Raw genomic sequence first — 56,185 nt, 5'->3', positions numbered from 1 at the left:
GCAACGGCCATGCAGCAAGGCCGGGACGCGCGGCGCAGCCGGCGCTGCTCGCGGCAACCGAGATCGCCAATCCCCATCCCCGCATGATCTCGACCAATCCGCCCGCGGCCAATGGCGGCGGCGGCGACCGCAACTCCGTTCCGCTCTATGACTTCCCGGGCTGGACCATCACGAGCCACCGGCTGCTGACCATGCCGGTGCGGACCTCGGCGTTGCGGACGCTGGGCGGCCAAGGCAATGTCTTCGCCATCGAGTCCCTGCTCGACGAGATCGCCGCCCTGCGCGGCGAAGATCCGATCGCGTTCCGTCTGCGGCATCTGCGGGACGAACGGGCCAGAGACGTCATCCGCGCCGCGGCGAGGCGCGCCGCGTGGAAGCCGCAGAAGCGATCGGGCATCGGACACGGCGTCGGCTTTGCTCGCTACAAGAATACGGGCGCCTATTGCGCTGCCATCGCCGAGATCGAGGGCGCCGACGATATCAGCGTGAGGCGGTTGACGCTCGCCGTCGATGTCGGCGAGGCCATCAATCCGGACGGCGTGATCAACCAGATCGAGGGCGGCGCAATCCAGGCCACGAGCTGGGTGCTGAAGGAGCGCGTCCGCTTCGACCGGACCCGCATCACCTCGACGTCCTGGACCGACTATCCGATCCTGACCTTCAGCGAGGTGCCGGCGGTGGATGTCGAGATCATCCAGCGCCCGGAGATCGAGCCGGTCGGCGCCGGCGAGGCTGCGCACGGGCCGGTGACGGCGGCGATCGCGAATGCGGTTCACGATTGCCTCGGCGTCCGCGTGCGCGACCTGCCGATCACGCGCGACAAGATCATTGCAGCGATGGAGCGTGCGTCTTGACGACAATGAACGTTTTGAGCGGAGGCGCGGCACAAGGCCTGGTGCGCGGCGTCACCGAGGCCTTCAAGGCGCAAACCGGTCTCGGTATCGACGGCGAATTTGGTGCGGTCGGCGTGATGGCGGACAAGCTGCGCGCGAGCATGCCGGCCGATCTCGTGATCCTGACGCAGGCGCTGCTTGCGAGGCTTGCCGAGGAGAAGCTCATCGTCCCCTCCTCGATCACGGATGTCGGCCGGGTCGAGACCGCGCTGGCGGTCCGCAGCCGCGATGCCAAGGTGACGGTGAAGACCGAGGCCGATCTGCGCGAGGTGCTGCGCAGCGCCGATGCGATCTACGTCCCCGACACCAAGGCCTCGACCGCGGGCCAGCATTTCGCAAAAGTGCTGGACCAGCTCGGCATCGCCTATGAGGTGGCATCGCGCCTCAAGATCTTTCCGAACGGTGCAACCGCGATGCGGGAGCTCGCGGCGTCCACGGCGACGCGGCCGATCGGATGCACGCAGGCGACCGAGATCATCGCGACAGATGGCATTGCACTGTCGGGGGCGCTGCCCCCCGGCTGCGAACTCGTGACAATGTACACGGCCGGCGTGACCGCGCGGGCGGCGCATCCGAAAGAGGCGGCGGCGCTGATCGCGTTGCTGACCGGCGCAGATCGGAAGGACCTGCGCCAGCGCGCTGGCTTTACCGGCTAGATGCCGATGACGCCCTATTTGTGCAGCTGGGTGAGACCGGTCGGCGGACCGTCGACGGCGGTCCAGCCGCCATCGACGAACATCGTGCTGCCGCTGACATAGCTCGCGGCGTCCGAAGCGAGATAGGCCACGGCGGTCGCGACTTCGTCGGCGCTGCTCCAGCGGTTGAACACGGTATGGCCGGCGTAGAGATTATAGATGTCTGGCCGCTGCTTGAACGGGCCGGTCAGCGCGGTCTCCGCGATGCTCGGCGCGATCGCGTTGACGCGCACGCCGGCATGGCCGACCTCTGAGGCAAAGCCCTTCACCAGCAGGCCGATCGCCGCCTTGGTCGAGCCGTAGACGCCGAGGCCAGGCTCGATGGTCACCGCGCGCACCGACGAGCAGGCGATGATGGTGCCGCCCTTTTGCGCGACCATGATGCGGCCGAAGGCCTGGAAGAACCACACCGTGCCCTTGACGTTGAGGCTGAGGACGCGGTCGAGATCCTCCTCGGTGTAGTCGAGGATGGTCTTGCGGATGTTGAGCCCGGGCGTCGTCACCGCGATGTCGAGCCGCGGAAATTTCTGCATCACCGTTTTGGCCAGCGCATTGACGTCCGCAGCGCTTGCGGCGTCACAGCTGGCTGCTTCAGCCCAGCCGCCCTTGTCGCGAATGCCGACGGCGGTCGCCTCCGCGGCGTCAAGCGCGCGATCGGCGCAAACAACGCGGGCCCCGAGCCCAGCCAGCGCTTCGGCCGACGATTTGCCGATGCCCGATGCGGCGCCGAGCACCACGGCCGTCTTGCCGGTGAGATCAAAGAGCTTGCGATAGTCAGTCACTGATAGCTTCTCCTGTAGCTGCTAGCCCTTGTAACCCATCAGCAGGCGGGGCAGCCACAGCGAGAATGCAGGGACGTAGGTCACGAACATCAGTGCTGCGATCAGCGCGGCGTAGAACGGCAGGATGGTGCGCATCACCGCGCCCACCGAAATGCCGCCGATGGCGCAGCCCACGAACTGGGTGGTTCCGACCGGCGGGGTGTTCAGCCCGAGGGCGCAATTGATCAGCATCAGCATGCCGAACTGCACCGGATCCATGCCCGCCTTCATCGCGATCGGCAGGAAGATCGGGGTGCAGATCAGAATGGTCGCGGCCATGTCCATGAACGTGCCGAGCACGAACAGGATGACGTTGATGAGCAGGAAGATGACCCAGGGCTGCGTGGAGACCTTGCTCATCAGGTCGCCGGCAAGGTCCGCCACCTCGTAGAGCCCCATCAGGTACTGGAACATGGTGGAGACGCCGATCAGCAGCAGCACCACGCCCGTCGTCTTCACCGCCTTGGCGGCGGCGCGCAGGAAATTGTTCCAGGTCATGGTGCGGTAGATGAAGAACGTCAGCAGCATCGTGTAGGTGACCGCGACGGCCGCAGACTCGGTTGCCGTGAAGACGCCGGACAGGATGCCCGCCAGGATGATGCCGACGATCAGAAGACCCGGCAGCGCGGCCGCGAGCGAGCGAAAAACCTCAGCCCAGCCCGGAAACTTGCCGGCCGGATAGCCGCGCTTTACCGCGACAGCGTAGGCGGCGACCAGCATGCACACCATCAGCACGATTGCCGGCAGGAGGCCTGCGGCGATCAGCGCGCCGATCGAGACCTTGCCGCCGGCTGCCAGGGCATAAATGATCATGTTGTGGCTGGTCGGCATCAAGGCGCCCACCAGCGAGGCGTGGGTCGTGACATTGACCGCGTAGTCGGTGTCGAACCCCTCTTTTTTCATCATCGGGATCATCACCGCGCCCATCGCCGATACGTCGGCCACCGGCGAGCCGGAGACGCCGCCGAACAGGGTGCAGGCGACCACGTTCGACATGCCGAGCCCGCCGCGGATGTGACCGACGAGATTCTTGGCGAGCTGCACGATCTTGTCGGCGACGCCGCCATGCAGCATCAGCTCACCGCTGAAGACGAAGAACGGGATGGCAAGGAACGAGAAGATGTTCATCCCCGACATCATCTGCTGGAAGATGACGGCGACCGGCAGACCCTCGTAGAGGATGGTGCAGATCGCCGAGAGACCGATCGCGAAGGCGACGGGGACGCCGAGGATCAGGAAGCCGAAGAAGGTGGCGCCGAGGATGATCAGTTCCATGAGGGGACGACCTCTTCGCCGCGCAGGAGAGCAATGATGTGCTCGATTGAAAAGGAGACGATCAGGACGCCGGAGGCGATCAACGGGACATAGCGGATGACCTCGGGCAGGCCGAGATTGGGGATCTTCACGGTCCCGACGGATGCGCCGAGAATCCAGCCGTTATAGGCCATCGCGACGCCAAACCCGGCCACCAGGACGTGGATGACGAGCTCGATCTTCTCGCGCGCGTGATCCGGCAGCATCACCAGAAGGCTGTCCATCCCGATGTGTCCGGCATCGCGCACGCCAACGGCGGCGCCGATCAGCGTGACGTAGAGGATGAGAACCAGCGCAAGGTTCTCCGTCCAGGTCGGGCTCGAATTGAGCACGTAACGACCGAACACCTGGTAGAACACGACGGTGACGATGAGGAGCAGTCCGCTCACGGACAGATACATGCCCAGGCGCGCGACGACGGCATTGACGCGCGAAAGCAAGCCGGTCGCCGGGCGTGCCACGACTGCCCCCTGCTCGTGATCTGCGACGTGTGGGTCTGTCATTCCCGCGTCTCCTTGCGAGGGTCCGGTGTCGCCTTCGCGGCAACGCCGGACCCGACGCTGTGGTGTTACTTCGTGTCCTGGATACGCTTGACGAGGCCCTGCAGCTTCTCGTCGCCTGCAAACTTCTGGTACACCGGCTTCATCGCATCGACGAATTCCGCCTTGTTGGCGATCGTCACGACCTGAACGCCGGCGGCCTCGACGGTCTTGCGGGACGCCTGCTCACGCTCGTCCCAGAGCTTGCGCATGACGGGAACCGATTCCTTGGCCGCCTTGCGGACCATGGCCTGGTCCTCCTTGCTCAGCGTGTCCCAGACCTTCTTGGACATCACCAGGACTTCGGGCGCCAGGGAGTGCTCGGTGATGTTGTAGAACTTGGCGGCCTCGAAATGGCGCGACGACTCGTAGGAAGGCCAGTTGTTCTCGGCAGCGTCCACGAGGCCGGTCTTGAGCGCAGTATAAACCTCGCCATACGGCATCGGCGTCGGGTTGGCGCCGAGGCTCTGGATCATGCCGACCCACAAATCGGACTGCTGAACGCGGATCTTCAGACCCTTCAGGTCCGCGAGCGACTTGACCGGCGCCTTCACGGTGTAAATGGACCGGGCGCCGCTGTCGTAATAGGCAAGGCCGACCAGGCCTGCGGGCTCCATGGCCGCCAGGATCTCATCGCCGATCGGCCCGTCGAGGACGGTGCGCATGTGCTGGGTGTCGCGGAAGACGAACGGCAGGCACAGCGCGATGGTTTCCGGCACGAAATTGTTGAGCGGCGATGCGTTGATCCGCATCATGTCGAGCGCGCCGATCTTGAGTTGCTCGATGGTGTCCTTCTCGGAGCCCAGGGCTCCGTTGGGAAACACCTTTACGCCGAGCTTGCCGCCGCTCGCCGCCGCGAGCTGCTTGCCCATGAACTTGACGGCCTCGACGGTCGGGTAATCTGCGGGATGGACGTCGGCGGAGCGGAAGTCGCGTGCGGTCGCCAGCGGCGCTGAGAGCACCAATGCAACGGCTGCGATGATACCGGTGAGTGTCTTCATCTGGGCTTCCTCCTGGGTTGATTATGTCGTTGTCGGCAGGCTGCACGCCGCCTTGGGTCGCTCCCCTTCAGGTGTGAAGTCAAGCGCCAATGTCGTCCCTAGGGCGCGCGGCATTCCATGTCCAAGCCAAATCCGGCATTGATCGATGCAGCAGTTGCATCGATCAATCTGGCGCAATTCGCGTCGTTGTGGAAGCGCCGGGACGGCTTGCGTCGCCGGCACGTGACTTGACGCGACCAAGACAGGCCCCTCAAGATGTCCGAAACAGCGGACTATCTCGAAGGAATGCCCATGCCGCGGAAGCTGATCGATATCTCGGTGCCGCTCAGAAACGACGTGACGGCCGATCCGCCGGGCAACCATCCGACCATCCAGTATATCGATCACCAGCAGGGCCTGCCCCGCATGCTGCAGTTTTTCGAGGGCCTCAAGGCGCAGGATTTGCCCGATGGCCAGGGCTGGGCCGTCGAGCAGGTCTCGCTGTCGACCCATAACGGCACCCATCTCGATGCGCCCTGGCACTTCCATCCGACCATGAACCGCGGCGAGCGGTCATGGACGATCGACGAGGTGCCGCTGGAATGGTGCTTTCAGCCCGGCGTGAAGCTCGACTTCCGGCATCTGCCCGACGGCTACGTGGCTGGTGCCGACGACGTCGAGAAGGAGCTGAAGCGCATCGGGCACACGCTGTCGCCGCTGGAGATCGTGGTCGTCAACACCAGCGCCGGCGCCAAATTCGGCAAGGCCGACTACGTCAATTCCGGCTGCGGCATGGGCTATGAAGCCACCATGTATCTGCTCGAACGCGGGGTGCGGCTGACCGGCACCGACGGCTGGAGCTGGGACGCGCCGTTCCTCTACACCGCGAAGAAATATGCAGAAACAAAGGATGCCGGCCTGATCTGGGAAGGCCACAAGGCGGGACGGCACATCGGCTATTGCCATCTCGAGAAGCTGCACAATCTCGACCAGCTGCCTTCGACCGGCTTCACGGTCTCATGCTTTCCGGTGAAGATCGAACGCGCCTCTGCGGGCTGGACCCGCGCGGTCGCGATCATCGAGGATTAAGACGGAGCGACTACTCGCCGTCGAGACCGCTCTCGGCGAGTTCGCGCAGCGCATCCGTATCGAGCACGACGATGGCGCCGTGCTCGAGGCGAACCCAGTTGCGGCCGGCCCAGGCGCGCAATTGCTTGTTGATGCTCTCGCGCGTCATCCCCACCATCTCGCTGATCTCCTGCTGGGTGATGGCGAGCGTGCCGCTGCCGGAGTCGAGCTTGCGCTCCTCGGTGAGACCGAGAAGTGCGCTCGCCAGCCGGCCCGGCAGATTCTGGAGGATGACTTGCTCGACCTGCTGGCTGGTCCAGCGCAGACGGGCGCAGAGCAGCTCGATGAATTTCATCGCGAGCGCCGGCTGACTCTTCACGAACGGCAGGAAGTCCCGGCGATCGATGATGTAGAGCTCGCAATTGGTGTTGGCGGTCGCATCGGCCGACCGGGGAGCGCCGTCGAGCACCGCGATCTCGCCGAAGATTTCTCCGGGACCGATCAGATTGAGAATGGCGTTCCGTCCATCGGGCGACGAGGAGGAAATCTTCACTGTCCCCGTGATCACCGCGAACAGGTTGTTGCCCGGATCGCCCTTGGCAGCGATCGTCGCGCCGCGCTTCACGGTGGTGTGCTTGGCGTAGCGGCAAAGCTGATCGAGCGCTTCCGGCTCCAGATCCGCGAAGATCGGGTGCTTGCGCAGGACCGATAGTTTGTTGCCCGCCGACTGTCGGGGGTCGCCGGTCTTGTCCTGAGGCACGCCGCGGGGCTCCTAAGACTGCGAGGCACTGAGGTTCCTGCGTAGTCAACGTTATCAGGCTTTTCAACCGGAAAGCACCCGCGCGTTTTGTGGCAAATGCCGCGAAAAGGCCGCGTTCAAGCCGAAAGCCTGCATCCGAAGGCTGCGCCGATGCGGCCCGGTCGATGCAGAGTTGCAGGCAGCGCAAGCCGCGCTTGCGTTGAGGCGCTGGCGAAGGCCAAGCCGCCGAGCGTCGGCGGTTGGCGGGTCTGAGCGGATCAAGACCTCAGGAGGTCAGCGCTTGGAATCCGGATCGAGCCGGCCTGCACTGGTTTGCCGGTCTGCCCAGGCCAGAGCTGCGGCGAATGCGACGAAGATCGCGACGACGACGATGGTCACCAGCAACGCATCAGCGGGCATCATGCACCTCCCGGATTGTTGGAGCATTATTTGCTGCAGCCGCCCGGTGTCATTGATCGAGATCAAAAATTTGGACGGACTATCAGGCTGCGGCCAGCGCCTCGGCACGGGCAGGATCGAGCAGGCTGATGCCGCCGTGAATGATCTCGATCACACCGTGACGCTCCAGCTTGGTGAAGGTGCGACTGACGGTTTCGATGGTCAGACCTAGATAGTCGGCGATGTCCTGACGGCTCATCGGAAGCGGAACGGTGTCGGACAGCCCCTTGAGCGCGACCTGCCGTTCCCGCCAGCCGAGCAGAAAGGTCGCGACCTTCTCGTCGGCCGAGCGGCGGCCGAGCAGGACCATATGGTCGCGCGCCTGGCTCAATTCGCGGATAGCCAGCTCGTTGATCCGCCTGAGTAGAAGCGGCCGGTCTTCGATGAATCGGCCGAACGGCGCCTTGGCGAACTGGCAGACGGTCACCGCGCCGATCGCATCGGCCGAAAAATTGTGCCGACCCGATATGTTCATCCCGAGGAAATCGCCGGGCAAGGCAAAACCGACGATCTGCCGCCGGCCGTCGGGCAGCAGCTTGTACAGCCGCATGACGCCTTCGAGGACGTTGTAGAACGAGGTCGTGATGTCCTCCTCGGAGAACACGGTCTCGCCGGAGTCAAAATGAACGCGGCGTCCGAGATGCTCGAATTCCCTGAGCTCGGCCGCATCCAGCGACGAACAGACCGCCGCTCCACGTACGGCGCAATCGCTGCAGAAATGGCCGTTCGGCTCGATCGTGACCACGGAAGGCTTCATCCACCGCTCCCCGCGCCGGCTGCTCCCGACACCAGGCCGAGTCCACCGCGCGGGTGCATTTTACTGCACTGCGCCAAAGCCAATTGACAGAGATCAAATTTGAGCGGCATCCCCGTCATATTCTGCGTCCAGAGTTCGACGGGATCATTTTCCATGCTGCAAGCCGCCCTGCGTCACGGCCTGATCGGGCTACTTCTGATGATGCCGGCGCTGGCGGCCCCGACCGCCGAACAGCGCGGCAAGGCCTTCGCACGGGCCAATTGCGCACGCTGTCACGCGATCGACCGAGTCTCCCGCAGTCCGCTCGAGCGCGCGCCTCCGCTGCGCACGCTGCACCAGCGTTATCCGATCGAGACCCTTGGTGAGGCGCTGGCCGAAGGGATCTACACCGGTCACGACGACATGCCGGCCTTCGAGCTCAGTCCGGACCAGATCCACGATCTCCTGTCCTACCTGAAGACGCTGGAATAGAAGGCGTCACACCGCCTGCACGCTCCACCCGATCAGCTCCTTGGCGATGCGGGCAAAGGCCGCATCGAAGGCGGCGACTGCAGCGGCCGGCTCGACCTTGTCGAGCTTTTCGCTGGTCTCGACCAGTCGGGATGCCACCACCTTGCCGTTCTTGTCGACGATCCGCGCCGACAGTTCGATCTCCACCCGTGCCTCGCCCTCCGTGGCGATCCGAAAGCGCCGGATGTCGATCAGGAGCTGGTAATCCGCCTGACCGAGATCGCTCGTACGTAGCGGGGCGTGGGCGATGTCGTAATTCTCGAAGCTGTCGATCAGGCGCGCCTGCACCAGTTTCGGAATGCTGTCGGCCCAGAGAAAATCCGCAAAACCCGGCCTGTCCCCGACGGGCGCGAACAGCATGCGCTGGGTCTGCAGCATTGCGACCGCGGTCGGCTCGGGAATGGCCAGGGAGGCGGAGAGCGTCTTGCCGGCCGGCCCAAGATTCTTCGGCGTACGCAGGTCGTAGGTGATTTTCTGCACGGGCGTCCCACCGCCGGTCATCTTCTCCAGGCCCGCAATAATGCCGTCGAGCTTGCCGGTGTTGCGCGCGAGCCCGTCGGAGAACGTCTTGAAATTCGCGATGGTGTCCTTCAGTGGGCCCGAATTGTCCTGGAGCACCGTGTCGACCCGCCGCAGCGCATCGCGCGCCGCCTGCGTCATGCTCTGGCCGGCGCCGGCCTCCGCGATCAAGGTCACGGGCTCGCCTGCTTTGGCGACGATCGCGCCGCCCTCCAACGTCACCACCGGCACGCCGGTCAGGCCCTGGAATTCGAGGCCGACCCTGGTGTCGGAACGCACCGGGGTGGCGGTCGCAACCGAGATCGTCGCATTGACGAAGCGCGGGTTATCCGGCGCGAGCCCGAGCTGGGTCACCTCACCGACGCGGATGCCATTGAACAGCACGCCGGCGCCGACCAGGAGGCCTGGGACCGGCCCCTGGAATTGCACATGGTAGTTCGTGCGCGGCCCGATGCCGCCGGTGTTGTTCAGCCAGTAGACGAAGCCGAACACCGCGAGGATCGCGGCCAGCACGAAACTGCCGATCAGCACGTAGGGAGCGCGGGTTTCCATGTCTCATCTCATCTCGTGTTGCAGCATCTGCGAGCGCTTGCCGTGGAAATAGGCGCGCACCCAGGGATGCTCGGATTGCAGCAATTCGCGCATCGGGCCGATCGCCACGATCTTGCCGTCGGCGAGGGCGGCGACGCGATCGCAGACCGTGGTCAGGCTCGCGAGGTCGTGGGTCACCATGAACACGGTCAGCCCCAGCGTCTTTTGCAGCGTCGTGATCAGCGCGTCGAAATCGCCGGCGGCGATCGGATCGAGGCCGGAGGTCGGCTCGTCCAGGAACAGGATCGGCGGATCGAGCGCGAGGGCGCGCGCCAGCGCCACGCGCTTGGTCATGCCGCCCGACAGCTCCGCCGGATATTTGTCGGCGTCCTGGGCGCGCAAGCCGACCATCTCGAGCTTGGCGATCGCGATCTCGTCCATCAGCTCCTGCGACAGGACGAGATTCTCGCGCAAGGGAAACTGGACGTTCTGGCGGACCGTCAGCGAGGAGAACAGCGCGCCTTGCTGGAACAGGATGCCCCATGTCGTGGCGGCGCCGCGGCCGTGGCCGCCGGTGGGCTGCCCCATGACCTCGATGGTCCCACCTTGGCGCGGGATGAGGCCGATGATGGTGCGCATCAGCACCGACTTGCCGCCGCCGGACGCCCCCACCAGCCCGAGAATCTCGCCGCGGCGGACGTCGAGGGACAAATGGTCGAGCACGGTCTGGCGGCCGAATCCGACCACGAGGTCACGGACGCGGATCGCGAACTGGTCCTGCGATGCGTCCATCGTCACATTCCGATCGAGGCAAAGAAGATCGCGAACAGGCCGTCGAGCACGATCACCAAGAAGATCGACTTCACCACCGATGTCGTCGTCTGCCGCCCGAGCGATTCCGCGCTGCCCTTGACCCGCAATCCCTCGCTGCAGGCCACGATCCCGATCACCAGCGCCATGAACGGCGCCTTCAGGATGCCGACTTCGAAATGGGTGACTGAGATCGCCTCGTGCAGCCGGGCGATGTAAATCGCCGGCCCCATGTCGCCATAGAACTGCGCGACGAGACCGCCGCCATAGAGCGCGGCGATCGATCCGAGGAAGGTGAGGATCGGCAGCGCAATGACCAGGGCCGCAACGCGCGGCAGGATCAGGACCTCGACGGGATCGAGCCCCATGGTCGAGAGCGCGTCGATCTCCTCGCGCATCTTCATCGAGCCGAGCTCGGCAGTGTAGGCGCTTCCCGACCGTCCCGCGACCATGATGGCGACGATCAGCACCCCGAGCTCACGCAGCACAAGGATGCCGACCATGTCGACGGTGTAGGATTCCGCGCCGAACCTGCGGAAGTGGAAGAAGCCCTGCTGCGCGATGATGGCGCCGATCAGGAAGGTGATCAGCGCGACGATGGGGATCGCCTGCCACCCGATGCGGTAGAGCTGATACACTAGCGAGGTCAGCCGCAGCGAACGCGGCCGGCGCAGCACGCCGATCACGGCCATGAACAATGCGCCGAGCATCTGGAGGAAGATCGTGATGTCTTCCCGCGCATCGGCCGTGGACTTGCCAAGATCGCCCAGCCTCGCCAGCACCGGATTGGGCGCAGCCGTCGGGGCCGGCGTGTGGCGGTTGACCTGGCGCACCTCATCCAGCAGCCCGCTGAAATGATCGGCGACGCCGACGAATTCGGCCGATCTGCCCGATGTTGCGGCCCTGCGCGACAATTTTTCCAGGACCCAGGCACCGAGCGTGTCGAGCGCACTGACGCCCGACATGTCCAGGGTGACGACGCGCGAGCGATCGACGTCGGCACCGACCGACCGGGACAATGTCTCGAGCGTGACCACATTCGCGGCGGTCCAGGGCCCTTCGGGGCGCAGGTTCAGCACGTCGCCGGATGGCGTCGCGAGCAACAGCGGTTCGTGGTTCACGCTTCCACCTCATCGGGACAATCGGTCCCCATTCAGACGGTATTTCTAGGCCAGCATATGGCGGCCGGCTTGACCTGTCTCAAGACCCGGACTGCGGCCACCGCTTGAGGCAAATCAAGCGCGAACGCACAGGTGCGCCTTAGGCTCGCTTTCATTCAATGGGGGTAAGAGTCCATGTTCGACAGCGACAGGATGAGCGAAGAATTGCGGGCGCTGAAGGTTGACGTCACACGCTTGCTGAGCACCGCCGGCGAGGAGATGTTCGAGAGCTCGAAGGACCGCGCCGAGGCGCTCGCCGATCAGATCCGTGCCGCGCTGACCGAACTCGGCGAGACCGTGGACGAAGAGCAGGCGCAGCTCCAGGGTCTCATAGCGGAGCGTCCGATCACGTCGCTCGCCTCCGCCTTCGCGCTCGGCGTCGTTGTCGGCTTCATGCTGAGGAGACATTAGGTGAATACCGAGAATGTGGTCAAACATCTACGCGCGCTGTGGCGCACCGACAGGATCATCGCGGACATCAGGCTGCGCCATCTGCTTGTTGGCCTCGGCTTGCGTGCCTTTGCGGCGCTGATCGCGGCGTTCGGGCTGCTGATGCTGGAGCTGTCGGCCTATTTCGCGCTGGTGCAGATCTGGAGTGCGATTGCCGCGGCGGCCATCCTCGGCGCCGTCAATTTCGCCATCGCGGCCGCTCTCTTCGCGATCGCCGGCCGGGCTCCGTCAGGCCGCGACATCGAGCTCGCCAACGAAATTCACGACACCTCTATCGAAGCCCTTCAGCTCGAGGCGCGTGCGCTTCAGGCCCAGGTGTCGGGCGCGGTGCATCATCCGCTCAGCACGATCGTGCCGGTGCTGGTGCCCTTGATCGCGATCATCATCAGGAACCTGCGGACGGCGGCCAAGTCATCCGCCTCAGCGAATTCGGCTGAAGCGCGCTCCTGAAGCAGGCGCGCTCAGAGCCTTAATTTGACGTCGCAGATATCGGGCTCGGCCGGATCGGGCTTGACCTCGAAGCCGAGCTGCCGGCACATTTCGAGCATCACGGTGTTCTCCTTGAGCACGTCGCCCGAGATGACTTTCAGCCCCTCCGACTTGGCGTAGTTGATGATGAGCTGCATGAGCGCCCAGCCGAGCCCCCTGCCCTTGAGGTCGGACCGCAGCAGGATCGCGTATTCGCCGCTCTCGTAGATCGAATCCGAATGGAGCCGGACCACGCCGACCATTTCGCCGGTGGCCTCGTCGAAGGCGATGAAGGCCATCGCGCGCGCATAATCGAGCTGGGTCAGGCGCGCGATGAACTCGTGGGTAAACTCCTTCATCGGTGCGAAGAAACGCAGGCGAAGGTCGTGCGGCGTGACGTGACGCAGGAATTCGTGGATGGTCGGCTCGTCCTCGGGGCGCATGGGACGCACGAAGATGCGCCAGTCATCCTTGAGCTTGAGGCGGCGCTCCCATTGCGAAGGATAGGCGCGAACGGCGAAATTGGCCGGGCCGGAGCCGACAAACTTCCGCTGCGGCGGGCCGACCGCGACGCGAGCGTCGACCGCGGTCACGCCGGTTTCGTCCGCCAGCAGCGGATTGATGTCGAATTCGCGGATCTCGGGAATGTCGGCCGCCATCTGCGCCAGCTTGACCAGCACCATGGCCACGGCGTCCTGCTTGACCGCCGGCACATCACGATAGGCTTTTAGCAACCGTGACACGCGCGTGCGGTCGATCAAATCGCGGGCGAGCTGCAAGTCCAGCGGCGGCAGCGCCAGCGCCTTGTCGTTGATGATCTCCACCGCCGTGCCACCGCGGCCGAACACCACGACGGTGCCGAAAGTGGGATCGTCGGCGAGGCCCAGAATCAGCTCGCGCGCCTTCGCCTTGACGACCATCGCCTGGACGATGACCCCGCCGATGCGGGCCTCGGGCCGCAGCTTTCTCGCCCGGGCGAGGATATCGGAGGTGGCGGCTCGCACGGCCTCCGGCGTCGTCAGATTGAGCACGACGCCGCCGACATCGGATTTGTGGATGATGTCCCGCGACATGATCTTCAGCACCACGGTGCCGCCCTGCGCGAAGATTTCCTTCGCATAGGCCACCGCCTGCTCGACATCGGCCGCCGCATAGGTCGGCACCATCGCGATGTCGTAGGCCTCGAGCAGGTGCTTGATCTCGACAGGCTCGAGCCACTCGCGGCCATCAGCAATCGCGGCGGTGACAATCTGCCTCGCCCCCCTTGCATCCGGTACGAACGTATCGGGCATCGCGGGAGGAACCTGGCTCAGCTCCTCCACCACTTCACGGTGCCGGACCAGATGCATGAATCCGCGCACGGCGTCGTCCTCGGTCGGATAGTTCGGCATACCGGCACCGGAAAGGGCCTGAATGATGTGCTGATCGGCACCGACCCAGGCCGCCAATACGGGCTTGGCCCATCGGCGGTGCTGCTCGCGATATTTGCCGACGATCTCGGTCACGGTCGTGGCGATATCGGCGGCCGAGGCGATCGCCGTTTGCACGTTGAGGACCAGGACCGCATCATTGTCGCGATCGGCCAGCAGCACCTCCAGCGCGGCCGCGTAGCGCGAGGCGTCGGCATCGCCCACGATGTCGACGGGATTTGCACCGGACCAGGTCGGTGGCAGCGCCGCATCGAGCGTCTTGCGAGCCTCCGCAGAGATGGTCGCCGGAATTCCGCCGAGCTCGACCAAGCGATCGACGGCGAGGACGCCGATGCCGCCACCGTTGGTCAGGATGGCGAGACGCTTTCCCGTCGGAGATTCGACGCGGCCGAGCGTCTCGGCGCAATCGAACAGCTCACGCAGATCTGAGACGCGCAGGACACCCGCGCGGCGGAACGCCGCGTCATAGACCGCGTCCGCGCCGGCGAGCGCGCCGGTATGCGTGGCGGCCGCCTTTGCGCCCTGCGCCATGCGGCCGGATTTCACCACGACGACGGGCTTTACGCGTGCGGCGGCACGCGCCGCCGACATGAACTTGCGCGCATCCTTGATGGATTCGATGTAGAGCAGGATCGCACGGGTCTTGTGATCCATCGCGAAATAGTCGAGCAGATCGGCGATATCGACGTCGATCTGATCGCCGATCGAGACGATGCCGGAAAAGCCGACGCCGCGCTGCGCAGCCCAGTCGACCATGCCGGCAGCGATCGCGCCCGATTGCGAGATCAGCGCGAGGCTGCCTGCCCCCGGCATGTGTGCGGCAAAGCTGGCATTCAGGCTGACCCCGGGCATCATGATGCCGAGGCAGTTCGGTCCGATCAGCCGCATGCCGTATTTGCGGGCCGCCGCGATTGCAGCCTCGTGCAGAGATCCCGGTCCGTGGCCGAGCCCGGCCGAGACGATCAGCGCGCCCGCCGAGCCGCGACGCCCGGCCTGGTCGATGATACCGGGAATCTCGCGCGCCGGCGCGGTGATGACCACGAGCTCGGGCACGAAGTCCAAGCCGTCCAGGTTTTTCACCGCGGCGACGCCGCCGATTTCGGCATGGCGTGGATTGACGAGGCCGAACCGCCCCTTGAATTCGGTCTTGTGGATGTTTTCCAGAACGGCGCGTCCAACGGAGACCGGACGGGCGCTCGCGCCGACGAGCGCAACCGAACGCGGCGCCAGCAGATTGTTGAGACGATAGGTTGACATGAAAGCAAATGCGCCGGATCAGCGGCGGTTCCGATGGTTGACGATCAGGCTGGGAAGATGGCGAGCCTAGTGCGAGATCATAACCCAGCACGGTGGCTGGCCAATGACGGTCTTTGTCACACCGCCCCACACGATCTCGTTCAGGCGTGAATGATGGTAGGCGCCCATCACGATCGCATCCATGCCGTGGGAATTCGTCCAGCTTCCCAGCACCTTGCCGATCGAGCTGCCGTTGCCGGTCACCGTTTCGAAGGAGGCATAGACCCCGTGTTCCCTGAGATGATCGACGAGAGCCGCGCCGGATTGCACGACTGCGTCATCCCTGTCTTGCGTTACCGTCACCACACGGACCACGCTGGCAGCCTGAAGAATCGGCAAGGCGTCGCCGACCGCACGCGCAGCGCGGGCAGAATGATCCCAGGCGATCATGACGTTCTCGAATTCCGGCCGCAACTGCTCCGCATGCTGCTCCGGGCAGAGCAGCAGCGGCCGCCCGGATTCGAACAGGAAAGTTTCGATCATGTGCTCCGTTCGGCTGTCGTGCGGCTTCACGGGAAACAGCGTGAGATCGCTGAAACGGGCATGCTCGGCCAGGATCGCCGCGATCTCGTCCGCCGGCACCTTGCCCGTTCGGCTCTGGGCGCGAATGTTGGCGCGGGACGCCGCATTGGTGAAGGCATCGAGGAGCTGCTTCGTGTCGTTCGCCTCACGCGAACTGACGGCCTCCGCGGAATCGCGGTCATGAGGCAGCATCACTTTCGGCCGCTCGAAAACGTCTTCCTCGAGCGCGAGCGCCGTGATCCTGGCGCCGAGGTCGGCGGCGACGGCCACACATTTCTCGATCGCAACCAGGGCCGATCCGCGCGGCTGGCCGACAAGCGGCAGAAAGACATCCTTGATGGGCATCGGGATTCTCCTTGGCCGCCACAATAGGCCGGCTTTGGTCGAGAGGCTTGATCCTCGTCAAGCCAAGAAAACGTCGTCCAGTCCATCAGTAACTGGCGTTAACCGACGTCAAGGACTGGCCGCGATCTGCTTCTAAGGATTACCTTGGTCGGCGGACGGGCCGCCTTCCGACGCATCTGGATGTGCCAGCGGGAATGACAAACGATTCTGCGACCCAGGACCGGATCTTTGCGGCTCTAACCGATTCTGCCGTGCATCCTGACGTGAGGCGGATCGATACGCACGCAGCTTCCGTGTTCCTCGACGGCAAGCGCGCGTTGAAGATCAAGCGCGCCGTGCAGTTTCCCTTCCTCGATTATTCGACGCTCGAGAAGCGCAAGGCGGCCTGCGAGGAGGAAATCCGGATCAACCGGCCGCTGGCGCCGCAGATCTACCACCGGGTCGTGGCGATCACCGAGGAGGCGGACGGCTCGGTGCAGGTCGACGGTCCCGGCCGGCCGATCGAGTATGCGGTGGAGATGGCGCGCTTCGACGAAAACCGGACGCTCGATCATCTGGCAAAGGCCGGCCCGCTGGATGCAGCCCTTGCCTCGGCTGCCGCCGACGCGATCGTCGCTTCCCACGGCGCGGCGACACGCGCCGACGGCGACGCATGGGTCGCCTCCATCCCCGCCCTGATCCACGGCAACAGTCACGGCCTGCGGACCGGCGGCCATTTCAACGCGGCAGACGTCGACAAGCTAGGCAAAGCCTCCCACGAGGCATTTTTGCGTGTTCGTCCGCTGCTCGCAGAGCGCGGCCGTCAAGGCTTCGTGCGCCGCTGCCATGGCGATCTGCATCTCGCAAACATCGTTCTGATCGACGACCGGCCGGTGCTGTTCGACGCCATCGAGTTCGATGCGCAGATGGCAACCGTCGACGTGCTTTACGATCTCGCATTCACGCTGATGGACCTGTTGCACCACGATCAGCCAGATGCGGCCAACATCGTCCTGAACCGCTATCTCGCCGTGACGCCGGCCGACAATCTCGACGCGCTCTCGGCCCTGCCGCTGTTGATGTCCATCCGGGCGGCGATCCGCGCCCAGGTAGCCCTGGCACGGCTGAAGCCGCCGCATTCCGATGACGCCGGCATCCTTGACCAGGCACAGCGTTATTTTGACCTCGCCAGGACGCTGCTCCATCCTCCCGCCCCGCGCCTGATTGCGGTCGGCGGCCTGTCAGGCACCGGCAAGACGGTTTTGGCACACGCGCTCGCGCCCGTCGTCGCACCCGCCCCGGGAGCCGTCGTGCTGCGCAGCGACCTCGTCCGCAAGCAGATGTTCGGGGTCGAGGACACGCACCGCCTGCCGCCGTCCGCCTACACGCCGGAGCACGCCGCCCGCGTCTACGCCACGCTGGCTCAGCATGCCCGGCGGGTGCTGGCGCAGGGCCATTCGGCGATCATCGACGGCGTATTCGCCCGCGAGGACGAACGGGACGCGATCGCCACACTGGCGCGGGAGCGCAATGTGCCCCTGAACGGCCTGTTCCTGGTTGCGGACCTCGCGACCCGGCAGATGCGGATCGGAAGTCGCCGGGGAGACGCATCCGACGCCACGCAAGAGGTTGCTGCGCAGCAAGAGCACTATAATATCGGTCACGTCGGCTGGGCGACCATCGATGCATCCGGGACACAAGCGCAGACGCTCCAGAACTGCTGGGACGCGATCGCTGAAAGCAAATAAGGCAATCTGATTGGCGCGGACAAAGATGGCGCGACCCACCACGACCTCGACGGCCGTTCGCGCCACGCCGGCGGCGCGGCGCAATGCCCTGCCCGGCCGCCTCAGCCCCGGCATGGCCTGCGATACGGCGTTCCGCATCATCGCGCGCCGTCACCTCGATGCCGTGCTCGCCCAGCATGACGGCACCTGCCGCGGCGATCCCGACGCGCTGCACCAGATCCGGATCGCATTGACGCATCTGCGAACAGCCATCCGCTTCTTCTCGCCGATAGTCGACGACGCCCTTCGCCCGAAGGTCTGGACCGAGCTAAAATGGCTGAACGGTCAGCTCGGCATGGTACGGGATCTCGACGTGGCGATCGAGCGGATCGTCGCCGAGAGTGGCGACAATCTCGCGGTGGTCGCCGAGCTTCAGTGTTGGGACGAAAAGCGCGCCGAGAGCCACCGCCTGCTGGCGCGCGCGCTGCAATCCGCGCGGTATCGCCGCCTTGTCGAGCAGACCTCGACCTGGATCGAGAGCGGCCCCTGGTCGACCTGGCGCAGCAAGGAAGCCATACGATTGCGCCGCTGCACGCTCGCCTATCACGCGACGGAGCGGCTGACCGAGTGGGAAACGGCGCTGCTCAAGAAGGCGCGAAAACTCCGCAAGCTCGACGTCGAAAAACGCCACAAGCTGCGGATTCTCAACAAGCGGCTGACTTATTCGATCGAGTCGCTCCAGGACCTGTTCGCCGATGAATCGCTGACGAAACAGAAATCCATCCTCAAGAAATTGCGCAAAGCGCAACGGTCGCTCGGACGATTGAACGACGATGCGCGGGGACAGGCGCTGGCGGCGTCGTTGAACGGCGCCGGCCTCGAAGCCGGCAATCGATTCCGCAACCGCAAACGGGAAAAGAAGCTGTTGCGGACGGCGTCAACGGCCTACCGCAAACTGGACAAGACCAAACCCTTCCGCTCCTCGGACCTCGCACCGAATTCCGAGCCGGAGGTTTAAGTGTTGACGTAGTCCCCTGGCGCATCGGGCAGGCCGGGAGCGTCTCCAAGCCCGATCGGTGGCGGATCGCAGGGCGCACCGGAGCGCGCCGCCAGCCATTTGGTCCATTCCGGCCACCACGACCCTTCAACGCGCGGAGCCAGCTTCAGCCACTCGTCCGCACCGACATAGGGCGCGTCCTCGGCCTTGCTCAGCACTTGATAGCTGTGGCCGGGCTCGTCGGGAGGCGCGACGACGCCGGCATTGTGACCGCCGCTGGTCAACAGGAACGTCACGTCGGCATCGACCTGATAGTGAATCTTGTAGACCGATCGCCACGGCGCGACGTGATCGGCCAGCGTGCCGACCACGAACATCGGGGCGTGAAGATCGGACAGCGAAACGTTCCTGCCGCCGACGTGATAGCGCCCGCCGGCCAGATCGTTGTCGAGGAACAGCTTTCGCAGATATTCCGAATGCATGCGGTAAGGCAGCCGCGTTGCGTCCGCGTTCCACGCCATCAGATCGCTCGGTGGCGCGCCCTCACCCATCAGATAGTCCTGCGACAGCCGCGACCAGATCAACTCGTTGGAGCGCAGCAGCTGAAAGGCGCCGGCCATCTGGGTCGTGTCGAGGTAACCGCGCTGCCACATCATGTCTTCGAGAAAGGCGACCTGGCTCTCATTGATGAAGAGCGTCAGCTCTCCGGCCTCGGTGAAGTCTGTCTGGGCGGCAAGGAGAGTAACGGTGCCAAGGCGCTTATCACCGTCGCGCTCCATCGCGGCGGCAGCGATCGACAGCAATGTACCTCCCAGACAATAGCCGAGCGCATGGGTCTTCCGACCCGGCATAACGCGGCCGATCATGTCCAGCGCCGCCATGACCCCCAGCCTGCGATAGTCGTCGAAGGCGAGATCCCGATCCGTCGCATCCGGGTTGCGCCAGGAGATCGCGAACACGGTGAAACCCTGACCGGTCAGATATCTGACCAGCGAGTTCTGCGGCGAGAGATCGAGGATGTAGTACTTCATGATCCAGGCCGGCACGATCAGGATCGGCTCTGGTCGCACCTGCGCCGTGGTCGGATGGTATTGGATCAGCTCGATCAGCGCGTTACGGTAGACGACCTTGCCGGGCGACGCCGCCACCGACCTGCCGACCACAAACTGCTCGCCGTCCGCCAGTTTCGAGGCGGACAGCAGGCGCATCAAGTCACTGCACCAGTTCTGCCAACCGAAGACAAAGTTCTCGCCGCCGCTCTGGAACGCCTTCTCCAGGACTTTCGGATTTGTCGCCGCGAAATTCGACGGCGCCAGCATGTCAAGCATCTGGCGCATCGAGAACTCGACAATGGCCTCATTGGCGTGCGACACGCCGCGCACGCCGGTCGCCGCATCCCGCCACCAGCGCTCTGTGAGCAGAAATGCCTGCGCCAACAGATTGAACGGCGCGGTCTCCCATTGCGGTCCGCTGAAGCGGCGATCGCGTCCCTGCGGCTGGATCACAGACCACGGCTTTTGCTCCGGTGACGCCGCGTGCGCGGCGGCTTCCGCCAGCCGGCCGGTGTCGCGCAGAATGCTGCGGACAATCTCCATCTGGCGCTGCGGCGCCGCAGCCAGATGCGAACTCCAGTCGAGCCAGGCCAGCGACAAGGCCAGCGGCGAAATCCCGCCTGTGAATCGCGCCAGCATCGCGTGAAATGCGCGGTCGAGAGGATATGGCTCCGATGCAGGCGGCGGATCGGCGGCAGGCATTCCGGCGGGTGTTTTGGGGCTCACCGTCGAGGCTTCGGGAGCAGCGACGGGATTGACGGGAAGAGCCTGCGCCGCCGGCACTTCGGCCCGTGGAAAGATCTGCACGACGCTCATGGCTCAATGTTCCCGAGGGGCTTCTGGTCTAGGTCGGCAGCAGGATATGACGAGGCTTCGCAGAGGCGTTGAGCTGCATCAAATCCGGGGCGCGGATCACGATTGCTTAATCAGGACGGACGGGCCTCGTCCGATTGACCTGAGTCAAGCCGCACCCTGATGTCCGCGCTAGTTTTCGCGCATCGAATTTCGATAGAGCCAGCGGAGTTGTCCATGCGCGCCCACCAGATCATGACCCGGTCGGTCATCTCGGTTACCCCCGACACAAGCATCGTCGAGGCGGCAAATATCATGCTGAAGCGGCATGTCAGCGGTCTCACGGTGGTCGACGATACCGGCAAGCTGGTCGGCGTCGTGTCGGAAGGAGATTTCATCCGCCGCAGCGAAATCGGCACCGGGCGCAAGCGCGGACGCTGGCTGCGGTTCATCCTTGGTCCGGGCAAGTCGGCCAGCGATTTCGTCCACGAGCACGGCCGCAAGGTCGCGGAGGTGATGACCGACACGGTCGTCACCATCACGGAGGATACGGCGCTCGCCGAGATCGTCGACCTCATGGAGCGGAACAACGTGAAGCGGCTGCCGGTGGTGCGCGGCGACAAGGTCGTCGGGATCGTATCCCGCGCCAATCTGCTGCAGGCGGTGGCGGGGCTCGCCCGCGAAGTGCGTGATCCGACGGCGGATGACGACCACATTCGCAGCCGCATCATCGACACCATGGAGAAGAACGACTGGTGCCCGTTCGGGCTGAACGTCATCGTCCGCGACGGCATCGTTCATCTCAGCGGCGTCATCACCGAAGAGCGCACGCGGCAGGCCGCGATCGTCGCAGCCGAGAACGTCGATGGCGTGAAGAAGGTGCACGACCATCTGTGCTGGGTCGACACCATGTCGGGCGTCTATCTGAACTCGCCCGAGGACGACGAGCTCGCCAAGGCCAGCTGACAAGGCCAGCTGAACCGGACGCGATTCAGCGTGGAATGACGGCGGTGGCCTCGATCTCGACGCGCGCCGCCTTCTCCACGAGGCGCACCACCTGCACCAGCGCCATCGCCGGGTAATTTGCGCCGAAGACGGCACGGTAGACCTTGCCGAGCTCCTTCAGGTTGGACAGGTACTCGTCCATGTCGACGACGTACCAGGTCAACCGCACGAGGTGCTCGGGCCTCGCGCCTGCCTCGGCCAGGATCGCGGCGATGTTGCTCAAGGTCTGGTGCACCTGTGCGACGAAGCCGTCAGCAAGACGCTCTTCGGCATCCCAGCCGATCACCCCGCCCGTGACGACGATGCGCCCCTCAGCGGCCATGCCATTGGCATAGCCCTTCGGCATCGGCCAGCCCGACGGCTGGAGCACCTGCACCCGCGAGCGGGTGTCATCCTCGGCTGGTGTCGGCAGCACCGCGAGTTGCGGGCCTTTCGGCGTCGTCACGGACAATTCTTCATCCTCTTCTCATTCCGCCGCGACGCCTGAGGACGTTGCGGCGGCCTGCGCCAGTTGCCGCAGGGCAAAGCGCTTCAATTTTCCGGTCTCGGTCTTGGGGAGTTGTGCCACGAATTCGATGGCACGCGGATATTTATACGGCGCGATCTCGCGTTTGACATGTTCCTGCAACTCGGTCACGAGCTCTGCGTCCGGCGTCACGCTGGGCGTCGCGACGACATAGGCCTTCACGATCATGCCGCGCGCCTCGTCGGGGGCACCGACCACGCCGCACTCGGCGACCGCCGGATGCGTGAGCAGCGCCGCCTCGACGTCGGTGCCCGCGATATTGTAGCCGGCCGACACGATCATGTCGTCGGAGCGAGACTGGTACCAGAAATAGCCGTCGCTATCCATCAGGTAGGTGTCGCCGGTGATATTCCAGCCATTCTTGACGTATTTGCGCTGCCGCTCGTCGGCGAGATAGCGGCATCCGGTCGGCCCGCGCACCGCGAGGTTCCCCATCGTGCCCGGCGGCAAATCGTGGCCGTCATCGTCGACGATCTTGGCCTCATAGCCCGGCACGGGCTTGCCCGTTGCGCCGGGGCGGATCTCGTCCTCGATCGCGCTGATGAAGATGTGCAGCAATTCAGTCGAGCCGATGCCGTCCATCAGCTTGATCCCGGTCGCCTTGAGCCAGGCGTCGAAAGTCGGCTTGGGCAGCGTCTCGCCCGCGGAAACACATTTGCGAAGCGAGGAGATGTCGCGGCCCGGCAGCTTGCCGATCATCGCCCGGTAAGCGGTCGGCGCCGTGAAGCAGACCGTGGTCTTGTATTGCTCGATTGCCGTCAGCACGTCGTCGGGCGTCGTCTTCTCCAGCACCACGAAGGAGGCGCCGATATGCATCGGAAACAGCACGCCGCCGAAGCCGAAGGTGAACGCGAGCGGCGCCGAGCCGACGAAGCGATCGTTCTGTTCGGCTCGCAGGATGTTGCGCGCATAGCCGTCGCAGACCGCGAGCATGTCGCGGTGGAAATGCATGGTGCCCTTGGGATCGCCTGTCGTGCCGGACGTAAAGGCGATCAGACAGACGTCGTCGGAGGCGGTATCGACGGCCTTGAACTCCGGGCTCGCGTCAGCGCTGAGCGCTTCGAGCGAGTCCGCCGCGCCATTGCCCCAATAAACAACTCGCTTCAGAATTGGCGCCGCAGCCTTTGCCCTCTCCATCTCCTCGGCGAGCTTTCCGTCGCACAGCGCGAGCGCAATCTCCGCCTTCTGGATCGGGTAGGACAGCTCCTTGGCGCGCAAGAGCGGCATCGTGGCCACGACGATGCCACCGGCCTTGATGACTGCGAGATAGGTCGCGACCATCATCGGGTTGTTGGCGGAGCGTAGCAGCACGCGACCGCCGGGGATGAGACCGAGCTTGCCGACCAGCACGTTGGCGATGCGGTTCACCAGCGCTTGCAGCTCGCGATAGGTGTAGCTGACGGCGGGACTGATGACGCAGGGCGCATCGCCATGGCCCTGTTCGACCCAGCGATCGAGGAAATAACTGACGCAGTTCAGTCGCGGCGGATAGTGCAGCTCCGGCCGCGTGAAGATGAACTCGGGCCAGAGCTCGCGTGGCGGCAGATGCTGCCGCGCAAACGTATCGACATGGGCCGTCGCAGCGTTGCCGTCATGCGAGCCCGACACTTGAATCTTGGCGGCGTTGGCCATCGCACGCTCCTTTCAGCATGGATTGCACCCGGCAGCACGATCTGGGAAACATTTTAGGCTTAAAACAATTTGGCGCAATAGCGGATTTTGGGCATTCCGTGCTTTTTCCTGCGGCAAAAGGGATTGGGCGGCGGCGCTTACGGCCGGCGGCGCGCGGCCGATTTCTGCGCCGACGCCTTGGTCTTGGCGAGCAGCCGCATCAATTCGCGCACATCCTTCGGCGAGAGGTCGGCGAAGAGATCGGCGATCCAGATCTCGTGCTCCGCGGCCATCTTGCGGAACTCGGCGCGGCCGAGCTTCGTGAGGCGGATCACCTGGACCCGACGATCCGTCTCCGAGGTCCGGCGATCGAGATGGCCGGATTCCACGAGGCGCTCGACGAGACCGGTGACATTGCCGTTCGACACCATCATGCGCTTGGAGACATCGGACAGCGTCATGCCGTCAGGCGCCTTGTCGAGCTGCGCCATCAGATCGAAGCGGGGCAGCGTGACGTCGAACCGCTGCCGCAGCCGGCCGCGAACCTCGCCCTCGATCAGGGTGGTGCAGGTCAGAAGGCGCAGCCACAGCCGAAGCTCGTCGGCATGGTCTTCCGGCGTTTCGACGGCCTTGGTCTCGGAATCGAGCATCTCGGTGCGTTCACTCTCGGCGGGCATTGGCGCCGGCACGGATTCCCCAACATTTTGAGCTTCAAATAAATCGACGCCGGCCGCAAGTCCAAAGCTGCAACAATCGACCGCACGCCAATTTCTTTAGGCTTCAAATAATTGGCGCGCCGCTTGCATGCGCCGCTGCCCGCGGGGATGACGACACTTTGAGCGCTGCTTGCCGCGACCGCCATCATCAGCATAAGCTTGGATTGAAGTACGCGGCTTGCGGCGCAAGCCCTGACGTCACGAGGGACAGATCATGAGAATGCAATCGACCTTGGCCGCAACAGCCCTGCTGCTCGGCACCGCCGTGACCCCCGCCCTCGCCCAGGAGAAGATCAAGCTCGGGGTGATCGTGACCCTGTCGGGACCAGCCGCCGCGCTTGGCCAGCAGGTTCGCGACGGCTTTGCGCTCGCCGTAAAAGACCTCGGCAGCAAGATGGGCGGCCGTGACGTCGAGGTCGTCGTCGTCGATGACGAACTGAAGCCGGACGCGGCGGTGACCAAGGTCAAGGGGCTGCTGGAACGCGACAAGGTCGACTTCGTGATCGGCCCAATCTTCTCCAACATTCTGCAGGCGATCCACCGGCCCGTGACGGAATCGAAGACCTTTCTGATCAGCCCCAACGCCGGCCCGTCGACCTTTGCCGGCAAGGACTGCAACCCGTTCTTCTATGTGACCTCGTATCAGAACGATCAGGTGCACGAGATCCTCGGCAAGGTCGCGCAGGATCGCGGCTACAAGCGCATGTACCTGATGGTGCCGAACTATCAGGCCGGCAAGGATTCGGTGGCGGGCTTCAAGCTCGACTACAAGGGCGAGATCGTCGAGGAATCCTACATGCCGCTGAACACGCTGGACTTTCAGCCGGAGCTTTCCAAGATCTCCTCGCAGAAACCCGACGCACTCTTTACGTTCATGCCCGGCGGTCTCGGCGTCAATCTCGTCAAGCAGTACCGGCAGGCGGGCCTCGCCGACAGCATTCCGGTGCTCTCGGCGTTTACGGTGGATGAATCGACGCTGCCGGCGCAGCAGGATGCGGCCGTCGGCATGTTCGGCGGCGCCAACTGGGCGCCCAATCTCGACAATGCCCAGAACAAGAAGTTCGTCGCGTCCTATGAAGCCGCCTATAATGTCGTGCCCGGCACCTACGCCTTCCAGGCCTATGACGCCGCGATGCTGATCGACAGCGCGGTCAAGGCCGTGAAGGGCGACCTGTCGAACAAGGACGCGGTCCAGGCCGCGCTGAAGAAAGCCGACTTCACCTCGCTGCGCGGCACCTTCAAGTTCAACACCAACGGCTATCCGATCCAGGATTTTTATCTGACCAAGGTCGCCAAGCGTCCGGACGGTAAGTTCCAGACCGAGATCGTGCAGAAGGTCTTCGAGAATTACGGCGACCGCTACGCCAAGGACTGTAAGGCGGCGAACTAAAGCCGCGCGTCGCGTTAAGGGAGGACTTCAATGAGCAGCGAGATCACCGGCATTACCCGGGCCAACGAGGGGATCCAGGGCATTTCCTGGAACATCCTCGGTCAAACCTACGTGCCGAAGAGCAAGACCGAGCACAGCTTCTCCTGGCACGCGACATTGCCGCCGGGCACGTTCGTGCCGCCGCACATTCATCCCGACCAGGATGAATATCTCTACATGCTGGAGGGCAAGCTCGACTTCATGCTGGGCAATTCCGAGTCGCAGGCGACCGCCGGCGACCTGATCCGCCTCGGCATGGGCGTGCCGCACGGCATCTTCAACAAGTCGGAGCAGACCGCAAAGGTGCTGTTCTGGGTGTCACCGACCAAGAAGCTGTTCGACCTGTTCTGGGGCCTTCACAACATGAAGGAACAGAAGCCCGAGGACGTGGTGGCGATGGCCGCCGAGTTCAACATCCACTTCCTGCCGCCGCCTCCCGGCGCTGGCTAGCGGCAGGTCTTAAGCGCGCACCGCCGCAAGCCCCGGCACTGCGGCGAAGCCCGCCTTGGTCGCATAGCCGCGCACGATGGCCTCGCGCTGGGAATAGCTCAGCACGTTATCGACATTGTCGAATCCATCCGGCGCGAGTTGCTCGACGACGTCGATGACGCCTTCAGGGCCGCCGCGCCGGTTGGAGCGCACGATATCCGCCGTCATCGGCAGGCGCTTCTTCTCGTATTCGAGCAGAGCCTGGCGCGGATGCTCGGCTCGCACAAGCGCGTCCGCAAGGCAGCGCGCATCGAGGATCGCCTGCGAGGCCCCGTTGGAGCCGACCGGATACATGGGGTGCGCGGCATCGCCGAGCAGCGTGACACGTCCTGACGACCAGTAGGGCAAGGGATCGCGGTCGCAGGTCGGATATTCGTAGAATTCGGGCGTCGCCGAGATCAGGCTTTTGACGTCGACATAAGGCACTGAGAAGCGGGCGACGTGCGGCATCAGCTCCTCGCGGCGGCCCGGCCGCGACCAGTCTTCCTTCCGCGGCGGTGGCGCATTGCCCTCGCCCACCTTCACCAGCACGGCCCAGTTGGTCAGGCGGCTCGCCGAGCTCGATCCCTCCGCGATCGGATAGATCACCACCTTGGCATTGAGGCCGCCGGCCACGATCATCGATTTGCCGGTGAGAAACAGCGGCCAGTCGCGCGCACCGCGCCACAGCATCAAGCCGTTCCAGCACGGCGGACCTTCATTTGGGAACAACGTCTCGCGGACGCGGGAGTGGATGCCGTCGGCGCCGATCAGGATGTCGCCGCGCGCGGTGTGGACATGCGCGCCGGCACGATCGAAGAAGTAAGCGGTGACGCCGCCCTCGTCCTGCGTGAACGCGCCGAGGCGGCAGCCGGTGTGGATTGCATCCACTCCGAGCCGCTCCTCGACCGCGCGATGGATGACGCCCTGAAGCCGGCCGCGATGAATCGAGAATTGGGGCACGTCGTGACCGGCGTCGATGCCGCGGGCTTCGCGCCAGACCTCCTGGCCGTGGCGGTTGAGATAGTAAAGCTGATCGGTGCGGATCGCGACATCGTCGAGCTTCTGGAGCAGGCCGAGTCCGGCAAGCTCGCGCATGGCATGCGGCAACGTATTGATGCCGACGCCGAGCTCACGAATGGTGTCAGCCTGCTCGAAGATCTCGCATCCGATGCCACGCGAACGCAGCATCAGCGCCGTGGTGAGACCACCGATACCGCCACCGACGATAATCGCCTTCATCGCCCTTACTCCACTCGAAATATGCCAGGCAATGAGGTTAACGTCGCACGGGCAGTTACTCCGCCGCAAGCGGCTTTGTCGCCTCCGCCTTGAGCTCGGCCCGGGTCTTGGGCTTAGCCTTAATGCGCAGCTCCTCCAGATCCTGGCGGTCGCGGACGCTGTTGCGGAAAATTTGATCCTTCCCGGGCAGATATTGCGGCGGGCAGAATGCGCTTTCTGCCCCGTACCAGGCCGCCGCCCTCATGGTGAAGAACGGATCGACCAGATGCGGCCGCCCAAGGGCGACGAGATCCGCCCGGCCAGCCGCCAGGATGGTATTGGCCTGGTCCGCCGTCGTGATGTTGCCGACGCACATCGTGGCGACGCGCGCCTCATTGCGGACTTGATCCGAGAACGGCGTCTGGAACATGCGGCCGTAGATCGGCTGCGCGTCGCGGACCGTCTGTCCCGTCGAGACGTCGACGAGATCGACACCAGCCTCGGCGAAAGCGCGCGCAACCGCCACCGCATCGTCACCGGTGATGCCGCCGTCAGCCCAATCGGTCGCGGAGATACGTACCGACATCGGCTTGTGCGACGGCCAGACCGCGCGGAGCGCCTCGAAGATCTCGCGCGGGAAGCGCAGACGGTTGTCGAGCGAGCCGCCGTATTCGTCCGTCCTGGTGTTCGTCAGCGGCGAGATGAAGCTGGCGAGCAGATAGCCGTGGGCGCAGTGCAGCTCCAGCATGTCGAAGCCGCAGCGCTCGCCGCGCTCGGCCGCCGCGACGAAAGAGTCTCGCACCGCATTCATGCCGGCGCGATCGAGCTCGCGCGGCACCTGGCTGTCGGGGAAATAGGGTAGTGGCGATGCGGAGAACACGTCCCAGCCGCCTTCGTCCAGCGGGCGGTCCATGCCGTCCCACATCAGCTTGGTCGCACCCTTGCGGCCGGCGTGGCCCAGTTGCAGGCAGATTTTCGCGGCCGAATTGCCGTGGACAAAGCCCACGATGCGCCGCCACGCCGCCTCCTGCTCGTCGTTCCACAGACCGGCACAGCCCGGCGTGATCCGGGCATCGCGGCTGACGCAGGTCATCTCCGTGAAGATGAGGCCGGCGCCACCGATCGCGCGCGATCCATAGTGCACGAGGTGGAAGTCGGTCGGCACGCCCTCTTTCGCCGAATACATGCACATCGGCGACATCACGGCGCGGTTGGCGACCTCCATCTCGCGCAGGCGGAACGGCTGGAACAACGGCACCGTCGGCTTTTTGATGTCGACGTCAAAGCCGCTGTCGCGAACCTGTTTGGCAAATGACGTCTCGACCTCAGCCACGAAATCGGGCGCGCGGAGCTTGAGATTGTCATAGGTGATCGCCTTCGAGCGCGTCATCACGCCGAAGGCGAACTGCACGGGATCAAAATTCCAGAAGCGGTCGACATGCTCGAACCAGACCAGCGAGACGTCGGCGGCGTGCTGCGTCTTCTCGACCTCCTCACGGCGGCCGTGCTCGTAGACATCAAGCGCCGCCTTGATGCTGGGAGCTTTCTCCATCGCATCGGCCAGCGCAATCGCGTCTTCCATCGCGAGCTTGGTGCCGGAGCCGATCGAAAAATGCGCGCTCGCCTTGGCATCGCCGAGCAGCACCATGTTGTCCTTGACCCAGCGCTTGCTGCGGATCATCGGGAAATTGCGCCACATCGAACGGTTGACGAGCAGCTTATGTCCATCGAGGAACCAGCCAAAAATCTCGGCCATCCGCGCGGCGGACTGCGTCTCGTCCAGCCCTGTGAGGCCAGCCCGCTCGAACGTCTCGGGATCGGTCTCGAAGATCCAGGTCGAGTGTCCGGCCTCATACTGATAGGCGTGGGCGATGAACGGCCCCCACTCGGTCTCCTGGAAGATGAAGGTGAAGGCATCGAGCGGCTTGGTCGAGCCCATCCAGGCGAACTTGTTGGAGCGGAGGTCGACCTCCGGCTGGAAATGATCGAGGTATTTCTCGCGGAAGCGACTGTTGATGCCGTCGGCAATCAGGACGAGATCGGCGTCGGCAAACCGGGTTTCGTCGTCAACGTCCACCTCAAAGTGCAGGACGACGCCAAGCTCGCGGGCCCGCTCCTGAAGGATCAGGAGCAGCTTGCGCCGCGAGCAGCCGCAAAAGCCGTTACCGCCGACCCGGTGCACCGTGCCGCGGAAATGCACGGCGATGTCGTCCCAGTAGGCGAACTCCTGGGTGATGCGGCGATAGCTCGGCAGATCGTGTTTTTCAAAATTGTCCAGCGTGGCATCCGAGAACACCACGCCGAACCCGAAGGTGTCGTCGGCCCGATTGCGCTCATACACCGTGATGTCGGCGCCCGGGCGCTGCTTCTTGAGCAGGATCGCAGCGTAAAGACCCGCAGGTCCGCCACCGATGATCGCGACTTTCATGGGAGCCTCGCCAATTCACCCGGCCATGAAACTATTTTAAGCCTAAAATAATTTCGCGCAAGTCCCCCCTTGCTGGCCGGCTCGGACAACGACGCCGTTAGTCGCCCCTGAAGACCGGCTTGACCTTGTTGGCGAAGGCCTCGAAGGCGCGCTCGAAATCGGCCGTCGTCATGCACAGGGCCTGGGCAACGGCTTCCGCCTCAATCGCCTCCTCCACCGACATGGCCCATTCCATCGCCAGCATCCGCTTGGTCATGGTGTTGGCGAAGGTAGGCCCTTCCGCGATCTGCTTGGCCAGGACCTGCGCCTGGAGCAGCACCTGCTCCGACGTCACGATGCGGCTGAAGAAGCCCCAGCACTCGCCCTCCTCCGCGGTCATGAACCGGCCGGTATAGAGCAGCTCGGAGGCGCGGGACTGTCCGATGATCCGCGGCAGGATCGCGCAGGCGCCCATGTCGCAACCTGCAAGACCCACCTTGTTGAACAGGAACGCAACCTTGGTCCCGCTTGCCGCGAGACGCATGTCCGAGGCCATGGCGACGATCGCACCAGCCCCGGCACAGATGCCCTCGACCGCGGCTATGATTGGCTGCGGGCAGGCCCGCATCGCCTTGACGAGGTCGCCGGTCATCCGCGTGAAGGCCGTCAGACCCTTGGTGTCCATCTTCACCAGCGGGCCGATGATCTCGAACACGTCACCACCGGACGAGAAATTGCCGCCAGCGCCGGTGACGACGACGGATTTGACCTCGTCGTCGAAGGCGCAAGCGCGGAAGAAATCGGTCAGTTCCCGGTAGCTTTCGAACGTCAGCGGATTCTTTCGTTCGGGTCGGTTGAGCGTGACCGTCGCGACGCCGTCGACCACCGCCAGCACGAAGTGCTGCGGCGAATAGTCCGCGAGCGGAATGGTGACGGGATTTGCTGGTCTGCTCATGCGATCTCCTTGGCTTCGTTGTTCCGCGCCTGCGCCATTCACGCTAGACCTCGCCCCCGGCCACGGCAATCGCCTGCCCGGTGATCGCGCCGGCGCCCTCGCCGCACAACCAGAGCACCGCGTCTGCCACTTCCCGAGGTGCGATCAGGCGTCCTTGCGGATTGTGTTTCGCGAGCTCTGCGATCGCCTGCTCGCGACTACGCCCCGTCTTGTTCATGATGTTCTCGATGCTGCCCGCGACGAGATCGGTGTCGGTAAAGCCGGGACACACCGCGTTCACGGTGACATTGCTTCCGGCCATCTCGATGGCAAGGGAGCGCACCAGACCGATCACGGCATGCTTGGCCGCGCTGTATGCGCTGACATAGGCGTAGCCCTTCAGCCCCGCCGTCGACGCGACCGCGACAATTCGGCCATAGGGACGATCTTTCATGCCCGGCAGCACAGCACGGACGGCGTGGACCACGCCCATGAAATTGACATCCATCATGCGCGCAAAAAGAGCGGCGTCAGACTTCGCGAATGGCGCCGATTCGGCGCTGCCTGCGTTGGCAATCAGGATATCAATCGGCTGCCGCGCGCTGGCCTCGCTAATAGCGGCCTTCAACGACGTTTCGTCCGAAACATCGGCAACGGCCGCAAAATGCGCGGCGCCGGCGTCGACCGCCTCCGCAAGAGTCGCGGCATTCCGGCCAAGCACCGTCACGATGGCCCCGGCACCGACAAGAGACGCCGCGATCGCGCGGCCGATGCCGCGGCCACCACCGGTCACCAGTGCGTGCGGCGAGTGCGGCAATCCGGACATGCGCAGGCTCCCTCGGATCCAATGATCGTTCCTCCGATATATTTTAACCTTCAAATTTTTGCAACGAAAGCGGCGCTCGTCACGACACGAGAGGGCGGCCCGAAAATTGCTTTAAGTATAAAATTATCGCTTCCCATCCCCCACAGGCCTGTTAGCATCAAGGGCCAAGCAAAAGGATGTCGCGTGTCGCAGCCTGTGCCAATGATAACAAAGGACGGACGCTTCGCCTATGAATCCGCGGGCGATCCGAATGCGACACCTCTCATTTTCCTGCACGGCATCGGCGGTGCAGCGCGGGCCTGGCGGCGGCAACTTGCCACGTTCGGCGGCGGCTTCCGCGCAATTGCATGGGATATGCCGGGCTACGGCAGATCGGCGCCGCTCGCCAGCGTCAGTATTGCTGCCCTGGCGGAGGCACTCCAGCAATTCATCGAACAACTCGGCGCGGCCAGACCCATCCTGGTCGGTCACTCGATCGGCGGCATGATCGTGCAGAAATGGCTGGTGCAATCTCCAAAGCTGGCACGCGCGGTCGTACTGGCGCAGACCAGCCCTGCCTTCGGCAAGGCCGACGGCGAGTGGCAGAAATCGTTCATCGCGGCACGGCTCGGGCCGCTCGATCGCGGGGAGACGATGAAGTCACTGGCGCCCTCGCTGGTGAAGGAGCTTGTCGGCGACGATCCCGATCCGAACGGGATGGAGCTTGCACGCGAATGCATGGGGAGCGTGCCCGAAGCAAGCTATCGTGCCATGATGCTGGCTCTGATCGGCTTCGATCAGCGCAGCACGCTTGCGAATATTTCCGTCCCCACGCTGTTGCTGTCGGGTTCCAAGGACAACAATGCGCCCGCGCCGATGATGGCAAAGACGGCGAGCTACATCTCTGGTGCCGAATATGTCGAGCTCGCCGGCGTCGGCCATCTCGCCAACCTCGAGCGCCCCGAGGCCTTCGACGAGGCCCTCGGCCGGTTCCTGAACTCTCTCGCGACCAAAGCGTAAGGTGACTGCGCAATGACCATGCAAGTCAGCAAGACGATCGGCACGACCGACAAGGTTGCACTGGATGCGCCGATCTTCGATCCCGTTGCATTCCGCCTCGGCGACGAGCAGGCCGGCATCATCACCCGCGCAAGGGAGATCGGCCAAAGCGTGTTCGCCGCTCGCGCTGCGACCTACGATCGCGAGGCGACCTTCCCGATCGAGAATTATCGCGACCTGCACCGCGTCGGTCTGCTCGGCATTGCCGTGCCCAAGAAACACGGCGGGCTCGGCGCGAACTACCAGACCTATGCTTTGGCGGCTGCCGAGATCGGCCGCTATTGCGGCGCGACCGCGCTGACCTGGAACATGCACGTGTGCTCGACCCTGTGGTCGGGGCCGCTCGCCGACGATCTCGACATGGACGCGGACACCCGCGCCGAGCACGAGCGGCGGCGCGCGGTTCACTACAAGCGCATCGTCGAGGACGGTGCGATCTATTCGCAACCCTTCTCCGAGGGCGGAGCGGCCGCCGCAGGCGGTGTCGCCTTCGGCACGGAAGCAAGGCCCGTCGAGGGCGGCTGGATCGTCAACGGCAAGAAGATTTTTGCATCGCTCTCCGGCCACGCCGACTATTACGGCGTGCTCTGCACCGAGATCGAGGAAGGCGAGAAGGCGTCCCGCCGCAACACGCTTTACCTCGCGATATCAGCCAAGTCCGAAGGCGTCTCGGTCGTCGGTGACTGGGACCCGCTCGGCATGCGCGGAACGGTTTCACGGACGCTTCTGTTCAAGGACGTGTTCGTGCCGACCGACTCTGCACTGATGCCGCGCGGCGTCTATTTCCAGGCCGCGATGCGCTGGCCGCACATGTTCCTGACGTTGTCGCCGACCTATATGGGCCTGGCTCAAGCCGCCTATGACTTCACCGTGCGCTATCTGCGCGGCGAAGTGCCGGGCATGCCGCCGGTCAAGCGGCGGATGTATCCGACCAAGCAGATCGCGGTCGCGCAGATGCAGATCAAGCTCGAGCAGATCAAGGCGATCTGGTTCCAGGCCGTCACAGAAGCCTGCGCCAATCCGAGCAAGGAGCAGGTGCTGCGGGCCTACGCCGCGCAATATTCGGTGATGGAGGGTGCCAACGAGCTCGCCGCGCTCGCGATCCGCACCTGCGGCGGCCAGGCCATGCTTCGCTCGCTGCCGCTGGAGCGGATCTATCGCGACAGCCGCTGCGGCTCGCTGATGCTGCCCTGGACTGCCGAACTCTGCCTCGACCGGATCGGACGCGAGGCGCTGTATGAGACCGGCGAGACGGACGACTGACGGTGGACCTCTGCAGTCTGATCGATCGCAACGCGGCGTTCGCGCCAGACAAGACAGCCATTGCCTTCGAAGGGGAACGGCTGAGCTATGCGGCGTTCGCCGCACGCATCGAACACACCGCGACGGCATTGAAGCAGGAGCTCGGCGTCGGCCGCGGCGACCGCGTCGCCATTCTGAGTCTGAACCGGCCGGACTATCTGGTTCTGCTCTACGCCTGCGCGCGACTTGGCGCGATACTTGTGCCGCTGAACTGGCGGCTCGCGGTCGCCGAGCAGCTCTTCATCCTCACCGATGCGGGCGCCAATGTGCTGGTGCTCGAGCAGGCATTTGAGGGCGTTCTTTCCGGGCTCGCCCGGACCGCGCCGGGGGCTGCCGTCGTCGGCCTCGACTTCGCACCGCCCCGCGGCACGACATTCGAAAGCCTGCTGGCGCGCAGCGACGGCAGCAGCCGAAATCCGCACACCGATCTCTCCTGCCCGCTGCTGATCGTCTACACGTCGGGGACAACCGGGCGGCCGAAGGGCGCAGTGCTGCGCCAGGAGGCGCTGTTCTGGAACGGTGTCATGAGCCAGCACATGCACAACATGTCGTCCGACGATCATGTGCTGACCGTGCTGCCGTTCTTCCACGTCGGCGGCCTCAACATCCAGACCACGCCGGCACTGCAGCTTGGCGCGACCGTCACGGTCCACGCGCGCTTCACGCCGGATACCGCGCTCGCGACCATCGAACAGGAGCGGCCGACACTCACGGTCATGGTGCCTGCAATCATCCAAGCGGTGAGCGAACATCCTGCCTGGGCCGCCACTGATCTTTCGTCACTCAAGGCCGTCGCCACCGGCTCGACCATCGTGCCGCCGCATCTGATCGAACGTTTCGTCGCGCGCGATGTCCCGGTGCTTCAGGTCTATGGCTCGACGGAAACCTGCCCCATCGCGATCTATACGCGCCTCGGCGGCGACCTCTCGCGGGTGGGATCGACCGGACTCGCCGGCCTGTGCTGCGAGGCAAAGATCATCGATCAGGCTGGCAACGAACTGCCGGCGGGCACGCCGGGCGAAATCGCGGTGCGCGGTCCCAATGTGTTCTTCGAATATTGGGGCAATGCGGACGCCACGCGCGATGCGTTGCACGACGGCTGGTATCGCACCGGCGACATCGGCCTGTGCGACGCCGACGGCTATTTCTGGGTCCGCGACCGCAAGAAGAACTTGATCATTTCAGGTGGAGAAAACGTCTATCCGGCCGAGGTCGAGCGCGTCCTGCTCGAACATCCTGACGTCAGCGAATGCGCCGTGATCGGCCGGCCGGATCCGCGCTGGGACGAGGTGCCGATCGCTTATGTGATACGGAGATCCGGCTCCCGGCTCGAAGCGGATGAACTCAAGACATATATCCAGACGCAACTGGCCCGCTACAAGGTGCCACGCGATATCGTCTTCGTCACCGACCTGCCGCGCACCGCGCTCGGCAAGGTCCAGCATTTCCTGCTGAAGCAGCTCGATGCGCAGTCGCGCGCGCAAGGAGAAGCATCTTGAAGATTGCAGTCCTGGGTGGGGGAAACGGCTCTTTCGCGGCCGCCGGCGATTTTGCGCTGTCGGGGCATGACGTGCGGCTCTGGCGCCGCGATGCCAATCAAGTCGCGGCACATCGCGCCGCCGGCTCGCGCATCCTGGTCAAGGATCACAACGGCCGCCACGACGTGAAGCTCGCGCTGGTCACGACCGACATCGCCGAAGCTGTCAACGGCACCGAGCTGATCCTGTGCCCCGCGCCTGCCTTCGCGCAGACCGATATCGCTCGCCTGCTCGCCCCGCATCTGCGGGACGGTCAGGTCGTATTTCTGCCGCCAGCGACATTCGGCTCGATGATCTTCGCAGAGGCCGCGCGGGAAGCTGGGAACCAGGCCAAGGCAAGCTTTGCCGAAACCGGCACATTGCCGTGGCTCACCCGCAAGCACGGACCGTTCGAGGTCGCGATCACCATCCGCGCCAAACGGCTTCCAGTCGGCGTATTCCCGCTCGACCGGGCACCGCATGCGCTCGAGATCATCGGACGCGCTTTCCCCGATACGATCGAGCCGTGCGGAGACGCGCTGTCCGGTGCGCTGATGAATGCAGGGCCGATCATCCATCCGCCGCTGATCGTGATGAATGCAGGTCCAATCGAACATTTCGAGCGCTGGGACATTCACAAGGAAGGCACGCAGGCCGCGATCCGCCGGGTGACCGACGCGCTCGACACCGAGCGGATTGCCGTACGCGAAGCGCTTGGTTACGGCGCACCGCATTTCCCGCTCGCTCATCACTATGCGAAAGAAGGCGAGATCTGGATGTATGGCCGCGGCTCGCATGACCGGCTGACGGATTCCGGCGACTGGCGCGAGCGGATCGTGCTGACGGAGCACCGCTACATGCGTGAGGACCTGCGGCTTGGGCTGTCGCTGCTGGTTTCCGTCGGCGGCCTGGCCGGCGTGGCCACGCCGCTGGCGAAAGCTTTTCTGGCGATCGGTGGCGCGATTTGCGGCGAGAACTTTGCGCAGGGCGGCAGAACGCTTGAGACGCTGGGGCTCGACAATCTCAGCAAGGCTGAATTGCAGACGTTGCTTCGCAGTGGATTTTGACCGATGACCAATCGCGCCAACATCGTCTGTCTGGGGGCTGGCCGCATGGGGCGCGGCATTGCCGTCGCTTTCGCCTACGCCGGGCATCAGGTCACGATGATCGACGTCAAGGCGCGCTCCGCGGAGGAGTTTGCCAAGCTGGAGGCGGACGCGCTCGGTGAGGTCGCGAAGACCTTTGCCAGCCTGTCCAAGCTGGGGCTGCTGACGGAGGCGGATGTCGATCCGCTCGTTGCGCGCGTCTCGGTAGTGCCCGCCAACCAGAGCGGGGCAGCGCTCTCCGAGGCCGGTATGGTTTTCGAAGGGGTTCCGGAGGTCGTCGAGCTCAAGCGCGAGGTGCTTGGGTCAGCCTCACGGCAGGTCCGACCCGACACGATCATGGCATCGACGACGTCGACCATCCTCGTCGATGATCTCTCCGGCGCGATCGTGAATCCTCGCCGCTTTCTCAACGTGCATTGGCTCAACCCGGCCTATCTGATTCCGCTGGTCGAGGTTTCGCCCGGCAAGGCCACCGATCCGGCAATCGTCGCCGAGGTCAAGGGACTGCTCGAAGGCATCGGCAAGGTTCCGGTCGTCTGCGCGGCGACGCCCGGCTTCATCGTTCCGCGCATCCAGGCGCTGGCGATGAACGAGGCCGCACGCATGGTCGAGGAAGGCGTCGCCAGTGCCGAGGAGATCGACAAGGCGATCCGCTACGGTTTTGGCTTCCGCTACGCGGTACTCGGACTGCTCGAATTCATCGACTGGGGTGGCGGCGATATCTTGTACTACGCCAGTCGCTATCTCGAAGGCGCGCTTGGCAGCGACCGTTACCGCGCGCCGGACGTCATCTCACGCAACATGCATGAAGGTCGGATCGGGTTACGCACGGGTGTCGGCTTTCTCGACTATTCGGGCATGGACGTTGACGCCTATCGCGTAAAGCGGCTTCAGGCCATGGTGGATCTGCTGCACCATTTCGACCTTGCGCGTCCACCCGTGCTCGACCGCAATTAGCCGAAGACGTCCTGCAACACGCCTTCGCGAACGACCGCGACGCCATCGAGCTCGATGGTCGTTCCCATCATCGGCAGATCGAAATGCCCCGCCGTGTAGCGGCCGGCGAACTCGTTCGCGCCGGTCGAGAACAGGAAATTGCCGGAGACGGCCCGAATCTCGGTGCCGTTGGTGTCGCGCTGGTCATACATCGAAAGCGCTTCATAGCGCGCACCGGGGTTCATGCCGAAGCCGACATGCGACACGGCATATGCCTCGCGATCGCCCCAGGCGGCGAGATAGGCGCGCATCATGGCGGCATCCGTGCCTTCGCCTTCCAGCTCGACGACATAGTCGTCCTTCAACGTCATCTTCACAGGTGACGTCAGGTAGCGCTTGAAGGTGAGATTGATGTCGCCCGGCGCCATCACCAGCGTGCCGTTGATGGTCGCGCTCTTGGGGAAGCTGACGACGATTCCGCCTGGCCAATGCGCCAGCGTGCCGGGCTTGTCGGTCCAGCCCCAGACACCGACCGTGGACGCGCCGACCATATCGACATCGAGCGCGGTGCCGGCCTTCGAGGTCACCCGCATCCGCTTGGTCCCCCGCAACATCTTCGCCGCCGCACGAACGCGCTTCTCGAGCGCAGGATCCGGCACCATCCGCTCCAGCGCTTCGGGATGCTCGTTCGAGATCACCAGGATCCGCGCACCGGCTTTGAGGATCTCCGGCGTCTCCACCGCGTGCATCAAGCCTTCGATGGTGCAATCCACCACGAAGCCGGCCTGCTGAAGTGCGCTGATGACTGGCCCAAGCTTCTGGATCGCCTCGCTCGCCCCCGTTGAGCGAACCGGAACGATATTGCGGTTGCGCGGTGTGGGCATCACCACGTGAAACGGCCGTGCGCCCATACGCAGCAGCGCGAGCTCCGCCAGATGCACATTCAACGCACGCGACTGGGTTTCCGACAGGATCGCCGCGGTATCGCCGGCCTTGACGGCGCAACGTTCAAAGATCTCGCAAAATGCGTCGATCCATTTTGCCTCGATGCGATCAGCCAGCATGGTTCACTCCCGGTCTTCTGGTTTCTTCTTGGTCGGTTCACGCCTCAGGAAAGCCCCGCAGCAGGTACGAGCGCAACGCGCCGAGCAGGCCATTCAAGATCAGGCCCAGCAGCGAGATCGTGATCAGCGGCACGAACATGTCGACGGCCTGAAAAGTTCGCGCCGCGGTCACGAGCGCGTGCCCCAATCCGTCCGTCGACGTGATCATCTCGGCCAGAAACACCACGATGCAGGAAATGACAAGCCCGATCCGGCATCCGGTCAGGATCGACGGCATCGCCGCCGGCAGTACCACCTTGAAGAGGATTTCGTAGCGCGGCGTTCCCGCCGCCATCGCCGACCAGATCAGCTTCTGTTCGACGGTCGACGCGCCGTAATAGGTCGAGAGCAGAATGGGAAAGAGCGCGTCCGCGGCTACCAATGTGATCTTCGACCCGTGGCCGAATCCGAGCAAGAGCAGAAGTGCCGGATAGAGCGCGACCTTGGGCAGCGGCGCCAATACGCGGACGATCGGCCGAACCACGGCATCGATCGCCGGATTGGCGGCGGCGGCAATGCCGATACTGACACCCAGCACGACGGCAATCGCGAAGCCTGCAAATAGCCGGACCAGGGTTGCGGCAATCTCCTGCTGAAACGTCCACGTCACGAGTTGCTGGAGCAGCCGGCCGAAGACGAAGCCAGGCGGCGGCAGCAAGACCGCGGGCGCGAAGCCGAATGATACCAGGCCTTGCCACAAGGCGATGACCAGCACGATCGGGGCAATGCCGAGAAGGACGCTTGCGGAGAGAAGGCGCGACATCACGAAAAACTCAGCGGCATGTCGAACTGAGGCTCGGACCAACGCACGAGTCTGGCCCGAACCCTTTCAAAAATCGCGTCGAGACAGATACCCATCGCGCCCACGATGATGATCATCGCAAAGACGGTGTCGTATTGGCCCATGTCGAGCGCGTTGAACAGGATATTGCCGGCGCCGGACTGGCGGGCGATCATCTCACTGGTGATCATCGTGATCAGCGCCAGCACCAGTCCCGTGCGGCAGCCGGTCAGGATCTCCGGCAGCGCCGCGGGCAACACGATCCGCACCAGGCGTTGCGCCGGCGAAAGCCCCATCGCGGCACCTGACCACAGCATCTTCTCTTCGACGGCCTTGGCCCCCTCGAAGCTGTGATAGATCACGGGAAGGCTGACGCCCAGGAAGATCACCAATGTCTTGGTGACGTCGCCGACGCCCAGCCAAAGCATGATGATCGGCATCAATGCCGCCTTCGGCACCGGATAAATCACCATCAGGAGCGGATTGAAAAAGGCCGCGACGCCGCGGCTGCGTCCCATCAGCAGGCCCAGCGGAATCGAAACCAGCACCGCCACACCGAACCCGATCGCCATTCGGCGAAGCGAGGCCAGGATGTTGATGAGGGATTCCTTATCGCCGAGAATATCCGGAATTGCCCGGATCGCCTCGGTTGCCGTCGGGAGGCTGTCGTTCTTGAGCGCAAGCGATGCAACCTGCCACACGGCCAGCAACCCGATGCAGGCCAGCACCGGAGCGGCCCGTCTGAGCAAGGTGGCCGACGACATCATGATGCCGACCCGACTTCGTCGCTTTCATCGAACATGCGCTCGATATCGACGACGTACTTCTGATAGCGGGGGTCGAGCAACAGTTCGTTGCGGCGGCGCGGTCGCGGCAGATCGATGTCGATCACCTCGCGGATGCGGCCGGGCGATTTCGACATCATCACGACTTTGTCCGAGAGAAAGACGGCTTCGTCGACCGAATGGGTGACGAACAGCACCGTCTTGCGGTCGCGCTCCCAGATGTTGAGAAGGTCGTTCTGCAGCCGCGTCCTTGTGTGCGCGTCGAGCGCACCGAACGGCTCGTCCATCAACAGCACTTCCGGATGGTAAGCGAGCGTGCGCGCCAACGCCACGCGCTGCTTCATGCCGCCCGACAATTCCTTGGGGTAGAAGCTCTCATAGCCCTTGAGGCCAACCATTTCGATCAAGGCCCGGCTTTGCGCTTCCGCTTCGGCGGCGCGCACTCCTTGCTGACGCGGGCCATACATCACGTTGCCCAGCACGGTCTTCCAGGGAAACAGCGCAAATTCCTGGAACACCGGTCCGCGATCCGGACCGGGACCCGTGATCGCATGTCCCTTGATCTTCGCCGAGCCGCTGGTCGGACTGACAAAACCGCCGACGATATAAAGCAGTGTCGACTTGCCGCAGCCGGACGGCCCAAGGATGGAGACGAAGGCGCCCTCCTCGATCGTCAGCGAGATCTCGGAAAGCGCCACATGATCCTTGCGCGCCGAAGTCTGAAAGACCTGCGAGACGAGGTCGATCTCGATGATTGCAGAAGCCGGCTCTTGTGATCTCACCGGTCTCACCCATTCGCTCGATCTCGCAGGCACTATCGTCATCCCGTCTCACTCGCGCGAACATTCCTCGACGAACCTGCTGAACGTTCTCCGCCAGCGGCACGAGCTTAGCAAGAAACCTGCCAGACAGGCGGTCGATTTCGCACCCGTACGGTGCGTCATTCGAACCAAGGCCATTCTGCCGGGCCTTCATGCGTCACGGCTCCGCCCGGCGCTTGCCCAACCAGTCGCGCATACTTTGCGAGCGCGCCCGCACGGTGACGCGGCGGACGTTGCTTCCAATCTCGTCGCCGCGCGGTGAGTTCCTGCTCATCGAGCAGCACATCCATCCGCCGGTTTGCGGCATCGATCCGGATCCTGTCACCGTCGCGAACGAGCGCCAGCGGACCACCAACAAATGCTTCGGGGGCCACGTAGCCGATGCACATGCCGCGGGTCGCGCCGGAGAACCGGCCATCGGTGATCAGCGCCACCTTTTCGCCCATGCCCTGCCCGTAGATCAGCGCAGTGACGCCGAGCATCTCGCGCATGCCGGGGCCGCCGACCGGCCCCTCATTGCGGATCACGAGGACCTCGCCCGCCTTGTAGCTGCGGTCACGAACCGACGCGACGCAGGCTTCCTCGTCCTCGAAAACGCGCGCCACGCCTTCGAAGAATTGACTCTTCAAACCTGCGACCTTGATCACCGCACCGTCGGGACAAAGATTTCCCTTCAGCACCGCCACGCCGCCGTCAGGCATGATCGGCGCGCCCGCCGCGTATACGACTTCTCCATCGGGCGCGTTGGCGGTGCCATATTCTTCGGCAAGTGTCCGGCCGGTGATGGACAGGCATTCGCCATCGATGTGCCCGCTCTGGATCAGCTCACGGATCACGACCGCCGCGCCACCGATGTCGTAGACATCCTTTGCGGTGTATTTGCCCCCGGGGCGCAGATTTCCGATCAGGGGCGTCCTGGAGAAGACCTCGCCCACATCGTCGATCGTGAACGCAATGCCGGCCTCATTGGCGATGGCGGGCAGATGCAGCGCGGCGTTGGTCGAACCACCCGTCGCCGCAACGATCGCCGCGCCGTTCTCGAGGGACTTCCGCGTCACGATGTCGCGAGGCAACGGCCCGCCGCGTTCCAGCATCTCCATGATCAGGCATCCGGCGCGCCGAGATATCTGCGCACGCTCGGCATAGACGCCGGGCACCATCGAGACGTTGGGGATAGTCAGGCCCATCGCCTCCGAGACCATTCCCATGGTGTTGGCGGTGAACTGGCCGGCGCACGCGCCGATCGTCGGCAAGCAGGCACGTTCGATCCGCTCCAGCGTGGCGCCGTCGATCTCACCCGTCATGAAGCTGCCAACGGCCTCATAGGAGTCGAGCACCGTCAACGTGCGCCCGTCCACGCGGCCCGGCAGCGCGCTGCCGCCATAGATGAAGATGGAGGGCACGTTGCAGCGAACCATGCCCATCATCACACCGGGAAGCGTCTTGTCGCATCCGCCGTATCCGATCAGCGCATCGTAGGCCAGACCGTGGACCACGGCCTCGATCGAGTCGGCGATCAGTTCACGCGAAAACAACGAGAACTTCATTCCCTCGTGGTTCATGCTGATGCCGTCAGAAACCGACACGGTCGAGAATTCACGCGGCGTGCCGCCGGCCTCCTCGATGCCCGTCTTGGCCGCGGCCACCTGAAAATCGTGGGTCATGTTGCAGGGCGTCTGCTCGCCCTTCATGCTGACAACGCCCACCATCGGCTTGGCAATCGCAGCGTCGTCGAGCCCCATCGCGCGCATGAATGCGCGGTGCGGGGCCCGGTCGAGACCGTCAGTCGTGACTCGTGATCGCAACTTCTTCATACGTGCATCTTCTTCGTGCCTCGTCCCGGATGACCCGGGACGCCCGCGAGCACCTGGCTCGGATCACCCGCCTGGTGGCCTTACTGCAGCGGCGCGACGATCGTCGGATGCTTGAACTGCGCAACATCCAGCTTCGGCAGCATTCCGGTCTCGGCGTAGATGTCCAGCATCTTCTGGATTGCCGGGAAGTTCGGCGCCGCGCCTGGATCACGGCCGAAATCGTTATCCTTGAGCAGGTAGGTCTCGAGCACCGGGAGCGGCGCCTTCAGCACTTCATTGACGACCTTGAGAGTCTCCTCGCGGTTGGCCAGCGCCTTTTTCATGCCCGAGGTGATGTCACGGACATAGGTCTTGACCAGTTCCGGGTTCTTGTCGACGAAATCGGCACGGCAGGCTTCCAGGATATGCACGATGTTCGGCATGGCCTGGGACAGCGAGAAGAGCTTCCTTGTACCGCCCTTTGCCTCCGCCCGCGCGGCGAACGGCTGGTTCATATTCACCGCATCGACGCGGCCTTGGCGCAGCGCATCCTCGGAGACGGCAAAGCCGACCTCGACCAGCTTGATATCCTTGGCCGGATCGACGCCATTCTGCTTCAGGAGCAGGTTGAACGGGCCTTGCGTACCGCCGCCAATCACGGAAATGCCAACCGTCTTGCCCTTGAGGTCGGCAATCGTCTTGATCGGCGAGTCATCCATCACGGCCCAGTAGACCGAGAAGCCGCCGGGCTTCTCGAACACGTGCTGCGCCACGATGTAGGCTTTGAGATTGCCGCCGACCACGCCATTGGCGAGGGAGAGCGGCGCCTGCGTCGCGCAGTCCAGCGCACCGGCTGCCAGGGCCTGCGTCATAGGCGCGGTGCCCTGGAATTGGGTCCATTCGATATTGTACGTCTTGCCGATATTGGGAAACTCAGCCGGGCGGCGCATCATCCAGTACTTCGATTCCTCGGCCGGGATCGTCCAGCCGACGCGGATCGTCTGCTGCGCCCATGACGGGCTTGCCCCCGCGCTCACGGCCGCTGTCGCCCCCAAAGCCAGGATCCATCTCGAAACGGTTCGCATCGTGCCCACTCCGCTGCTCCGGCGCCGACCGGCGCCACCCAACCCCGACCGGGCTCAAATCTTTCATGGTTCAAACAATCAGGCAAGCCATGCGAGCGCGGCGGTTTTGCCGTCCGATACGCAATGTATGGTAAAGCCACGTCGCGCTGCGACAGAAGGAGACAACCTATGGCTGATGCGAGCAAGCCAAACCCGCAAGGCGTCGAGAGGCTCGGCTATCTCGGCCTTGGCCTGATGGGAACGCCGATGACCCGACGCCTGCTCAAGGCCGGCCATCAGGTCACTGTCTGGAACCGTTCAGAGGGCAAGGTGGCTCCGCTCGCCGAGGCTGGAGCCAGGCGCGCAGTCACGCCTCGTGATCTCCTGACGAACTCCGATATCGCCTTCATGTGCGTGACGGATGCCGCGGCCGTCGAGGAGGTGATCTTCGGGCCTGAGGGGCTGGCGGCAGCGCCCGGCGCAGGCAAGCTTGTCGTCGACTTCTCGTCGATACATCCCGACGCCGCGCGCGATCTGGCAAAGCGATTGAAAGCCGCCAATGGCGCCGGCTGGATCGATGCACCGGTTTCCGGCGGAACGAAGGGCGCCGAGGAAGGTACCCTTGCGATCATGGCCGGCGGAGAAGCAGACGAGATCGAGAGGGCTCGCCCCTACGTGCTGGCCATGGCGCGCAGGTTCACCCACATGGGCCCGACCGGCGCCGGCCAGACCACGAAACTCTGCAATCAGGTGATCGTGGGATGCGCGATGGCCGTGCTGGCAGAAGCCACGCGCCTGGCCGTCAACGCGGGTATTGACGCCAATCGCCTGCCCGAAGCGCTCGCCGGCGGCTTCGCGGACTCGATCCCGCTTCAGCTTTTCGTGCCCAGAATGGTCCAGGGCATTCACTCGCCCCCGCTCGGTCATATTGCCACGATGCTCAAGGATCTCGATACGGTCGCCGACGTCGCGCAGGCAACGTCGACGCCGGTGCCGATGGCCACGCTTGCGGGCCAACTTTTCCGGCTCGCGAAGGCCGCACGCGGCGCGGAAGCGGACGCGCTGGAGATTTACAAGCTTTCAGCGGCAGAGCGCTAAGCTGTCGAGCGCGATCTGAAGCACGTCAAGGCGACGTCTTGCGCTCGTCATCTGCGAGGAATCGGCCGAACGTCCCCCGCGCGAAGAGCAGCGGCTCCTTCGCACCGTAGGTATAGGCCTCGACCGCGCCGAGAAAGATCACGTGGTCGCCGCCATAATAGCGATTCACGGAGCGGCATTGAAAGTTGGCGACGCTCTCCGCAAGCACCGGCGCTCCGCCGAGGCCCGGCGTCCAATCCACACCTGTGAACTTGTCGTCCGACGATTTGGCGAATTTTGCCGCAAGTACCTGCTGCGAAGCGCCAAGCACGTTGACGGTGAAATGGCTGGCGTTCTGGAAGATGGTCAGACTAGAGGAATAGACGACCAGGCTCCACAGGACCAGTGGAGGGTTCAGCGAGACGGAGGCAAACGAATTACAAGTCAGTCCGTAGGGCTTGCCATCAGGCGCTGCGGCCGTGATGATCGCCACGCCCGTTGCATAGGTTCCGAGCGCGTTGCGAAAGTCGCGAGGATCGATCGACGAGCTGTCGCTCGCGAACTCGTTGGCGGGATCGGGAGCGCCGGGCTGCTGCGGCAGATCATTCATCGGCCGGCCTCACAGCGTGAGATTTTCGGACGGCAGGCCCAGCGCCACCCGTCCATAGTTGGTCCCGGCCGCATCGAAATTGAATGCGAGATGCGAGTTGATCGCGTGCGCATCGCGGAATTGCCGCTGCAACACGCCGGTCGTGAACAGACCGCGCGCGCCGCTCGCGGCAAACAGCATCGAGACCGCGTCCGTGCACAGGTTCACCGAAAAAGATCCGTCGCGCCGATAACGGGTCTTGGTCGCCATGCCAGGGATGTGACCAAGCCGCGCATCCTCCATGGCATCGAGGCACGCCGACCGCATGATCAGGCGCGCGGCGTCGATCTTCGCCGAGGCTTCCGCGATCTTGATCTGGGTGCTTTGAAAATCGCTCAATTTGGCCCGGTTGTAGGTTGAAATACGATGACGTGCGACCTCCGTATAATCGTCGAGGCACGCTTGCGCATTCCCCAGCGCGACACCGGAGAGGACGTATGGAAACAGCGAGAACACGGGCAGCGTATAAAGCGGATTTGGATTGACCGTGCTTCCCGGCGTCGGGCCGCCTGAGAGGTCGCCGACGGCGACTGTCATATGGTCAGCCACGAAGACATCCCTGACCTCCACGTCGCAGGACCCCGTCCCGCGCAGTCCCGCGACGTTCCAGGTGTCCAGCACGCTGTAATCGCCTTTCGGCAGCAGAAAGATGCGATACTCGATGCCGTCCGCCTCGTCGTCGGAATAGACCACGCTTGCAAGCATGTTCCATTCGCAGGAGGCAACGCCGGAGGAGAATGGCCAGCTGCCGCGCAGCTGATAACCGCCCTCGACTCGCGTGGCGCGTCCGGCGGGAAAAATGAACGAGGATGCGATCAGCGCATCCGGATCACGGCCCCAGACCAGATCCTGCGCCTTTTGCTCGAACATGCCGAGCATCCAGTGGTGGCTCGCCAGATTGGCGAGATTCCACGCTACCGACGCATCCGCCTGTCCGAGCAGCTCAGCGCAGTCGACAAGAGCGACATAGTCGAGCTCAGCACCGCCGATCCGTGCCGGTTGAAGCATCCGGAACAGGCCGGCTTCATGGAGGTCCATCTCGGTTTCCGACGGGAGATGCCGCAGCTCCTCCGTCCGCGCCGCCCGCTCTCGTAGTCTCGGCACGAGGGCCCGGGCCTTCGCGATCATCGCCGCATAGGCGCTTTCGCCGGCTTCCGGCCCGGTGGGCTGACCCATGCTCGGCTTTCGACCAGGCGCCATTCGTGTCCCTCACTTTGGCGTATTTATGCGGCTGGCCCCTTACCAAATCAAGTCAATGCGGCCGGCAGGCATCATGAAGCATCGATTCCGATGCCGCGCGATGCCTGTTGCCAGCGGACTAACGGCTCCGGCTTAAACCGGAGTCGAAGGTTTGCCCGAGCCAAAGACGCCCCTCCGGGTAAACTCCGCGATCCGACGCTCGTCATAACCGAGCATGCTGCGCAAGACGTCCTCGGTATGCTCACCTAACAGAGGGGCCGCAACGGGATCGATCGCGCCGGTCAGGCTCATGGTAATCGGCGGCTCGATGTTGGGCACCCATTCCGCTGTACGGTGCGGAATGCGACTCAAGCGATGGCGCTCGCGAGCCTCTGGCGCATTGAACCCCTCCTCGACCGTCCGGAGATAGCCGACCGGAATATTGGCCAGCTTCATTTTCGCCATCCAGTTCTCGAGCGTATCGCTGGCAAAGACCTCTGCAATGGCTGCCCGCAAAAGCTCCTTGTTCTCAGAACGGGCCTTGCGCGTGGCAAACTGCGGATCGGTGATGAGATCAGGCCGGTTCAGCACCTCGACCACGAGCCGGCGATACAGCCGATCGTTGGCGCAGGCCATGTAGAGCGGCCCATCGGAGGCCTCATAGACGCCGACGGTGGGAGACCCGCTCGGCGAATTGCCGAACCGGCCGGGGTTTTCGCCATTGATGAGATACGCCATGCCGTAAAAGCCCGTCATCCCCATCGCAACGTCGAACAAGGCGACTTCGACATGCTGCCCGCGACCGAGCCGGTCCCGCGCCAACAGCGCCATCAGGATGGCGTTACAGGCAGACATCCCCGTTGCCATGTCCACGATGGGCGGCCCGGTACGAACCGCTGGGCCGTCGGCAAATCCGTTGAGCGACATGAAGCCGCTCTCCGCCTGCGTGATGGGATCGAAGCCAGGGCGGGAGGCGAACGGTCCGGAGCGTCCGTAGGCGGAGATCGAGCAATAGACCAGCCGTGGATTGAGCGGAGCGACCGCCTCATAGTCGAGCGCGAACTTCTTCATGACCCCGCTCGAGAAATTCTCCACGACCACATCCGCCTTGCGGATCAGATCCAGCGCGATCTCACGGGCCTCCGGCACGGCAAGGTCGAGCGCAATGCCGCGCTTGTTGCGGTTCAAGCTGAGATAGGCGGCGCTTTCCCCGCCAATTTCGGCGTGCTCGTAGGCGCGCGTGTCGTCGCCGCCGTCGGGATTTTCGATCTTGATGACGTGCGCGCCAAAATCGGCGAGCGTCTGCGTGCAGGCTGGGCCGGCGACGACACGCGTGAAATCGATGACCAGCAGACCGTCGAGCGCACTCGGCCCTTCCGTCGCTCGCGACGAACGTTCCGGCAATTGAGGCTTGGTCGGCATCGATAGCGCTCCCTTACATCGGCTTGTGGTCGCCGAATTTCCTGCAGGAGCAAGCTTAAAGCCCGGCGCCGCCAACTTCGCAAGGGCCTCGCTCGCTTCACCTGAAACGCAAAAACGGCCCGGCAGCGTCAAGCTGCCGGGCCGTTAGATATTTGAGCGTATGGAGGCTGCGCGCATCTTGCGCAGCAATTCTAGTCTGAGAAGGTCACGTTCCGCATCACGGGAAACCACTCCAATTGCTCAGCGCAGCCACTTTCGCCAATAAAGCGTATGCGACCAGGCCCAGGGCGATTCGGGCTCGTACAGCCGATAACCCGCATGGATGAAATTGTTGGCAGATACGGGATTGTCCGTCGTATCGGAGACGATGCTGTCCCATCCCAGACGCCGCCCTCGCGCCTCGATCGCTCGCATCAGCCTGAGTTGAAGTCCCCGCCCCCAATGCTGCTGCAAGACCCCGACCCGGCAAAAATATCCGCTGTTTCGCGCATGTGTCGACGGCACAACGCCGGCGAAGGCCACCGCGTCATCATCATGGTAGGCGAGCCACCACGTACCCGATTCGAACTGCGGCAGGGCCGCCCCACCGAAGAATGTCAGCCGGTGCAGATCGCCGAGAACCTCGGCAGTCTCATCATCGTCGGCATCGACGATACGAATTCTGTACATGGGATACCTATTGACGGGGTAATCGGGAGTGCGCGACCTGCGACTCCGTAGCGGTCGAGGCTCACTTGCCCAGCACGACCTTGACACCAAGCCAGACCGCACCCATCAGACCGGTCGCAATGACTGTGATCACCGCCTTGAAGGTGTAGCTCTGCGCTTGTTCCACGCTCTTCCGCCAGCGCCGCAGGTGCTGGAAGTCAGCTCTGAGCTCTTTCCGGTCATCGTCTTCGATCCCGAACGAGGCCAGGACCGATGCCACCGCCTTCAATACGATGGCATCGACGCTCTCCTGCTGAACTCGGTGCTGCTCGGCCAGTGTCTCCGCGACAATCGCCCGGATCTCCTCGTCTTGAATCTTCACCGCTTGATGATCCTCGCAACATTCTCGAAGCCGCGTTTGGCGAAATAGAAAGAGACGACCAAATTGGCCGTGATTGCCGCAAATCCCGCCAAAGCGTCAGTCGAGCCAAATCCAAGGACCTTGTCCCAGACCAGCAGCTTTGCGAAGTAGAGCGCCACGCAATAGCCCATCAGCTTGTCGGGCTCGTGCCCGCGAGCGATATCAGATAGGCAGTCATCATCCCTCCATAAGAAAGAAAAAAGGCGCGGCAGATCGCGCCAGGCGAGGCGCGATCGTTTCGGGCGCGAACCCTATCTCCGTGTCTTCCGGAGACCGCAGCGGCGCGGGCAACTGGCCCCAGCGCCGCGGGCCGGCACGTTCGCGCGTGCACGGCCGGCGATGGTTCGGACGGCGGCGCGCCGATCGGCGCTCCAGGTTTGACGAGTGCGTGGCCGTAATGCGCCGCCGCCGTCCGATCTCGGAAACCGAGATGAAAAAACCCGCAGCGGATGTGCTCCGCGCGGGTGAACCAAACTCGTCTCGATGATGTCACTATGCCGGTGTTTTGCCCGACGTGTCAAAGCCCCGTTGAAATGAAACAGCCCGCTGCAGACATTCTCCGCGCGGGCTGAACCACACTTCTTTCGATGATGCCAATATGCCAGTGTTTTGCCCGACGCGTCAAACGAACTTACCGGCCCGGCGAAAGTTAGCCGATCAGGAGGATCGGTGAGATGACATCTGAGAAGACGTCACCAGAGACATCGCGACAATTGCCCGGAGCCAAGCCGCGCATCGACAAGGAGCGCGAGACGCAGGAGGCGATCATCGAAGACGCAGGCGAGACAAAGGAGAGCGATCGCGATCTCGTGCACGGCGATGGCGGCACCATCGACATTCCCGCCAAACCCGGTGATTTGTCGAAGGACGATTAGGCGGACCGGCGCCCGGGCGGGAACTTATCCGATGAGAGGCGCGTTGAATGCTTCGTCAGAAGGAACGTTCCTGTGAGCCGCACTGTCCTGGTTGTTGACGACGATCCCGCCGTCCTCGACGTGATCGTTGGCATGCTGGAAGATCTCGGCTGCGAGGTGATCAGCGCCCAAAGCGGCCTGGATGCACTCGAACGGCTCGAGCAGAACCAGGACATCTCCATCCTCATCACTGACATCAACATGCCGGGCATGGATGGTCATGAACTGGCCGAGCTGGCCAAGCGCGTCCGCCCGGAGCTGAAGATGCTGCAATTGTCGGGTCGCGAGCCCCGGCGCGGCGGCCTTCCGATGATCAGGAAGCCGTTTTCGTTCGAGGAGCTCGCCGACATCATGCAGCGGACCACCGGCATCAGCTGACCATCCGATGCCGCAAAAGAAAACCCGCCGCAGATTGCTCCGCGCGGGCTGAACCAAACTCTTTCGACGATGCCTTTATGCCGGTGTTTTGCCCGACGTGTCAACGCGGCGAACGCGGAGGAGGAAGTCCCTCCTCCCAACTCGATATGTGGTGCGCAACGGGCTTGCTTCAAGTCCCCGCCTCTGCCGTAGAACCCCCGACCCGGGAAACATCCAGAGCAACCAGCCGAGGGGTCACGACATGCCTGTACTGCTTCCGACGTCCCGTTCACGCCGCCGGCCACAGGGAGCCGACGCGCGGAACCAGATGCCGCCCGACCATGCCGTGGTCATCGCCGGCGGCGGCCCGACCGGGCTGATGCTGGCCGCGGAGCTCGCGCTCGCCGATGTCGACGTTGCCGTCGTCGAGCGCCGTGCCGAACAGGCACTGGTCGAGACGCGCGCCGGCGGACTGCACGCACGCACGATTGAGCTGCTCGATCAGCGCGGCGTCGCCGACCGTTTCCTGCGCGAAGGGCAGCGCGTCCAGCTCGCGGGCTTTGCCTGGACGCGGCTCGACATCAGCGACCTCCCCACAAGGCACGCTTACGGGCTGGCGCTGCGGCAGAACCACATCGAGCGCATCCTGGCGGACTGGGTCGAAGAGCTCGGCGTGCCGATCTATCGCAATGTCGAGCTCACGGGCTTCGCACAGGACGAAACCGGCATCGATGTGACGCTCGCCGGCGGTGAGACGTTGCGGACAGACTATCTCGTCGGCTGCGACGGCGGTCGCAGCCTGGTGCGCAAGGCCGCCGGCATCGATTTCGCCGGCACCTCACCGACGCTCAGCAACCTCATGGCCGAGGTCGAGATGCGGGAGGCGCCGGAATTCGGCCTGCGTCATGATGCGCTCGGCTTTCACGGCCTCAGCAAGACCGAGAGCGGCCGCGTGCTGGTCGTCGTGACGGAAGCAACACTCGCGCGCACCGGCGAGCCCTCCTTGCGCGATCTCAGCGACGCGCTCGTCGCGGTCTACGGCGCCGACTTCGGACTGCAAAATCCCGCCTGGATCTCCCGCTTCACCGATGCGGCACGCCAGGCCGTGACCTATCGCAAAGGACGCGTGCTGCTCGCCGGCGATGCCGCGCATATCCATCACTCCGTCGGCGGGCAAGGCCTCAACCTGGGTGTACAGGACGCCGTCAATCTCGGCTGGAAGCTGGCGCAGGTGGTGAAGGGCGTCTCGCCGGACAGCCTGCTCGACAGCTACCATGCCGAGCGCCATCCCGTCGGCGCGCGCGTGCTGCGCAACACCATGGCGCAGATCGCCCTGCTCCGCCGCGGCGACGACGGCCTCAAGGCCGCGCGCGACACCGTCGCCGAACTGCTAGGCATGGACGAGCCGCGCAAACGTTTTGGCGCGATGATGAGCGGGCTCGACATCCACTATGATCTCGGCGAAGGCCACGCGCTGCTGGGGCGGCGCATGCCGGATCTCGATCTGACGGTCGAAGGGCAGAAGCTAAAGCTGTTCACGCTGCTGCACGGGGCGCGCGGCGTGCTGCTCAATTTCGGCAAGCGAGGCGGCATCGACATCGGCCCCTGGAAGAACCGGATCGATGTCGTCGATGCCCGCACCGATTGCGTATGGGAGCTTCCGGTCATCGGCCAGGTCGCCGCCCCGGGCGCAGTGCTGGTGCGGCCCGACGGGCACGTCGCGGGGGTGGGAGCTGAGAGCCAGCACGGGCTTGAGGAGGCGGTGAGGCGGTGGTTCGGACCGGGTGCGGCGGCGGCGTAGCGCCGTACTCCTGAATTGGGCGCTAGTTCGGCGGCCCCTGATGTCCGCTCGTCTCTCCAGACGAGCACAAACAGCGGACATCATCGAAGATCGCCGATGGGCCAGTTGCGGTCACCCTCCTTACTCGCGCAGAACTGCAGCAGCTTGATCGACGAGATTGGTATTGGCCGCAAGTTTATGCGAACGCGCAAAAACGATCCGAGACGTAGCAGGTATCTCGGCTTCGGCTCTACCGTCTTGGCCGATGAGGATCAATCCGGCGCCGCCATTTGCTACATTCAGAATAATCGGGTCCCCGCTCCAGGTCATGATCGGCTCCATTCCGATGATGAGGAACTCGCCTATGGGCTGGTCGAAATATTGGATGCGCAATTGTGGTCCGACCTCTGCCGGTGCGAGTTCAAAGCCGAGTTTTTGAGCACGTGAGTAGAGGTCAGCTAACGTCACACTATCGCTCGTGAACCCGAGTTGCGTCGGGGAGACGAGTGCAAGCTCCATGTCTGTCTTCTGAGAAGCAGTAATAAAGGACGGTCGGGCAAGGATTTCGCCCGCTTGGCTGCCCACACTGCATCGCATGCTGTCCATTGCATCGCGCAGCTTAAGTGAGTCGGCGAACGTGCCTATTGCAATTGTCTTCCATATCGCAAGGTCGCGCTCGGATTTAATAAGCCGTTGAGGCGCTTCGGACGCGCGTGTCTTGAATTTCAGCTGTCTCTCCAAAACATCGCGAGCTGCGCACTGGGCCTGCGCCGTACTGCTTGCGAGCTGAAGGATGCAAACTGAAAGGATTAAAACAACTAAGTAGTGGCACGCTGTGCTTCTGTTGTGACGATTGACTGAAGTGCATTGGGTTATGCTTTTTGGAATAGACATGGCGGAATCACTTTTTCGATCAAGCTGACAGAAAAAGCCCGCCTCCGAGTCAAGGGGAAGAACGGAGGGAAATGACGTCCATGAACATTCCCCGGCCGCTTTTGAAATGCGTCCGGAGGCGGGGCCTATGGCTTCAAGAATTCCAATTTCCAAATTGCAGGCTGCAGTCCGTAAGCCTGATCAAGCCTGCCCATCAGAACTAAGGCACGATGTGAATGAAGCATAGCAATGTGGTTGCATCCGCTCAATATGCCAAAAGTCTGCTACGGATCGTTAGCGCGGCTTGGAGGGTCGGCCGGTTGCTTCCGGTCTACCCCAACGAGTCGACAACTGGGGACGCCGCCCGAACCTCGCCTTCGGTCCAGAAGCGGTGATAAGCGCGGGGATTTCCGGCCCAGGCAGTATGTGCGCCGTCGCTCTCTCCCATTTGTCAACGTGGCTGACGGTAATCGCCCGGAATTGCTGTTGCGCGAACTATTGGATGGAGTCTTCCGGCACCAGCCATGATGAACGTGTCTTCGTAAAACTGGTCGTGGTGGTGAAGTTCGGCGCATGTGTGACCGGCTGCATTAGCGGTGTCATGGCGCGCGATATGGACTTCGAGGTGAACGGCGCCGTTGAAGTTACCATCGCCTGCACCTCTTCCCTATGAACCAATGGCCGGCCGCAGCGCGACCGGCGACGGTGTCGTCATGCTGGCGGGCGCGCAGCCGCGGTAGACGATTGGACTGATGATCTGATCAATCGGAAAAGGAATTATCCAACAGAGGAGTATCCTATGAAGTTGGCTCAAATATCAGCGCTAGTCATTTGTCTGCTCGGCGCGCCGGGAATTTCGTTGGCCGCGGACGCCAAGGGGGACGTGCAGCAGGCTTACGCCGCTTGGGATGCCGCATTCAACAAGCACGACGCGAAAGCCATCGGAGCTTCCTATGTCGCGACGGCAAAATTGATGCCGCCCACACATCAGGTGGCGTCAGGTCCGGCTGAGATCGAGAGTTTCTTTGCCGGTCTCTTCGCGAACGGTGTGACGGGTCACAAGTTGGAGATGATCGACGTCGGCGGAGACGACAAGGTTGTATTCGGCACAGCAAAGTGGAGTGCCACGGGTAAGGACAAGGAGGGCAAGCCATCTCCGTTGGGCGGTTTGGCGATGCACGTATTCGAACGCCAGGCCGACGGCTCGCTGAAATTGAGGCTGCAAACATTCAACTAAAGCGGTCGAAGCTTCATCGGTCCGGTGAGGCGGCAGCCTCACCGGACACCAAGGGCTACTTGTCCCGGTGCGGCGCCTTGAACCTTCGTGCGATTCCGATGACCCACTCACGTGGGCAGGAAACGGAGGTTTCCATGACCAGTTCCAATGGACGCCAAGTGCATCTTTATCGGTTGATGGTAGCACGCACGGTGGGATTGTGTGCGGTCACATCTTTCAGCATCAACACAGCCCATTCACACGACCTGATGCGACCAGAACTGAACGCTTGGTTCAAAAGTCTCAAGAACAAGGCAGGTGAGCCGTGCTGTGATGGAGGGGACGGCCAATATGCGGAGGCCGAGTGGGATACAGCAAAGAATGGCTATAGAGTCCTTCTGAAAAATCCGCAGCGGCCAAGCGAACGCGGGCAATGGTTTGACGTGCCAAACTCTGTCGTGCTCAACCGGCAGAACCTCAGCGGCAGGGCGATGGTTTGGTGGTGGCCAACCTACGCCGATGGAAGAATGACTCCTTTGTGGCGCTGCTTCATTCCCGGACCGGAGGGATGATCCTCCTCCCTTGGCAAACATAGCATTTTGAAGTCCGCTACGAGTCAGAAGCAGTAATGCTATGGCCGACTAGAAGATTTCGGGAGCATCGAATCTCCGCGTGCTCTGTCGATGTCGTAAGCATCAAACTGGATGGTTTTCCCGAAACCCTTACTTGGGTGGGTGCAAGCCCGGCGAGGTCAACCAATCGCTTAGATGCGCGCCGGTCTCAGCAATCCTGGCTCGCTTAAGCAAGCCCTCACGTTCCTTGCCAGCGGGCAAGCGGCTGGCCCGCTCTTTGAGCTTAATGGCCTGTTCGGCCATTCGTTCTTCAAGGGAGCGGGTCTGCTTCACTCTTTTGCGGCGATCTCCCATGGCGCGGCCCCTCGAAAATTTACCGACCACTCCAAAACTGGAAAAGGTAAGACCGGTTCCCATACCGGGTGAGCCTAGTCCATCGGATATACAAATTGAGAATGACGGTAAGTTCGATATGGGTCAAAAGCTGCCGTGCCGCACCATGTTGCTAGGGTCCGCTGAGGGCCGATTTTGTTGCAAAAGTCGGTTGAGACGAGCCGGCAAGCGTGATTCCGTTGTGTTGACGCGAATCGCGACGAGGTCGATCCATGATGGGCCGTCTGAAGAGTGACCAAGGTCAACTGTTCTACGAGTTTCATCTTGGCGACGCGGTTCCCGAAGATCATCTGGTGCGGAAGATCGACGCTGCGCTCGATCTGTCGTGGCTTCGCAGCGAAGTTGCTCCTCATTATTCGTCCATGGGTCGCCCGTCGATCGATCCGGAGCTGATGATCCGGATGCTAGTCGTGGGGTATGTCTTTGCGCTCCGCTCGGAGCG

56 protein-coding genes and 1 pseudogene (1 of these 57 cut by a window edge) are annotated in these 56,185 nt (G+C 63.6%); 24 read left to right on the top strand and 33 right to left on the bottom strand.

Translation table 11 applies throughout. The features are described from left to right. On the top strand, positions 1-854 hold the 3' end of the coding sequence (locus tag BM190_RS28190; RefSeq protein ID WP_092260922.1) for a xanthine dehydrogenase family protein molybdopterin-binding subunit. 1,279 nt of this gene lie to the left of the window's left edge; the window shows 854 of its 2,133 coding nt (coding positions 1,280-2,133); the start codon falls outside the window, past its left edge; the stop codon is at positions 852-854. Continuing rightward, positions 851-1,549 (top strand): molybdate ABC transporter substrate-binding protein, encoded by a 699-nt coding sequence (locus tag BM190_RS28185; RefSeq protein ID WP_092260920.1) that lies wholly within the window; start codon positions 851-853, stop codon positions 1,547-1,549. The genes BM190_RS28190 and BM190_RS28185 overlap by 4 nt, the downstream gene beginning before the upstream one ends. A 14-nt stretch (positions 1,550-1,563) precedes the next feature. Here BM190_RS28185 and BM190_RS28180 read toward each other — a convergent pair whose 3' ends face one another. The 4 genes from BM190_RS28180 to BM190_RS28165 form a co-directional block, all read right to left on the bottom strand. Continuing rightward, complete coding sequence (locus BM190_RS28180; protein WP_092260918.1) at positions 1,564-2,370, bottom strand: SDR family NAD(P)-dependent oxidoreductase; 807 nt, start codon at positions 2,368-2,370, stop codon at positions 1,564-1,566. Between the two features lie 21 nt (positions 2,371-2,391). Further along, positions 2,392-3,684: a TRAP transporter large permease gene (locus tag BM190_RS28175; protein WP_092260916.1), complete on the bottom strand. Its 1,293-nt coding sequence runs from the start codon at positions 3,682-3,684 to the stop codon at positions 2,392-2,394. Continuing rightward, positions 3,675-4,226 (bottom strand): TRAP transporter small permease, encoded by a 552-nt coding sequence (locus tag BM190_RS28170; protein ID WP_092260914.1) that lies wholly within the window; start codon positions 4,224-4,226, stop codon positions 3,675-3,677. The genes BM190_RS28175 and BM190_RS28170 overlap by 10 nt, the downstream gene beginning before the upstream one ends. A gap of 65 nt (positions 4,227-4,291) precedes the next feature. Then, entirely contained in the window at positions 4,292-5,263 is a 972-nt protein-coding gene (locus tag BM190_RS28165; protein ID WP_092260912.1) for a TRAP transporter substrate-binding protein, read from the bottom strand. Positions 5,264-5,554: 291 nt separating this feature from the next. On the opposite strand from BM190_RS28165, the gene BM190_RS28160 reads away from it, so the two are divergent. Continuing rightward, the gene (locus tag BM190_RS28160) at positions 5,555-6,331 is read left to right on the top strand and encodes a cyclase family protein (protein ID WP_092261203.1); all 777 of its coding nucleotides are present in this window, start codon (positions 5,555-5,557) and stop codon (positions 6,329-6,331) included. Between the two features lie 10 nt (positions 6,332-6,341). Here the strand turns inward: BM190_RS28160 and BM190_RS28155 are convergent, their stop codons facing one another. The 3 genes from BM190_RS28155 to BM190_RS28150 form a co-directional block, all read right to left on the bottom strand. Beyond that, a complete protein-coding gene (locus BM190_RS28155) occupies positions 6,342-7,070 on the bottom strand; it encodes a Crp/Fnr family transcriptional regulator (RefSeq protein WP_092260910.1) in 729 nt (242 codons plus the stop codon). A 273-nt stretch (positions 7,071-7,343) separates the two neighbouring features. Then, a complete protein-coding gene (locus BM190_RS41640) occupies positions 7,344-7,472 on the bottom strand; it encodes a hypothetical protein (protein WP_283806129.1) in 129 nt (42 codons plus the stop codon). Between the two features lie 79 nt (positions 7,473-7,551). Next, the gene (locus BM190_RS28150; RefSeq protein WP_018319258.1) at positions 7,552-8,265 is read right to left on the bottom strand and encodes a helix-turn-helix domain-containing protein; all 714 of its coding nucleotides are present in this window, start codon (positions 8,263-8,265) and stop codon (positions 7,552-7,554) included. A 153-nt stretch (positions 8,266-8,418) separates the two neighbouring features. On the opposite strand from BM190_RS28150, the gene BM190_RS28145 reads away from it, so the two are divergent. Continuing rightward, positions 8,419-8,736 (top strand): c-type cytochrome, encoded by a 318-nt coding sequence (locus BM190_RS28145; RefSeq protein WP_092260908.1) that lies wholly within the window; start codon positions 8,419-8,421, stop codon positions 8,734-8,736. 6 nt (positions 8,737-8,742) lie between these two features. Here BM190_RS28145 and BM190_RS28140 read toward each other — a convergent pair whose 3' ends face one another. Genes BM190_RS28140 through BM190_RS28130 form a run of 3 tightly spaced genes read right to left on the bottom strand, consistent with a single transcriptional unit; the run spans position 8,743 to position 11,756 of the window. Then, positions 8,743-9,846, bottom strand: a complete 1,104-nt coding sequence (locus BM190_RS28140) for an ABC-type transport auxiliary lipoprotein family protein (protein WP_092260906.1) — start codon at positions 9,844-9,846, stop codon at positions 8,743-8,745. A gap of 3 nt (positions 9,847-9,849) precedes the next feature. Continuing rightward, a complete protein-coding gene (locus BM190_RS28135; protein WP_018319256.1) occupies positions 9,850-10,617 on the bottom strand; it encodes an ABC transporter ATP-binding protein in 768 nt (255 codons plus the stop codon). Between the two features lie 2 nt (positions 10,618-10,619). Continuing rightward, positions 10,620-11,756 (bottom strand): ABC transporter permease, encoded by a 1,137-nt coding sequence (locus BM190_RS28130; protein ID WP_092260904.1) that lies wholly within the window; start codon positions 11,754-11,756, stop codon positions 10,620-10,622. Positions 11,757-11,930: 174 nt separating this feature from the next. On the opposite strand from BM190_RS28130, the gene BM190_RS28125 reads away from it, so the two are divergent. Both BM190_RS28125 and BM190_RS28120 read left to right on the top strand, forming a co-directional pair. Next, positions 11,931-12,206: a hypothetical protein gene (locus BM190_RS28125; protein ID WP_092260902.1), complete on the top strand. Its 276-nt coding sequence runs from the start codon at positions 11,931-11,933 to the stop codon at positions 12,204-12,206. Continuing rightward, on the top strand, positions 12,207-12,695 hold the full coding sequence (locus tag BM190_RS28120) for a hypothetical protein (protein ID WP_092260900.1): 489 nt from the start codon (positions 12,207-12,209) through the stop codon (positions 12,693-12,695). An 11-nt stretch (positions 12,696-12,706) separates the two neighbouring features. Here BM190_RS28120 and BM190_RS28115 read toward each other — a convergent pair whose 3' ends face one another. After that, positions 12,707-15,400, bottom strand: coding sequence for a bifunctional acetate--CoA ligase family protein/GNAT family N-acetyltransferase (locus BM190_RS28115; protein WP_092260898.1), 2,694 nt, complete (start codon positions 15,398-15,400; stop codon positions 12,707-12,709). 66 nt (positions 15,401-15,466) lie between these two features. Continuing rightward, positions 15,467-16,306 (bottom strand): universal stress protein, encoded by an 840-nt coding sequence (locus tag BM190_RS28110; RefSeq protein ID WP_092260896.1) that lies wholly within the window; start codon positions 16,304-16,306, stop codon positions 15,467-15,469. 194 nt (positions 16,307-16,500) lie between these two features. Here BM190_RS28110 and BM190_RS28105 point away from each other — a divergent pair, with 194 nt between their 5' ends. Beyond that, complete coding sequence (locus BM190_RS28105) at positions 16,501-18,033, top strand: bifunctional aminoglycoside phosphotransferase/ATP-binding protein (protein ID WP_092260894.1); 1,533 nt, start codon at positions 16,501-16,503, stop codon at positions 18,031-18,033. A gap of 25 nt (positions 18,034-18,058) precedes the next feature. Continuing rightward, positions 18,059-19,030 carry a CHAD domain-containing protein gene (locus BM190_RS28100; RefSeq protein WP_092260892.1) on the top strand — a complete coding sequence of 324 codons (972 nt, stop codon included), beginning with the start codon at positions 18,059-18,061 and terminating at the stop codon, positions 19,028-19,030. On the opposite strand, the gene BM190_RS28095 is transcribed toward BM190_RS28100, so the two are convergent. Further along, positions 19,027-20,877, bottom strand: a complete 1,851-nt coding sequence (locus tag BM190_RS28095) for a PHA/PHB synthase family protein (protein ID WP_092260890.1) — start codon at positions 20,875-20,877, stop codon at positions 19,027-19,029. The genes BM190_RS28100 and BM190_RS28095 overlap by 4 nt on opposite strands. Before the next feature lie 213 nt (positions 20,878-21,090). Between BM190_RS28095 and BM190_RS28090 the strand changes: the two genes are divergently transcribed. Further along, complete coding sequence (locus tag BM190_RS28090; RefSeq protein WP_092260888.1) at positions 21,091-21,819, top strand: CBS domain-containing protein; 729 nt, start codon at positions 21,091-21,093, stop codon at positions 21,817-21,819. Between the two features lie 25 nt (positions 21,820-21,844). Here BM190_RS28090 and BM190_RS28085 read toward each other — a convergent pair whose 3' ends face one another. The 3 genes from BM190_RS28085 to BM190_RS28075 all read right to left on the bottom strand — a co-directional run bounded on the left by BM190_RS28085 (position 21,845) and on the right by BM190_RS28075 (position 24,672). After that, the gene (locus tag BM190_RS28085; protein WP_092261202.1) at positions 21,845-22,303 is read right to left on the bottom strand and encodes a RidA family protein; all 459 of its coding nucleotides are present in this window, start codon (positions 22,301-22,303) and stop codon (positions 21,845-21,847) included. 21 nt (positions 22,304-22,324) lie between these two features. Continuing rightward, positions 22,325-24,016 carry a benzoate-CoA ligase family protein gene (locus tag BM190_RS28080; RefSeq protein ID WP_092260886.1) on the bottom strand — a complete coding sequence of 564 codons (1,692 nt, stop codon included), beginning with the start codon at positions 24,014-24,016 and terminating at the stop codon, positions 22,325-22,327. A 137-nt stretch (positions 24,017-24,153) separates the two neighbouring features. Beyond that, a complete protein-coding gene (locus tag BM190_RS28075; RefSeq protein WP_028142582.1) occupies positions 24,154-24,672 on the bottom strand; it encodes a MarR family winged helix-turn-helix transcriptional regulator in 519 nt (172 codons plus the stop codon). A gap of 253 nt (positions 24,673-24,925) precedes the next feature. On the opposite strand from BM190_RS28075, the gene BM190_RS28070 reads away from it, so the two are divergent. Together BM190_RS28070 and BM190_RS28065 are read left to right on the top strand one after the other, a co-directional pair. Further along, a complete protein-coding gene (locus BM190_RS28070; RefSeq protein ID WP_092260884.1) occupies positions 24,926-26,101 on the top strand; it encodes an ABC transporter substrate-binding protein in 1,176 nt (391 codons plus the stop codon). A 30-nt stretch (positions 26,102-26,131) separates the two neighbouring features. Next, the gene (locus tag BM190_RS28065; RefSeq protein ID WP_018319243.1) at positions 26,132-26,590 is read left to right on the top strand and encodes a cupin domain-containing protein; all 459 of its coding nucleotides are present in this window, start codon (positions 26,132-26,134) and stop codon (positions 26,588-26,590) included. Between the two features lie 9 nt (positions 26,591-26,599). Here BM190_RS28065 and BM190_RS28060 read toward each other — a convergent pair whose 3' ends face one another. The 4 genes from BM190_RS28060 to BM190_RS28045 form a co-directional block, all read right to left on the bottom strand. Further along, positions 26,600-27,850, bottom strand: coding sequence for a flavin-dependent oxidoreductase (locus tag BM190_RS28060; protein WP_092260882.1), 1,251 nt, complete (start codon positions 27,848-27,850; stop codon positions 26,600-26,602). 55 nt (positions 27,851-27,905) lie between these two features. Next, complete coding sequence (locus tag BM190_RS28055) at positions 27,906-30,257, bottom strand: bifunctional salicylyl-CoA 5-hydroxylase/oxidoreductase (RefSeq protein WP_092260880.1); 2,352 nt, start codon at positions 30,255-30,257, stop codon at positions 27,906-27,908. Between the two features lie 97 nt (positions 30,258-30,354). Beyond that, positions 30,355-31,191 (bottom strand): enoyl-CoA hydratase family protein, encoded by an 837-nt coding sequence (locus BM190_RS28050; RefSeq protein ID WP_092260878.1) that lies wholly within the window; start codon positions 31,189-31,191, stop codon positions 30,355-30,357. A 43-nt stretch (positions 31,192-31,234) separates the two neighbouring features. Beyond that, the gene (locus BM190_RS28045; RefSeq protein WP_018319239.1) at positions 31,235-31,996 is read right to left on the bottom strand and encodes an SDR family NAD(P)-dependent oxidoreductase; all 762 of its coding nucleotides are present in this window, start codon (positions 31,994-31,996) and stop codon (positions 31,235-31,237) included. A gap of 183 nt (positions 31,997-32,179) precedes the next feature. Here BM190_RS28045 and BM190_RS28040 point away from each other — a divergent pair, with 183 nt between their 5' ends. From BM190_RS28040 to BM190_RS28020, 5 genes are read left to right on the top strand one after another with little or no spacing between them, the layout of a single operon-like run. Then, a complete protein-coding gene (locus tag BM190_RS28040; RefSeq protein WP_092260876.1) occupies positions 32,180-32,995 on the top strand; it encodes an alpha/beta fold hydrolase in 816 nt (271 codons plus the stop codon). Positions 32,996-33,007: 12 nt separating this feature from the next. Beyond that, the gene (locus tag BM190_RS28035) at positions 33,008-34,297 is read left to right on the top strand and encodes an acyl-CoA dehydrogenase family protein (protein ID WP_018319238.1); all 1,290 of its coding nucleotides are present in this window, start codon (positions 33,008-33,010) and stop codon (positions 34,295-34,297) included. 2 nt (positions 34,298-34,299) lie between these two features. Then, positions 34,300-35,835 carry a class I adenylate-forming enzyme family protein gene (locus tag BM190_RS28030; protein ID WP_092260874.1) on the top strand — a complete coding sequence of 512 codons (1,536 nt, stop codon included), beginning with the start codon at positions 34,300-34,302 and terminating at the stop codon, positions 35,833-35,835. Further along, positions 35,832-36,920, top strand: coding sequence for an NAD/NADP-dependent octopine/nopaline dehydrogenase family protein (locus BM190_RS28025; protein ID WP_092260872.1), 1,089 nt, complete (start codon positions 35,832-35,834; stop codon positions 36,918-36,920). Before BM190_RS28030 ends, BM190_RS28025 begins: the two co-directional genes overlap by 4 nt. Before the next feature lie 3 nt (positions 36,921-36,923). Further along, entirely contained in the window at positions 36,924-37,916 is a 993-nt protein-coding gene (locus BM190_RS28020) for a 3-hydroxybutyryl-CoA dehydrogenase (protein ID WP_092260870.1), read from the top strand. Here BM190_RS28020 and BM190_RS28015 read toward each other — a convergent pair. The 6 genes from BM190_RS28015 to BM190_RS27990 form a co-directional block, all read right to left on the bottom strand. Next, positions 37,913-38,959: a 2,5-dihydroxypyridine 5,6-dioxygenase NicX family protein gene (locus BM190_RS28015; RefSeq protein ID WP_092260868.1), complete on the bottom strand. Its 1,047-nt coding sequence runs from the start codon at positions 38,957-38,959 to the stop codon at positions 37,913-37,915. The two genes, BM190_RS28020 and BM190_RS28015, sit on opposite strands and share 4 nt — an antisense overlap. A 37-nt stretch (positions 38,960-38,996) precedes the next feature. After that, positions 38,997-39,761 (bottom strand): ABC transporter permease, encoded by a 765-nt coding sequence (locus BM190_RS28010; protein ID WP_502687013.1) that lies wholly within the window; start codon positions 39,759-39,761, stop codon positions 38,997-38,999. Next, entirely contained in the window at positions 39,761-40,546 is a 786-nt protein-coding gene (locus tag BM190_RS28005; protein WP_092260864.1) for an ABC transporter permease, read from the bottom strand. The genes BM190_RS28010 and BM190_RS28005 overlap by 1 nt, the downstream gene beginning before the upstream one ends. Next, positions 40,543-41,388, bottom strand: a complete 846-nt coding sequence (locus tag BM190_RS28000; RefSeq protein WP_092260862.1) for an ABC transporter ATP-binding protein — start codon at positions 41,386-41,388, stop codon at positions 40,543-40,545. Before BM190_RS28000 ends, BM190_RS28005 begins: the two co-directional genes overlap by 4 nt. Positions 41,389-41,504: 116 nt before the next feature. After that, the gene (gene ilvD / locus BM190_RS27995) at positions 41,505-43,199 is read right to left on the bottom strand and encodes a dihydroxy-acid dehydratase (protein ID WP_092260859.1); all 1,695 of its coding nucleotides are present in this window, start codon (positions 43,197-43,199) and stop codon (positions 41,505-41,507) included. A gap of 80 nt (positions 43,200-43,279) precedes the next feature. Next, complete coding sequence (locus tag BM190_RS27990) at positions 43,280-44,263, bottom strand: ABC transporter substrate-binding protein (protein WP_092261201.1); 984 nt, start codon at positions 44,261-44,263, stop codon at positions 43,280-43,282. 168 nt (positions 44,264-44,431) lie between these two features. Between BM190_RS27990 and BM190_RS27985 the strand changes: the two genes are divergently transcribed. After that, positions 44,432-45,340 carry an NAD(P)-dependent oxidoreductase gene (locus BM190_RS27985; RefSeq protein WP_177237328.1) on the top strand — a complete coding sequence of 303 codons (909 nt, stop codon included), beginning with the start codon at positions 44,432-44,434 and terminating at the stop codon, positions 45,338-45,340. Positions 45,341-45,365: 25 nt separating this feature from the next. On the opposite strand, the gene BM190_RS27980 is transcribed toward BM190_RS27985, so the two are convergent. The 6 genes and pseudogenes from BM190_RS27980 to BM190_RS40705 form a co-directional block, all read right to left on the bottom strand. Then, complete coding sequence (locus tag BM190_RS27980) at positions 45,366-45,929, bottom strand: flavin reductase family protein (protein WP_092260855.1); 564 nt, start codon at positions 45,927-45,929, stop codon at positions 45,366-45,368. Between the two features lie 9 nt (positions 45,930-45,938). After that, complete coding sequence (locus tag BM190_RS27975; RefSeq protein ID WP_018319226.1) at positions 45,939-47,144, bottom strand: acyl-CoA dehydrogenase family protein; 1,206 nt, start codon at positions 47,142-47,144, stop codon at positions 45,939-45,941. A 156-nt stretch (positions 47,145-47,300) separates the two neighbouring features. Next, positions 47,301-48,569 (bottom strand): CaiB/BaiF CoA transferase family protein, encoded by a 1,269-nt coding sequence (locus BM190_RS27970; protein WP_177237357.1) that lies wholly within the window; start codon positions 48,567-48,569, stop codon positions 47,301-47,303. Positions 48,570-48,809: 240 nt separating this feature from the next. After that, a complete protein-coding gene (locus BM190_RS27965) occupies positions 48,810-49,238 on the bottom strand; it encodes a GNAT family N-acetyltransferase (protein ID WP_092260853.1) in 429 nt (142 codons plus the stop codon). A 61-nt stretch (positions 49,239-49,299) separates the two neighbouring features. Then, positions 49,300-49,599 carry a hypothetical protein gene (locus BM190_RS27960; protein WP_092260851.1) on the bottom strand — a complete coding sequence of 100 codons (300 nt, stop codon included), beginning with the start codon at positions 49,597-49,599 and terminating at the stop codon, positions 49,300-49,302. Continuing rightward, a pseudogene (locus tag BM190_RS40705) lies at positions 49,596-49,790 on the bottom strand (hypothetical protein); the annotation flags it as partial. The pseudogene BM190_RS40705 and the gene BM190_RS27960, both read right to left, overlap by 4 nt. A gap of 522 nt (positions 49,791-50,312) precedes the next feature. Between BM190_RS40705 and BM190_RS27950 the strand changes: the two are divergent. The 3 genes from BM190_RS27950 (at position 50,313) to BM190_RS27940 (ending at position 52,710) form a co-directional block, all read left to right on the top strand. Further along, positions 50,313-50,513 (top strand): hypothetical protein, encoded by a 201-nt coding sequence (locus BM190_RS27950; protein WP_092260849.1) that lies wholly within the window; start codon positions 50,313-50,315, stop codon positions 50,511-50,513. 72 nt (positions 50,514-50,585) lie between these two features. Beyond that, the gene (locus BM190_RS27945) at positions 50,586-50,930 is read left to right on the top strand and encodes a response regulator (protein ID WP_092260847.1); all 345 of its coding nucleotides are present in this window, start codon (positions 50,586-50,588) and stop codon (positions 50,928-50,930) included. Between the two features lie 241 nt (positions 50,931-51,171). Further along, positions 51,172-52,710 carry an FAD-dependent monooxygenase gene (locus BM190_RS27940; RefSeq protein WP_092260845.1) on the top strand — a complete coding sequence of 513 codons (1,539 nt, stop codon included), beginning with the start codon at positions 51,172-51,174 and terminating at the stop codon, positions 52,708-52,710. Between the two features lie 120 nt (positions 52,711-52,830). Here the strand turns inward: BM190_RS27940 and BM190_RS27935 are convergent, their stop codons facing one another. Then, positions 52,831-53,583 (bottom strand): hypothetical protein, encoded by a 753-nt coding sequence (locus tag BM190_RS27935; RefSeq protein ID WP_092260843.1) that lies wholly within the window; start codon positions 53,581-53,583, stop codon positions 52,831-52,833. 481 nt (positions 53,584-54,064) lie between these two features. On the opposite strand from BM190_RS27935, the gene BM190_RS40700 reads away from it, so the two are divergent. From BM190_RS40700 to BM190_RS27915, 4 genes are all read left to right on the top strand, one after another. Continuing rightward, a complete protein-coding gene (locus BM190_RS40700) occupies positions 54,065-54,235 on the top strand; it encodes a hypothetical protein (RefSeq protein ID WP_177237327.1) in 171 nt (56 codons plus the stop codon). 126 nt (positions 54,236-54,361) lie between these two features. Continuing rightward, on the top strand, positions 54,362-54,799 hold the full coding sequence (locus tag BM190_RS27930) for a YybH family protein (protein ID WP_092260841.1): 438 nt from the start codon (positions 54,362-54,364) through the stop codon (positions 54,797-54,799). 134 nt (positions 54,800-54,933) lie between these two features. Further along, positions 54,934-55,350 carry a hypothetical protein gene (locus tag BM190_RS27925; RefSeq protein WP_244550751.1) on the top strand — a complete coding sequence of 139 codons (417 nt, stop codon included), beginning with the start codon at positions 54,934-54,936 and terminating at the stop codon, positions 55,348-55,350. Positions 55,351-55,955: 605 nt separating this feature from the next. Continuing rightward, positions 55,956-56,185, top strand: a 230-nt coding sequence (locus tag BM190_RS27915) for a transposase (RefSeq protein ID WP_177237326.1), incomplete at its 3' end; no start/stop codon positions are given.

It is taken from the genome of Bradyrhizobium sp. Rc3b (assembly GCF_900114915.1).
Taxonomy (GTDB): Bacteria; Pseudomonadota; Alphaproteobacteria; order Rhizobiales; family Xanthobacteraceae; genus Bradyrhizobium.
The sequence above is the reverse complement of the archived record's forward strand: the minus strand, read 5'-3'. Positions and strand labels throughout refer to the sequence as shown.

Bases quoted from the DNA above. Each gene is read 5' to 3' on its own strand.
- BM190_RS28110 (WP_092260896.1), bottom strand. From the start codon at position 16,306: ATGCCCATCAAGGATGTCTTTCTGCCGCTTGTCGGCCAGCCGCGCGGA.
- BM190_RS28055 (WP_092260880.1), bottom strand. From the start codon at position 30,257: ATGAAAGTCGCGATCATCGGTGGCGGACCTGCGGGTCTTTACGCTGCG.
- BM190_RS28170 (WP_092260914.1), bottom strand. From the start codon at position 4,226: ATGACAGACCCACACGTCGCAGATCACGAGCAGGGGGCAGTCGTGGCA.
- BM190_RS28145 (WP_092260908.1), top strand. From the start codon at position 8,419: ATGCTGCAAGCCGCCCTGCGTCACGGCCTGATCGGGCTACTTCTGATG.
- BM190_RS28000 (WP_092260862.1), bottom strand. From the start codon at position 41,388: ATGACGATAGTGCCTGCGAGATCGAGCGAATGGGTGAGACCGGTGAGA.
- BM190_RS41640 (WP_283806129.1), bottom strand. From the start codon at position 7,472: ATGATGCCCGCTGATGCGTTGCTGGTGACCATCGTCGTCGTCGCGATC.
- BM190_RS27990 (WP_092261201.1), bottom strand. From the start codon at position 44,263: ATGCGAACCGTTTCGAGATGGATCCTGGCTTTGGGGGCGACAGCGGCC.
- BM190_RS28075 (WP_028142582.1), bottom strand. From the start codon at position 24,672: ATGCCCGCCGAGAGTGAACGCACCGAGATGCTCGATTCCGAGACCAAG.
- BM190_RS28175 (WP_092260916.1), bottom strand. From the start codon at position 3,684: ATGGAACTGATCATCCTCGGCGCCACCTTCTTCGGCTTCCTGATCCTC.
- BM190_RS28080 (WP_092260886.1), bottom strand. From the start codon at position 24,016: ATGGCCAACGCCGCCAAGATTCAAGTGTCGGGCTCGCATGACGGCAAC.
- BM190_RS28015 (WP_092260868.1), bottom strand. From the start codon at position 38,959: ATGCTGGCTGATCGCATCGAGGCAAAATGGATCGACGCATTTTGCGAG.
- BM190_RS28010 (WP_502687013.1), bottom strand. From the start codon at position 39,761: ATGTCGCGCCTTCTCTCCGCAAGCGTCCTTCTCGGCATTGCCCCGATC.
- BM190_RS28090 (WP_092260888.1), top strand. From the start codon at position 21,091: ATGCGCGCCCACCAGATCATGACCCGGTCGGTCATCTCGGTTACCCCC.
- BM190_RS28160 (WP_092261203.1), top strand. From the start codon at position 5,555: ATGCCGCGGAAGCTGATCGATATCTCGGTGCCGCTCAGAAACGACGTG.
- BM190_RS28020 (WP_092260870.1), top strand. From the start codon at position 36,924: ATGACCAATCGCGCCAACATCGTCTGTCTGGGGGCTGGCCGCATGGGG.
- BM190_RS28095 (WP_092260890.1), bottom strand. From the start codon at position 20,877: ATGAGCGTCGTGCAGATCTTTCCACGGGCCGAAGTGCCGGCGGCGCAG.
- BM190_RS28070 (WP_092260884.1), top strand. From the start codon at position 24,926: ATGAGAATGCAATCGACCTTGGCCGCAACAGCCCTGCTGCTCGGCACC.
- BM190_RS28045 (WP_018319239.1), bottom strand. From the start codon at position 31,996: ATGTCCGGATTGCCGCACTCGCCGCACGCACTGGTGACCGGTGGTGGC.
- BM190_RS27975 (WP_018319226.1), bottom strand. From the start codon at position 47,144: ATGGGTCAGCCCACCGGGCCGGAAGCCGGCGAAAGCGCCTATGCGGCG.
- BM190_RS28165 (WP_092260912.1), bottom strand. From the start codon at position 5,263: ATGAAGACACTCACCGGTATCATCGCAGCCGTTGCATTGGTGCTCTCA.
- BM190_RS28150 (WP_018319258.1), bottom strand. From the start codon at position 8,265: ATGAAGCCTTCCGTGGTCACGATCGAGCCGAACGGCCATTTCTGCAGC.
- BM190_RS40700 (WP_177237327.1), top strand. From the start codon at position 54,065: ATGGAGTCTTCCGGCACCAGCCATGATGAACGTGTCTTCGTAAAACTG.
- BM190_RS28035 (WP_018319238.1), top strand. From the start codon at position 33,008: ATGACCATGCAAGTCAGCAAGACGATCGGCACGACCGACAAGGTTGCA.
- BM190_RS27935 (WP_092260843.1), bottom strand. From the start codon at position 53,583: ATGTCTATTCCAAAAAGCATAACCCAATGCACTTCAGTCAATCGTCAC.
- BM190_RS28105 (WP_092260894.1), top strand. From the start codon at position 16,501: ATGACAAACGATTCTGCGACCCAGGACCGGATCTTTGCGGCTCTAACC.
- BM190_RS27985 (WP_177237328.1), top strand. From the start codon at position 44,432: ATGGCTGATGCGAGCAAGCCAAACCCGCAAGGCGTCGAGAGGCTCGGC.
- BM190_RS28005 (WP_092260864.1), bottom strand. From the start codon at position 40,546: ATGATGTCGTCGGCCACCTTGCTCAGACGGGCCGCTCCGGTGCTGGCC.
- BM190_RS28140 (WP_092260906.1), bottom strand. From the start codon at position 9,846: ATGGAAACCCGCGCTCCCTACGTGCTGATCGGCAGTTTCGTGCTGGCC.
- BM190_RS28115 (WP_092260898.1), bottom strand. From the start codon at position 15,400: ATGTCAACCTATCGTCTCAACAATCTGCTGGCGCCGCGTTCGGTTGCG.
- BM190_RS28050 (WP_092260878.1), bottom strand. From the start codon at position 31,191: ATGAGCAGACCAGCAAATCCCGTCACCATTCCGCTCGCGGACTATTCG.
- BM190_RS28135 (WP_018319256.1), bottom strand. From the start codon at position 10,617: ATGGACGCATCGCAGGACCAGTTCGCGATCCGCGTCCGTGACCTCGTG.
- BM190_RS28100 (WP_092260892.1), top strand. From the start codon at position 18,059: ATGGCGCGACCCACCACGACCTCGACGGCCGTTCGCGCCACGCCGGCG.
- BM190_RS27970 (WP_177237357.1), bottom strand. From the start codon at position 48,569: ATGCCGACCAAGCCTCAATTGCCGGAACGTTCGTCGCGAGCGACGGAA.
- ilvD (WP_092260859.1), bottom strand. From the start codon at position 43,199: ATGAAGAAGTTGCGATCACGAGTCACGACTGACGGTCTCGACCGGGCC.
- BM190_RS28060 (WP_092260882.1), bottom strand. From the start codon at position 27,850: ATGAAGGCGATTATCGTCGGTGGCGGTATCGGTGGTCTCACCACGGCG.
- BM190_RS27925 (WP_244550751.1), top strand. From the start codon at position 54,934: ATGACCAGTTCCAATGGACGCCAAGTGCATCTTTATCGGTTGATGGTA.
- BM190_RS28125 (WP_092260902.1), top strand. From the start codon at position 11,931: ATGTTCGACAGCGACAGGATGAGCGAAGAATTGCGGGCGCTGAAGGTT.
- BM190_RS27965 (WP_092260853.1), bottom strand. From the start codon at position 49,238: ATGTACAGAATTCGTATCGTCGATGCCGACGATGATGAGACTGCCGAG.
- BM190_RS27950 (WP_092260849.1), top strand. From the start codon at position 50,313: ATGACATCTGAGAAGACGTCACCAGAGACATCGCGACAATTGCCCGGA.
- BM190_RS27980 (WP_092260855.1), bottom strand. From the start codon at position 45,929: ATGAATGATCTGCCGCAGCAGCCCGGCGCTCCCGATCCCGCCAACGAG.
- BM190_RS27930 (WP_092260841.1), top strand. From the start codon at position 54,362: ATGAAGTTGGCTCAAATATCAGCGCTAGTCATTTGTCTGCTCGGCGCG.
- BM190_RS28065 (WP_018319243.1), top strand. From the start codon at position 26,132: ATGAGCAGCGAGATCACCGGCATTACCCGGGCCAACGAGGGGATCCAG.
- BM190_RS27940 (WP_092260845.1), top strand. From the start codon at position 51,172: ATGCCTGTACTGCTTCCGACGTCCCGTTCACGCCGCCGGCCACAGGGA.